We start from the raw sequence: 55,874 nt of genomic DNA on the forward strand, positions 1-55,874 counted from the left end.
AGGAGCGAATCGGGTTCATAGGCCTGCTTCCATGTGATCAAGACCGGATAGGGACGCGAAATGTTCGCGCGCCAACAAGCATAGACCCTGTCCGCCAACCTGCTGGCGCGACGTATTTCGTCCCATTTTCGTCATGCCCACCCTTGTAATAGCAAAAGCGAACTCTTTAAGAACGTGTTCGACCGGGATTACTATGCCTCGGCACATGGCTCGGTAGACCTGGTTACCCCAGGGGCGCCCCGTACGCTTGAGGCAAGCTTCAATTATCGCTTCTGATACCGAATGGGGCCGCCTTGCGCAGCCCCGAAAGGTTCAGCGATTACGCGTCACCCGCCACACCGTATTCGCCAGGTCGTCAGCGATGATCAACGCCCCACGCGGGTCCACCGTTACCCCTACCGGTCGCCCACGGGTCTTGCCATCCTCACCCCGGAAGCCAATGGCGAAGTCGATCGATTCCCCCGTGGGCTTGCCATCGCGGAACGGCACGAAGATCACCTTGTAGCCCACCGGATTTGGCCGGTTCCAGCTGCCGTGTTCACCCACGAACACACCCTCGGCGAAACGCTCGCCCATGGCCGGTATCGAAAAATCGACACCCAGCGCAGCAACATGCGAGCCAAGGCTGTAATCCGGCTTGATCGCCGCCGCCACTTTGTCCGGGTTCTGCGGCCGCACCCGCTCGTCGACGTTCTGCCCCCAATAGCTGTAAGGCCAACCATAGAAGCCCCCCTCACGCACCGAGGTCAGGTAATCCGGCACCAGATCGGGGCCTAGCTCATCACGCTCGTTGACCACCGCCCACAATTGCCCGGTCTGCGGCTGGATGGTCAAGGCCGTCGGGTTGCGCAAACCGGTGGCATAAGGACGGTGGGCGCCCGTCTCGGCATCGACCTCCCAGACCATGGCGCGGTCGGCCTCTACCTCCAGGCCCCGTTCGGTGATGTTGCTGTTTGAACCAATGCCCACATACAGGTAGCGGCCATCCGGGCTGATCGTCAGCGCCTTGGTCCAATGGTGGTTGATTTCGGCAGGAAGGTCAGTGAGCTTGGTGGGCGCTCCATCAGCCTGGGTCTGGCCGTCCCGGTAGTCAAAGCGCACCAGCGCATCCTGGTTGGCCACGTACAGTTTGCCGTCGGCGAAGGCCAGACCGTAGGGCGCATTGAGGTTTTCCGCAAACACCGTCTGCACCTCATAGGTGCCATCACGGTCGGCATCGCGCAGCAAGGTCAGGCGGTTGCCGCCTTTGACCTGGGTGTTGCCTTTGGCCTTGATCTGGCTGGCGATCACATCCTTTGGCTTGAGCTTGGCTGCACTGCCGCCCCGCCCCTCGGCGATCAGAATGTCACCGTTGGGCAGTACCAGGCTCTGCCGCGGTATCTTCAGGTCGGTAGCGATGGCCGTGATGCTGAAGCCTTCCGGCACAGTCGGTTTCTGCTCACCCCAGGCAACCGGCCGAGCAATCCTCATGCTTGGCAGCAAGCTGCGCTCGGGGGCTGGCAGCTTCGGGTCCGGGCCCAGCGCCTGGGTCGCCTCACCATCGCCGCCGCACGCACTCAACAACAAAGCCACGCCCAACAGGCTCAACGCATGCAAAGGCTTCATGCTGCACCTCCTGAGCGCAAGTTGCTCAAGCCGGTCCAGGCAGCGATTACCGCGAGCACCGTGACGATTGCCGACAGCACCAGCCCGGATGGCATCACCGCCCAAGCATCCTTGGCATGTTCAAAGGCATTGATCAGGCCGAGTACCCAGGTCATCAGCAACAGCACGAAGTACAGCGTCGGTCGCCCACTTTTGCGCGCTGCCCGGATCAGATTGGCCAGCGCGAATAAAAGTGCCAGCCCGCAGAACACCAGCCCACCGGCGATCAACCAGGCGGCGAAGTTGCTCCATTGGATCTGGTAGCTGTTCAGGTAGGCGATGTCGCTTAGCAATGCGCCGAGAAACAGCGGCACACTGCCGGCCAGCAGCAAGGCGTGAAGCGGGCTGGGTGTAAAACGATAGAGGGTTTGGTCAGGTGTGGTCACAGTGCCTCCTTTTCATTCAGTGACCCAAGGACTGATGGGCTATTGCCACCAGGCACGCACAGGTTGCGCTAAGCAAAGGAGCCCTGTGGCGGCGCGATAGTTCACCGTTTCGCTGGAATGAAATATCCTGCAAGGTATTTGGCACCTGCCCCAGGAGCAGACATGTTTAGCAAAATCAAAGACGCGCACGCCCCCTTTGCACTGACCACCCTGCTCGCCTTTTGCCTGGCACTCACTGCTGGCTGCTCCAGCAAAAACAGCCAGGCACGCTATACAGCTTCTACCGTAGGCTCAAACTGCTTTGCCAAAGCGGTCCCCTCAGCCGGAGAAGGCGGTTTGGCGTGGGGGAATACCTTGAACATTGCCCGCCAGAAGTCGTTGAACAACTGCGTGCGCTATGCCACCCGGTCAGGAGGCACGCCTAGAACGTGTCAAGTGGTGATGGCCAAGTGCAAAAATTAAGAGTTTATGCACTACCAATAAAAACGGAACCTTACTACAAGTATAACCAAGCTGTCCTACTGCATTAAACACCACAACTATCAGACTCAAAACCCGACAACATACTCTTACACTTCCCGCCTCGACGCTCCTGCCTTAATCAAGGCAATGTCCTGCACTTGAAGATCAGCTGAAGATTCATTCACCACACTTCATTGATCAAGAAAGTTTCATTCTCCAACCAACTGCCTTTCTGGGCCGTGCTGTTCCCTTACAACTTGACCGTCGCCATCTGTTGGTACTTCATCTGCAAGCTCTTCAATGTCCGCGCGGCACCGCCACCCGCCGAGGCTTTTGAAAGTGTGCCGGCTAACGCCCGCGAATGATCAGCACCTCAAGGTATGCGCTGGGTACCACCAACGATGAAGGCCCTCCCACATTACTCTCATCCAGCAACTGAGTAAGGTCTCGCTCCAAAGCACTGGGCTTCTCCGTATCCAGCGAAGCAAACGCCTTGTGCATCGGCCCATACCAGGTACGAAACACCTCGATGAAATGCGCCATGTGTAGCCAAGCAGTTGGGGCTGCTACGCAGCCCCAAGGCTTAACTGACTGGCACCACGGCGAACCCGCTTACACGGTGTCTATGGGAGCGCTTACTCAGGCGAACCTGGCCCGGGCTGCGTGCAGTTTCTTGTAGCTTTCGATCAAGCGCAGGTGGCGATCAAGGCCTTCGAGCTTCATGCTGGTCGGGGTCAGGCCATGGAAGCGTACGCTGCCGTCCACCGAACCCAGCACCGCGTCCATGCGCGCGTTGCCGAACATGCGGCGGAAGTTGGGCTCGTAGTCGTCCATTTCCAGCTCATCATCCAGCACTACTTCCAGCACCACGTTCAGGGCCTGGTAGAACAGCCCGCGCTCGACAGTGTTGTCGTTGAACTGCAGGAACGCCTCGACCAATTCCTTGGCCTCCTCGAAGCGTTGCACTGCCAGGCAGATCAGCAGCTTCAGTTCCAGAATGGTCAGCTGGCCCCACACCGTATTTTCGTCGAACTCCACGCCAATCAGCGTGGTGATGGTGGTGTAGTCATCCACATCGCAGTTGTCCAGGCGCTTGAGCAGCAGCTTCAGGGGGCGGCTTTCAAGGTTGTGCAGGTTGAGGATGTCGGCGCGGAACGACAAGGCGCGGTTGGTGTTGTCCCAGATCAGGTCCTCGACCGGGTAGATTTCCGAGTAGCCCGGCACCAGGATGCGGCAGGCGGTGGCGCCCAGGTTGTCGTACACCGCCATGTACACTTCCTTGCCCAGGTCTTCGAGGATGCCGAACAGGGTTGCGGCCTCTTGAATATTGGAATCCTCGCCGTGGCCCGAGAAGTCCCACTCGACGAACTCGAAGTCGGCCTTGGCACTGAAGAAGCGCCACGACACCACGCCGCTGGAGTCGATGAAGTGCTCGACGAAGTTGTTCGGCTCGGTCAGGGCGTGGCTTTCGAAGGTCGGCTGCGGCAGGTCGTTCAGGCCTTCGAAGCTGCGGCCCTGCAGCAGTTCGGTAAGGCTGCGCTCCAGTGCCACTTCCAGGCTTGGGTGGGCGCCAAACGAGGCGAATACGCCACCGGTGCGCGGGTTCATCAGGGTCACGCACATGACCGGGAATTCGCCACCGAGCGACGCATCCTTGACCAGCACCGGGAAGCCCTGCTCTTCCAGGCCCTGAATGCCGGCAACGATGGCCGGGTACTTGGCCAGTACGTCCTGCGGCACATCCGGCAGGCACAGCTCGCCTTCGAGGATTTCGCGCTTGACCGCACGCTCGAAGATTTCCGACAGGCACTGCACCTGTGCCTCAGCGAGGGTGTTGCCAGCGCTCATGCCGTTGCTGAGGAACAGGTTTTCGATCAGGTTGGACGGGAAGTACACCACCTGCTCGTCCGATTGACGCACGAACGGCAGCGAGCAGATGCCGCGCGCCGTGTTGCCCGAGTTGGTGTCGTACAGGTGCGAGCCGCGCAGCTCACCGTCGGGGTTGTAGATTGCCAAGCAGTGCTCGTCGAGGATCTCGGCGGGCAGCGCATCGCGTGGGCCAGGCTTGAACCACTGCTCGTTCGGGTAATGCACGAACGGCGCGTTGGCCAGGTCCTCGCCCCAAAACTGGTCGTTATAGAAGAAGTTGCAGTTCAGGCGCTCGATGAACTCACCCAGCGCCGATGCCAGCGCGGCTTCCTTGGTGGCACCCTTGCCGTTGGTGAAGCACATCGGTGACTGCGCATCACGCACATGCAACGACCACACGTTGGGCACGATATTGCGCCACGAAGCGATCTCGATCTTCATCCCCAACCCGGCCAGGATGCCCGACATGTTGGCGATGGTCTGCTCCAGCGGCAGGTCCTTGCCAGGGATGTAGGTGGTGCTGTCCGACACCGGCATCAGCAGGCCCTGGGCATCGGCGTCAAGGTTGTCGACCACTTCGATCACGAACTCGGGGCCGGTCTGTACCACCTTCTTGACGGTGCAGCGGTCGATCGAGCGCAGGATGCCCTGGCGGTCCTTCTCGGAAATGTCTTCGGGCAGCTCGACCTGGATCTTGAAGATCTGGTTGTAGCGGTTTTCCGGGTCGACGATGTTGTTTTGCGACAGGCGAATGTTTTCGGTCGGGATGTCGCGGGTCTGGCAGTACAGCTTGACGAAGTAAGCCGCGCACAAGGCCGAAGACGCCAGGAAGTAATCGAACGGGCCTGGGGCCGAACCATCACCCTTGTAGCGGATCGGTTGGTCGGCGATCACCGTGAAGTCGTCGAACTTGGCTTCGAGACGGAGATTGTCGAGAAAATTGACCTTGATTTCCATGCGGGTTTACCGTGATTTAAGCGTGCAAAACGAAAGTGGCCGGCATTATCCGGGTTTTCAGCCTGGAAGTCCTGTTTACCTCGTCGCTTGCGCATTCCACCGGATTGCTTGCCTGATCCTCTGGACCTGCCCCCGCCACCAGACCAGCGGTCATGTCCCTGTGCTAGCGTTTCTTCTCTGGGGAACAACGTATTCCCCGCCCAGAAAAACACAGCGACAGCAACCGATGATTGGCAGGTGAACCATGGAACTACGCATCAACCAGAAGACCTACCAGGTCGAGGTGGACGCCGATACGCCCCTGCTGTGGGTAATCCGCGACGACCTGGGGCTGACCGGCACCAAGTATGGCTGCGGCCTGGCCCAGTGCGGCGCCTGTTCGGTGCTGGTGGACGGCAACGTGGTACGCGCCTGTGTCACCCCGGTGGCCGGCGTGGTCGGGCGCGAAGTGACGACCATCGAGGCGGTCGAAGCCGATGCCGTTGGCAAACGGGTGGTCGCGGCCTGGGTCGAGCACCAGGTGGCCCAGTGCGGCTACTGCCAGTCCGGCCAGGTGATGGCGGCCACGGCGCTGCTCAAGCACACCCCTAAGCCCAGTGACGCGCAGATCGACGCGGCCATGGTCAACCTGTGCCGCTGCGGCACCTACAACGCCATTCATGCTGCCGTGCATGCGCTGGCCCAAGGGGAGCAGGCCTGATGAACACGCCAGTCGATACACCGGCCGAACTCCTCAAACTGCAAATGGGCGAAACCGTCAACGTGTCACGTCGGCGCTTTCTTGCCGGCACGGCCGTTGGGGCCCTGGTGCTGGGTTTCGGGCTGCCCATGGGGTCGGCACGCGTACAGGCGGCGACTATAGGCGCCCCGCAACGCGGCACCCAAGTGCCCGCGTTTCTGGAAATTCGCCCGGATGGCACGGTGCGCCTGCTCAGCCCCTTCATGGAAGGCGGGCAAGGGCCCTTCACCGCCATGGCGCAGATCGTAGGTGAAGAGCTGGATGTCGACCCTGCCCATTTCGTGGTCGACAGCGCCCCACCGGGCGAAGCCTATGTCGTCATGGAAAACGGTATGCGCATCACGGGCGGCAGCATGTCGGTGCGAATGAGCTACCCGACCATGCGCCGCCTGGGTGCCCTCGCCCGGGCCATGCTGCTGCAGGCGGGCGCCCAGCAGCTGGGTGTACCGGTCGATGAGCTCTCCACCACGCCGGGTAACGTAGTACATACCACGACAGGCCGTTCCATCCCCTATGGCGAACTTGCCAGCCGCGCCATGGACCTGCCAGTACCCGACCCGGACAGCGTCAAATTGCGCGACCCCAGCCAGTTTCGCTGGATCGGCAAGCCGGTGCGTCGCCTGGACGCCTACGACAAGTCCACCGGCAAGGCGCAGTACTGCATCGACATCAAGGTCGACGGCATGCTCCACGCCGCCGTGCAGCACGCGCCACGCCTGGGCATGACGGTGGGCAGCCTGCGCAACGAAGAGCAGGTCAAGGCCATGCAGGGTGTGCATTCCGTGCATCAGTTACCGGGTGCTGTCGCCGTGGTCGCCGAACGCTGGTGGCATGCCAAACGCGCGGTGGAGGCTATTCAGGTGGACTGGCAAGAGGCGACCGCCGACACCAAGGTGCGGGCGATGCCGGCAGACTTCTCCAGCGATGGCTGGCGCGAGCACCTGGCCACGGTCGAGGGCCCGGCACGTGATGAGGAGAACGAGGGCGATATCACGGGTGCCTTGAGCAATGCCAAGACCAAGGTCGAGGCCAGCTACCACAACCAGTACCTGAACCATGCCCAGCTGGAACCGCCCTCAGCCCTCGCCCGCTTCAACGCGGACGGCACCCTGGACGTGTGGCTGCCCAACCAGGCACCGGACATGTTCCGCGACGACATTGCCAAGCGTACAGGCCTGGAGGCTGCGCAGATCAACCTGCACTCGCCACTGCTGGGCGGCTTCTTTGGCCGCCACTTCCTGTACGACTCGGCCAACCCCTACCCGCAGGCCATTGCCCTGGCCAAGGCGGTTGGCCGGCCGGTGAAGCTTATCTGGAGCCGCGAAGAGGAATTCCTGCGCGATGTACTGCGCCCGGTCGCCATGGTGAAATTCCGCGCCGGCCTGGATGCCGACGGCATGCCGGTGGCCCTCGAAGCGGTAAGCGCCACCGAAGGCCCGACCGAGGCCCTGGCCGGCAAGCAAGGTGAAAAGATCGACCCGACCGCGCTTGAAGGGCTGTCGGGCAAGGCCTACGCCATCGCCAACAAGCGCATCGCGCAGATCTACGTAAAAGGCCCGGCCATGCTCGGCTACTGGCGTTCGGTGGGTAACTCGCTGAACGACTTCTTCTACGAGTCGTTCCTCGACGAACTGGCCGACAAAGGCGGCAAGGACCCGTTCGAACTGCGCCTGCACCTGCTGCGCGACAACCCACGCCTGACCAACCTGCTGAACGCGGTCGCCGACCTGTCCGGTGGCTGGAAGCGCGGCCCTTTCACCGCCGAGGATGGCGGCAAGCGAGCACGCGGCGTGGCCATGGCCTCGCCATTTGGCTCGGAGGCGGCAGTCATCGCCGAGGTGTCGATCGAGAACGGGCAGGTGAAGGTGCACGACATCTGGCAGGCCATCGACCCGGGCAGCATCGTCAACCCGGCAATCATCGAGCATCAGGTGCACGGCGCCGTCGCCCTGGGCCTGTCGCAGACGCTGGTGGAAGAGGCGGTATACGTGGATGGCAAACCACGAGCGCGCAATTACGACCTGTACCCGATCCTGCCGCCTTCACGCATGGCCCGGGTGCATGTGCGCATTGTCGAAAGCGGGGCGAAGATGGGCGGCATTGGCGAGCCTCCGTTACCGGCCGTAGCCCCGGCAGTGGCCAACGCCGTCGCGCAACTGACTGGCCAGCGCGTGCGCAGCCTGCCAATGAGCCGCCACACCTTCAGCTGACCGCACAAGGACCGCTCCATGACCCATCGTTTCGCAAGAACCGCTGGCTGGCTGGCGCTGCCGTGCCTGGTCGCGGCAGGCCTGATGGCCTGGTATGTCACCCGTGAGCCTGCCTCGCCGTTCGTCGATGCACAGGCCAGTGCCGCCGACCCGGCGCTGGTGAGCCGTGGCGAGTACGTGGCCCGACTCAGCGACTGCGTGGCTTGCCACAGCCTGCCGGACGGCAAACCGTTCGCCGGCGGGCTGGAAATGGCCACCCCGCTGGGGGCCATCCACGCCACTAACATTACCCCTGATCGCGACAACGGTATCGGCAGCTACAGCCTCGCCGACTTCGACCGCGCCGTGCGCCAGGGTGTCGCGCCCGGCGGCCGGCGGCTGTACCCGGCCATGCCCTACCCGTCCTACGCCAAGCTCAGTGACGACGATGTAAAGGCGCTGTACGCATTCTTCATGCACGGCGTGCAACCGGCCCGGCAGGCCAACCTGGCCAGCGACATCCCCTGGCCGCTGAACCTGCGCTGGCCCATTGCCCTGTGGAATGGCCTGTTCGCAGCCACCACGCCTTACGCCGACAAGGCCGGGCAGGATGCGCTGTGGAACCGGGGGGCCTACATCGTTCAGGGCCCCGGTCACTGTGGCAGTTGCCACACGCCCCGTGGCCTGGCCTTCAACGAAAAGGCGCTGGATGACAGCGGCAAACCATTCCTGGCAGGCGCCCTGCTCGATGGCTGGTACGCACCGAGCCTGCGTGCCGACCACAACACAGGACTGGGGCGCTGGCGCGAAGACGAGATTGCGCAATTTCTCAAAACCGGCCGCAACCGCCATGCCGTCGTGTTCGGCTCGATGACCGAGGCGTTCAACAACTCCACGCAGTTCATGAGCGACGATGACTTGGCGGCCATCGCCCACTACCTGAAATCGCTTCCCGGCGACCCGCAGCGCGACGGGGCGCCGTGGCAGTACGTGGCCGAGTCGGCAGCAACACAGCTCGACAGCCCGGGCGCACATACCTACGTGACCCGCTGCGCCTCGTGCCACGGGCTGGAAGGCAAAGGCCAGGACCAATGGATGCCGCCTTTGGCGGGGGCAACCTCGGCACTGGCAAAAGAAGACGCTTCGGCGATCAACATTACCTTGAACGGTTCTCAGCGGGTGGTGACGGCGGGGTTGCCTGATGCCTACCGCATGCCGGCGTTCCGGGAGCAACTGAATGACCAGGAGATTGCCGATGTGCTGAGCTTCGTGCGCACGGCCTGGGGTAACCTGGGCGGTGCCGTGAATGCACAGGCGGTGGGCACGTTGCGTGGGCACACCGACCCGGCCAGCAGCAGCCCGATCATTTTACATATGCGCTGAACGGGAGCCTCCATGGAAAGCATCGACCTGCTGGTGCTGCGCACCACCCGAGACTGGCTCGCCGCCGGGCACCGCGTCCTGCTGGCCACGGTCGCCCGCACCTGGGGCTCCTCCCCGCGCCCGGTGGGCTCAATGATGGCCTTGCGCAGTGACGGCCGGGTGGTCGGCAGTGTCTCCGGTGGCTGTATCGAGGATGACCTCATTCACCGTTACACCACCGCCTACGGCGGCCCCGGCATGCCCAATGGCCTGCCCCAACTGGTGCGTTACGGCGTCAGCGCCGATGAGGCACACCGTTTCGGCCTGCCCTGTGGCGGCACACTGGAGCTTGTGCTGGAGTTCGCAACGCCGCTGCAGCACCTCGAACGACTGCTGGCCTGCCTCGATATGGGCAGCCTGGTCCGCCGCGAGCTCAACCTGCACAACGGTGATATCAGCCTGACCCCTACCAGCACGCCTGACCTGTTCAGCTTCGATGGCCACCACATGCTCAGCACCCTTGGCCCGGGCTACCGTTTACTGCTGATCGGTGGTGGCGCACTGGCCGAGTACCTGGCCACCATGGCCCTGTTCAATGGTTTCAACGTTTCGCTGTGCGACCCACGCCCTGAGTACACCGCAGGCTGGAACGTGCCCGGCGTCAACCTGCTGGCCGGCATGCCCGACGACGTGGTCCGCGCCTTCGCGCCGGACCTGCGCAGCGCCATCGTCGCCGTCAGCCACGACCCCAAGCTGGATGATCTGGCCCTGCTCGAAGCCTTGCACAGCCCGGCGTTCTACATTGGCGCCATCGGCTCGCGTCGCAACAGCCAGCTGCGCCGTGAACGCCTGATCGAGCACTTCGGTGAAAGCGAGGCGTCGCTGCAACGCTTGCATGGCCCGATTGGCATCTACATCGGCAGCAAGACACCGGCCGAGATCGCCGTCAGCGTCATGGCCGAAATTCTCGCAGCGAAGAACGACGTCACCCTGCCTGGTGCGGTCAACGTGACCCGGGCCAAGCACGCACGGGAGGCCGCGTACCTTCCTCGCTGATCACTGCCACCGCTCCAGGTTCTGCTGCAACAACTGCTGCGGCAATGCCCCGGCCACGATCTTTTCCATTTCCCGCGCCAGCGCTTCACGCAAATGCGGCCGATTGCAGGACGAATCATGCGAAAGCGCCAGGTACAGCCCTTCGCTGGAGATCGGCGGTTCCAGCACCTGCACAGTGCTGGCAATACCCAAGGTGCGCGCCAGTGCCATGCCGGGGTACTGCTCGTACACGACATAGTCGCTGCGTTTGTGCATGAGTTTTTCGAATGCCTGCCTGGCGCTGGGTACCGCTTCGAGGATGAGGTTGGCCCTGGCAAAGTCGTCGAACTGCTGACCGTGGCTGTTGTTGACCAAGGTCCCACCCTTGCGACCTTTCAGGTCTGCCCATTGGTGGTAGGCAAAGGCATGGTCCTGGCGTACCCAGACCACGCTGGGCGTGTGCAGAAATGGCGGGGTGATGAAGTCCATCTGTTGCTGCCGGGCCTGGGTCATGAAGTACCCGGCCATCAAGTCGATCCGGCCGGTGCGCACCTCTTCCTGGGCGCGCGGCCATGGCCCGCCGTAAATCACCTCGATCTCCAGCCCCAACTGCTTGCCCAAGTACTTGAGCAGGTCAGCGTTGGCACCGATCAGTTGCTGGGGGTTTTGCGGGTCGCGCCACAGGTACGGGGGGTATTCCGGGTTGCCGGTGGCGGTCAACCGCCGGCAAGGCTCTTCCGCTACCGCAGCCAACGGCAGCAGCAGGCACGACAACAGGAGCAAGGCGTGGCGAAAGCAACGCTCGATCATCTACAACCCTCGGCACAAGTTACATCCGGTGACCCGGCGTGGTGGCCAAAGGCTGCCACATCCTGTGATCAACTGCAGCATTCATCTTTGCGGGCTGTAGACAGTCTGGACCCTGTGGGAAAAGTAGATGGGCCTTTCATCGGCTAACGATGAAACGGGTTGTCGGTTACCCTCTCCGGCACTCAGGCGCCCTGACGACGCATCGCCAGGATCGCCGCACCAAACCCGATGAAGGTGGTGCCCACCACCCGGCTCACCCAGCGCGACAGCGACGGCCGGGTCAGCACGCCTTTCGCCCGTGCAGCCAGCGCGGCATATAAGCTCAGCGAAACCAGCGACAACGCCACGAAAATACCGGTCAAGGCCAGGAATTGCGGCAACAGTGCGGCCCGTTGGTCGATGAACTGCGGGAACAGCGCCGTGAAGAACATGGTCGCCTTGGGGTTGGTCACTGCGGTAAGGAACGCCGACTTGTAGAGTTTCAGCGGCGAGGGGCGAACCTTGGCCGCCCCCTCGGTCGTAGCCTGCGCCAGCATCGGGCCTTTTTTCAGCAACTGCCGCACACCCAGGTAGAACAGGTAGCCCGCCCCCAGGATTTTCACGGCATTGAACAGCACTTCAGAACTGGCCAGCAGCGCGCCCAGGCCCAGCATGGCGGCTGCCGACAGGCAGAACAGGCCCGAGCCATTGCCCAGCGACGACCAGATCGTGCTGCGCTGGCCATGGGCCAGGCTGTTGTTGATGGCCATGAGGGTGGCGGGGCCGGGGCTGGCGATAGCGATGGCGGCAACCAGGGTAAACGCTAACAGCGAGTGAACATCCATTTTCAGGCTCTTTAGGCAAATCAGGAAAGGCCCTGTACAGGGCGCGAGGGTTCAGTCGGCATTCTGCCGCTTGGCTGCCTTCTTGACGATAGCCTTCATCCGCGTCGCCGCGCGTTGCACGGTGGCCATCTTTTCCGGCCGTTTCATGCCCCGCCACTTGCGGATTTCGTCACGGGTGCGGCCACAGCTCACGCACAGCTCGCTGTTGAGCTGGCATAACGAAACGCAGGGGTTGTCGATGTCTCTGGCCATGCCACCACTCAGCCAGGCAGTTCTGCCCGCGCACGCTCGGCAGCGCTGTGGAACACCTTGCGCACTTCCTCGGCCTTGACCTTGGTCACCGACCTGGCAGCCAGCAGCTCATCAACCACCCGGATGCACTGGCCCAGGGCGGTGTCCAGTTGCTTGGCGTCAGACGCGTCAGCGATATCACCCAGATAGGGAGCGATGAGGTACACGTAACGGTCCTGCAGCTTCAGCGCTGCCAGCGCGTCGAGGGCTTTCTGGAACCGATCGGCAGCGGCAGGGCTCATGCTCAATTTATCGAAATGAATCAGGCTCACACGATCAGTGGCCATTTTGACGAATCTCCGTTTCCTGGTACGGCCAGGCCCGCAAGCAGCAGCGCTTCTACGGTGCTCGGATGAGCGGGCCCGGGTAATGCCCATCAGGGTACCAGAACCCGAGGCAGAAAGGGCTATTGCCCCCAGAACTAAAAGTATTTGCCAAGTCGCGTAAGGGACGCCCCAGGGCGTTATCGGGACAGGGGCCGCCTTTTCCCGCGCAGGATAATCGCGCCAGCATTCCACCCCGCCGAGGCCGTCATCGAACTCGGTAGCCCACACAACAACAAGCCTGCTCGCGCAGGTAAGCCACAAAGGGGCCTCATCATTCATGGCAAAGGAACACATCACCGAAACGCTCGACCTTGGCGTGACGGACCCCTCGAAAACCGCAGAAGCCCGCCAGGACCGGCATTTCGAGGGCAAACTCGACGGCGTCGTGTTTGGTTTCACCAGCCTCCTGGCAATCGCGTTCGTGCTCTGGGGCTTCCTCAACCAGGCCAGCCTCGCCAGCAGCGCTTCCAGCGCGCAGTCCTGGGTCATTCTCAACTTTGCCTGGTTCTTCGTACTCACATCCACCTTGTTCGTGGTTTTCGTGCTGTGGCTGGCCGCCAGCCGTTATGGCCGGGTGCCACTGGGGCGTGATGGCGAGCAGCCTGAATTCCGCACGGTGTCCTGGGTGGCCATGATGTTCAGCGCCGGCATGGGCATCGGCCTGATGTTCTTCGGCGTGGCCGAGCCGCTGTCGCACTATGTGTCGCCGCCGCCGGGCTCGGCCACCGGGCAGACAAGTGAAGCGATGCAGGTGGCCATGGCCACCACCTTGTTCCACTGGACCCTGCACCCTTGGGCCATGTACGCCATCGTCGGCCTGGTGATTGCCTATGGCACCTTCCGCCGTGGCCGCTCACAGCTGATTTCCGCTGCCTTCCGCCCGTTGATCGGCAAGCATGCCAACGGCCCGCTAGGGCGCATGATCGACATGATGGCAATTTTCGCCACGCTGTTCGGCTCGGCCGCCTCATTGGGCCTTGGGGCCCTGCAGATTGCCGGCGGCCTGGAGTACAACGGCTGGATCGAGAGCCCCGGCAAGCTGTTCTACATCTCGATCATCACCCTGCTGACCATTGCCTTCGTCACCTCGGCGGTGTCGGGCATCGGCAAGGGCATTCAGTGGCTGTCCAACACCAACATGGTGCTGGCACTGGTGCTGGCAGTGTTCGTGTTCATGGTCGGCCCGACCTTGCTGATGCTCAACCTGCTGCCGACCTCGCTTGGCATCTACATCAAGATGCTGCCGGAGATGATGGCCCGTACCAACGCCAGCGGCGGTGAGCAAATGAACAGCTGGCTGGCCGGCTGGACCGTGTTCTACTGGGCCTGGTGGATTTCCTGGACACCGTTCGTGGGCATGTTCATCGCACGCATCAGCCGCGGCCGCACCATTCGCCAGTTCGTTACCGGTGTACTGCTGGTGCCCAGCCTGGTCAGCCTGGTGTGGTTCACCATTTTTGGCGGTGCGGCCATCGATGCCGTACGCGAAGGCGCGTTCCAGCTGGCCAATGGCGCTGTCAACAGCAACCACGCGCTGTACCAGTTGCTCGACAGCTATCCACTGGCCTCAGCGACCTCGGTGCTGGTGATGATCCTGGTGGGCATCTTCTTCGTTTCGGGTGCCGACGCCGCCTCGCTGGTGATGGGCACACTCTCGGAACATGGCACCACCGCGCCCTCGCGGCGCACGGTGATTTTCTGGGGCGCGCTGACCGGTACCGTGGCGGCGATCATGCTGGCGATTGGCGACCCGCGGGACCCGGGCGAGGCGCTGACGGGGTTGCAGAACCTGACCATCGTCGTGGCCTTGCCCTTTGTGGTGGTGATGGTGCTGCTGTGCCTGGCCCTGTACCGCGACCTGCGTAAAGACCCGATGATGCTGCGCCACCTGCGCGGTAACGAGCTGATCGAGAAGGCCGTGCTGTATGGCGCGGTGAAGCATGGCGAGGAGTTCTACATCGTGGTGCAGGAGAAGAAGGCTTCGGTGAAAGTGGCGACAGCGCCGAGCGAAGTCTCTGAAACCTGACTTTTCAAGTCTGCGCGGCCCCTTGTGACCTGCTCCTCCAGGGGACCGCGCAGACTTTCAGATGCTGACTATTCAAATTCCAGGCTGTAGCCCACCCCATAAACCGACCGAATCGGGTCATGCCCCGGCGTCACCGCAATCAGCTTGCGCCGCAGGTTCTTCAAATGGCTGTCCACCGTGCGGTCAGCCACCACCCGGTGGTGCTGGTAGAACAGGTCGCCATCGCTGAGCACCCGTGGCCCAGACTCCTGAAACCAGGGGTTGGTGCGTGGTCCGGAACTGAGAATGCGGGTTTCGATCCATTCACCGCCACGGCGAATGTTGCCGCTGTGCAGCGCTGCTCAGACATCGTTTGCGGTAGCCCCCGCGCGCATCGCCTGGCGCATCTCGGCAACCGAGGCCTCGCACGAGGCCACCGCACAACGCATGGCCAGGATTTCATCGGGCCCCTTGATCAGCCGGGCGAACTCGGTGACTTCCTGGCCGTTGTGTACCTGCACGCCCAAAGCGTCGAGGGCACGCAGGCCGGCCACTTCGATACGGTCCAAGGCCAGGCGGCGGTTGTTGCCAGCGTGGGTGCGCAGCAAGTCGTCGACCTGGGCGCAGAAGCTCCGGGCGTGCCGCCCGCGCAGCTCGCGATGCGCCGCGCGGGCGGCGCTCGATCTCACAGGCGCTGGAACACCCAAGGCAACAACAAAAAAAGCGCCCCATACGGAGCGCCAAAACATCCACCCAAACCAAAGGAGCTGTAACGCTACCCAGGTGAATTCACAGGATCGACAACGGGTACTCCACGATCAGCCGCACTTCGTCCAGGTCCGACTCGAACGCCGTGGCGCGGGTGGTGGCCTGACGTACGCGCAGTGACAAGTCCTTGGCTGCGCCGGTCTGCACCACGTACTTGACCTCGATGTCACGCTCCCAGCGCTTCTGGTCAGTCAGCGGGTTGCCGCCAGCATCGCGGCGCATGTAGAAGGTGTTGGCATTGGAGTAGTCGGCATCGGTGCCTTTACCGTAGCGCGTCATGAACGACAGCCCGGGAATACCGTAAGCGGCCATGTTCAGGTCGTAACGCCACATCCACGAACGCTCCTTGGGCGAGTTGAAGTCGCTGTACTGGATGGAGTTGTCCAGGAAGATCGAGTCGGACTGACGCAGGTAGTCGAAGTCGTCGTCACCGTTGTTGCGCTGGTGAGTCAGGGCCAGGGTGTGGGCACCAAAGCGCACGCCCAGCTTGGCGCTCCAGATGTCGTTGTCGAATGCGCCCAGGCGCTGCTGCCCCTCGTCAACCGCCTTGTAATAGTTGAAGCCGCCAATCAGGGCCAGGTCATCACTCAGCGGGTAGCTGAGGCTGGTGCCGGCGTAGTACTGGTTCCACACATCTTTGAGGCGGCTGCTGAACAGGCTGACGCTGACATGCTCATTGAGCGTGTAGTCACCCCCGCCGTAGGCGATCCACGGCGAATCGACCGGGCCGCCGTAGAAGGCCACGAAGTTCTCCCGCATATCGCTGGACACCGGCTGGCTCATGGCATGCAGGCGCCCGGCCTGCAGGGTGAGGTCCTTGATGCTGGTGTTCTCCAGGGTCACGCCACGGAAGCTTTCCGGCAGCAGCCGTGAATCGCCGGCGGCCACTACCGGGTTGGCCGAGAACACATCGCCCACTTTCAGAACGGTGTCGAACAGGCGCACCTTGGCTGCGCCACCCACCTTGGTGTATTCGTCGCGGGCCTGGCCGTCATGATCGACCGGCAGCACGTCGAACGAGCTGCGCCCGCCGTTGCGGCCGCCGCCGGTGTCCAGTTTTAGGCCGAGCATGGCGAACGCATCCAGGCCGAAGCCGACAGTGCCCTGGGTAAAACCTGACTCGAAACGGGCAATGACGGCGTGGGCCCAGGCTTCGGAATAGCCGTTGTCGGCTGCTTTGTCCGGGTTGTGTGTAGGGGCTGCGGAGTCGCGGTTGTCGCGGTTGAAATAGAAGTTGCGGTTGAGCACGTTCAACGTGCTGCCTTCGATAAAACCTTCTGCGGCGTCGTCCGCCGCCATGGCCAGGTTGCCGACGCCGGAAAGCGCCAGGCACGCAGCCAGTTTCAGGGGTGATCTGCAGGTCATCCGATGCTCCTTGAACGTCGTCTTTATAATTGTGTCGGCGGCCCGAGATTGACGGCCGACAGATAACGCCAAGGTGATCGGCGCATTACAATTGCGTCATCGTCGAGGAAGCGCTCTGGGTAGGGTTCTGCAACATCCTGCAGACATTTCCGACATCAGGTAGTGAACCTGCTGACAAAAAAGCGGTCTTTCGCTGACGGTCAACTCACCGACCGGTTCATCGGCCCAGTCACCGGGCCTACTTTTGTCCTGTTTCAGCGAAGACCCAACATGCCCGATTTCCGCCCAACCGCTTCCGCCCTCCCTGCCCTGCGCGGCGGCCTGATTGCCGCTCTGGTGGCCCTCGCCCTGCCAGCGCACGCCGAAGAGCCCGCCAGCGACGCACGCTGGGTCAGCGACAGCCTGAGCACCTACGTGCGCAGCGGCCCGACCGATGGCCACCGCATTGTTGGAACCCTCAAATCCGGGCAGAAGCTGACCCTGCTCGGCAGTCAGGGCAATTACAGCCAGGTGCGCGGGCAGAACGGCGATGTGGTGTGGATCCTCAGCAACGACCTGCAGGCCGTGCCGGGGCAGAACGAACGCCTGCCGCAGCTCGATGCCCAGGTCGCGGAGCTGACCGGGCAGCTGAAGACCATCGACGACAGCTGGAAGAGCCGCGTGCAGGGCATGCAGGAAACCCTGGATTCACGCAAGAAGCTGAACGACGAACTGGAGGCGCGCAACAAGGCACTGAGCGAGCAGCTTGACCAGAGCCAGTCGGACCTGCGCGATACCCAGGCACGCCTGGGTGACGAGAACAAACAGGTGATGATGCGCTACATGGTGTATGGCGGCAGCATTGCCGGGGCGGGGTTGCTGGCGGGGCTGATTTTGCCGGCGCTGACCCGGGGGCGGAAGAAGAACGACCGCTGGTTCTGACAGTGGGGCCATGCTGCACTGGCCTCTTCGCGGGTTCACCCGCGAAGAGGCCGGAGAAGGCTTACTTGCTACGCGCCTTGTTATAGATGGTCTTGGCTTGGTCCGCCGAGGCCTGGCACTGGGTATAGTCCTTCTTGCTCTGAGCATCCTTGGCATTTTGCATGTGGACTTTGAAGTCATGGGCCATGCCGCCATGCATCGCTTGGCCACTGGCCTTGTGGAAATCCTCAAGTTCCTTGATCTTGGCTGCACAGTTGCCCGCAGGGTCTGCGTGCACAGCAAAACTGAGGACGGAAGCAATCACCAGCAGAGGTATGCATTTCGTGGATTTCATGGAGCGTTCTCCTGGAAAACCATAGGGTTCGTCGAGGCCGGTTCGGCTCGACGCAGCCAAAAGCATAGTAGGCCCGTGCCTGCCCCGCACCCCGTCAGCCCAGCGGTCGCCCGGCTTAAGCCGGCATCAAGCCGCCGCCATGGCGCACCAGCGTTGCCGCGGCAAGGAAATCGCCCAGGCAGGTGAATGCGCCTTGGGTTTCGATCTGGATGTGGCGGCCATCCTGTCGAAAACTCCACGGTGGGCGTCACCGGAGCCTCCAGCGGCCTAGGGTTCGCCCTGGCCGAGGCGTCCTCGAACGCAGCGACAACGTGGTCGGCAACGCCCGTAGCCAGGCGCGCCTGGACCAGGCCGCTGCGCGTCTAGGCAACCCTTCGCGGTTTATCGGCGTGGCGAGCGACATTGCCGAGCCCACTACGGCGCAGCAGCTGTTCGCCACTGCACTGCAAATGTTTGGCGGCGTGGACATCCTGATCAACAACGCCGGCATCTTCATTGCCAAACCCTTTGCCAAATGCAGCGAAGCCGATGTTGACGCACTGGTCGGCACCAACCTCAAAGGCTTTTTCTACCCGGCGCAGGAAGCGGCGCGGGTCATGGCCAGGCAAGGGTATGGGCAAATCATCGCGATCACCGCGTCCATTGCACTGCAACCGGACACCCGCGTGCCGGCCCTGCTGCCGGTACTGGTCAAGGGCGGCCTGAACCAGGCAGTCAAAGGCCTGGCGCTGGAACTGGCGGCCAGCGGTGTGCAGGTGAATGCCGTGGCGCCGGGGATCATCGCCCCCCCCCTGCATGGCGACAATGTGCCGGGGATGGGCGCGTTGTCGCCCAGTGGCCGCACCGGCTCGCCCCAGGATGTGGTGGACGCCGTGCTGTACCTGGTCGATTCACGTTTTGTCAGCGGCGTCATCCTGCCTGTGGATGGCGGCAGTACCGCTGGCACCTGGCACTGACTTGAGGAGCGTTCAACCATGCCTTGTGTACATATTCGCGTAACTGACGAAGGGGTTACTTCCGAGCACAAGCGCCAGCTTATCGAGGGAACGCCCCGCCTGCTGAATGATGTGCTGGGCAAGCCGCCAGCCAGTACCTTTGTGGTGATCGAAGAGGTGCCGACCGATAACTGGGGGGTGGGCGGCGAGACGGTGACCGTGGTGCGGGCATGAGAGCGAGGGTAAAGCCGGCAATCGCTACTGCCGCAACCGCTCCAATGCCTGCAACACATACGCCGTGGCCCGCTCAATCTGGCCTTCCCGGCAGGCAATACCCAACTGCCTCCACAACCCGGGCCGCAGTGGCCGGCGTGCAACGCGCCGGTCCAGCTCGGCCGCCTCGCCCTCCTGCGGCAATAACGTCGCCCCGTACCCGGCGCCGACCAGGCTCTTGATCGCATCGTTGTAATTCAGCTCGATCCGAGGCTCGGGGTACAACCCCGCTGCCGCAAACCACTCCCCTGTCACTCGCGAGAGCTGGGTACTGCTGTCATTGAGGATCAACGCCCTTTGCGCCAGCCAGGCCGGGGTGACCCTGGCCGGTGGCTGCCAGTCGACCGGCACGTAGGCCAGGATCGGATCGCGCCGCCAGGGCGTCACTGTCAGCCCTTTGCCGGCGACTTGCGGCAAAGCCACAAGGCCGATATCCAGCGCGCCTTCACGCAAACGCGCCAGCGATGCCTGGGACGTCAGCACCTGAACCTGCACGTCGATCCCCGGGTGCTCCACGCGCAGGTGCTCCAGCGCCTGTGGCAACAAGTGAGCGATGGCACCGGTGGAGGCGCCCAGGCGCACCCGGCCAGTCAGCCCCTCGACCTGTCGGCGTACTTCGTCCAGCGCCAGGTCGGCGTCGGCCAGCAAGCGCCGGGCGCGGGCCAGCAGTGTTTCGCCAATGGCCGTTGGGCGCACCTGGCCGCGGGCACGGCTAAGTAACGGGGCACCGATACGTGACTCCAGTTCAGCCACATGCAGGCTGATGGTGGGCGGTGCCAGGTTGAGCTGGCGGGCGGCCTCGGCGAAGGAGCCAAGGTCACTGATAACCACCAGGGTGCGCAGGCGGTCGAGGCTGATTTCACGCATGGTCTGTGCTGGCCTTTTCATTCATGAAACATGAACATCAGCATCATGATATTCAAATTTCCATTAACTCAGCCACAGGCGAGCATAGGTCATCCCAACCCTACCGGACCCTGACCATGCACACCCCTGTTGTTTTCATCGATGGCGACCAAGGCACCACCGGCCTGCAGATCCATGCACGCCTGCACGGCCGCAGCGACCTGCGCCTGCTCACCCTCCCCGAAGCCGAGCGTAAAGACCCGCAATGCCGCCGCGAGGCCATCAACAGCGCTGACATCGCCCTGTTGTGCCTGCCCGACGACGCCGCCCGTGAGGCCGTGGCGGCGATCCATAACCCGCAGGTGCGGGTGATCGACGCCAGCTCGGCGCATCGCACCACACCGGGCTGGGTCTATGGCCTGCCGGAACTCGACGAGCAGCAAGCCGAGCGCATTGCCCTAAGCAAACGCGTCAGCAACCCAGGCTGTTACCCTACCGGCGCCATTGCCCTGCTGCGCCCGCTGGTCAAGGCCGGGTTACTACCCGCCGACTACCCGCTGGGCATCCATGCCATTTCCGGCTACTCCGGCGGAGGCCGGACGGCGGTCGAGCGCCACGAACACCCCGGCGCGAGCAAGGCACCGACCCTGCAACTGTATGGGCTGGAACTGGCGCACAAGCACGTACCCGAAATTCAGCAGCACGCCGGGCTGTCAGCACGGCCGGTGTTCATGCCCGGCTATGGGGCCTACCGCCAGGGCATCGTGTTGAGCATCCCGCTGCAACTGCGCCTGCTACCCGGCCAGGTCAGCGCTGACCAGCTGCAGGCCTGCCTGGAACAGCACTACCAGGGCGCCCGCCACGTACAGGTGATGCCGCTGCACCAACAAGGCGCAGCAGCCAACCTTGACCCCGAAACATTGAACGACAGCAACGACCTGCGCCTGGCACTGTACGCCAACCCCGAGCATGGCCAGGTATTGCTCACTGCGGTGTTCGATAACCTGGGCAAAGGTGCCTCGGGTGCTGCGGTGCAAAACCTCGACCTGATGCTCGGTGCATTAAAGGCACAAGGCTGACACGGCAAAACCGGTTAGACTGTACAACCCGCGCCTACACGGCGTGGGCTGTATTCACACCCGCCGGAGCCTGCCCCCCCGATGTTCATCCTGAGCCGCCTCGACAGCGTGCCGCCCGAGTCTTTCCAGAACCAGATCCGCGAACTGGTGATCCACAATGTCGGTGAATTGAGCAGTGTTGCCATCGCCGCCGACAACCCGCTGTACCCGCTGTACCAGTACGGCGTTGGTATGGAAGTGCACCAGTACCTGCAAGCGCTGGACGGCACCCGCGGCCTGGCCGTGGCGCTAACCCTGGCGCTGGTTGCCGAAGCGCCGGACCAGTTGCTTGGCTTTGCCCTGTCGCTGCCGGCCGAGGACGATGAGCAAGCATGCTCATTGGCATTTCTTGCCGTGCGCGACAGCCACCGCCGCCAGGGCATCGCACGCGCCTTGCTGGGCGACCTGCAGGCACGCCATGCCTGTGTGGAACTGAATGCCTTTGCCAATCAGGTGCCTTGGTTTGAGGCGATGGGCATGCAAGTGGTGGCCGCCAATGGGCCGCAGGTGCTCATGAGCAGTACCGGGCTGGCCAGTGGCGCATTGATCGGGCGGTTGGACATTGCGCCGATTTATCAGACGGCAGAAGTGCTGCAGATTCATACCTACCTGCTTAACCAGAAGGGTGAGGATGCGATGATCGAAGCCGAACAGATGCGCGATGAGCGGCTGGATGAATTGACCGTTCAGGCTCAGGAGTGTGTACGTCAGCGCAAGATGGTGCATTGATCTGAAGACCTCTTCGCGGGCAAGCCCGCTCCCACAGGTATTTGAATTCAAAGACAACGCTATACCTGTGAGCGGGTTCACCCGCGAAAAGGCCCCACTGGCCCCTCAGCCATGCACCCAGCGTCGATGCAGCCCTCGCGCCAAGGCATCCAGCACAAACCCCAACACGCCAATCAGCAGCACCATCGCCATCAGCTCGGAATACGCCAGCCGGTCACGCGTATCGAGGATGAAATACCCCAACCCCGCACTCACCCCAAGCATTTCGCACGGCACCAGCACGATCCACAGAATGCCAATGGCCAGCCGCACGCCGGTCAGCACATGGCCGATCACCCCCGGCACGATCACCTTGCACAACGTCTCCCAACGCGTGGCACTCAGGCTGCGGCTCAGTTGCAACCAGCGGGGGTCCAGCTGCCTGACCCCGGCCGCCGTGTTCAGCAAAATCGGCCACAACGCGGCGAACGCCAGCAAGAAGTAGATAGGCTGGTCACCCACGCCCATCAACATCACCACCACCGGCATCCACGACAGCGGCGATATCATGCGCAGGAACTGAAACGCCGGGGTGGTTGCCGCCTCCAGGTGCCGGTAACTGCCAACCAGCAGGCCCAACGGCACGCCGATGAGCAGTGCCAGCAACAGCCCGACCAGGATGCGCTTGAGGCTGACCCAGATATGCCCGTAGACCTCACCCTGCCCCAGCAACTCGAACAGGCTGTCCAGGGTTGCCGCCGGAGAAAAGCGCGCCGACAGCCCGTCAGCCTGGCCGAACACGGCAACGCCAGCCCACCAAAGCAACAACAAACCCAGCAATCCGGCCAGGCCAAGGCCGGCATGTACGACATGCGTTCGCATCAGACCGCAAACTCCTCGCTACGCTCGAAGTTGTCGGCAATGCCGAACACCGACGGGCCACCCACCGCAGCGATGGCATTGCGTACGAATCGGTCGTCGACCAGGTCGCGGGCAGTCTGCGCCGGATCAAGGCCGGCAAGAAACGCATTGTCGCCTTCGATCAGGGTGGTTTTCAGGCGTTTGACAAGTTCCTCGGTGTAGCTGGGGAACGGATACGGCTGGAAGTCGATGCGCTTTTCGTCCCACTGCTGATGCCGAATGGCACCGCTGGCAAGGTAGCCGGCGCGGTCCTCGGCGGCCGGGGCCAGCACCTTGGTCAGCACGGCAGGCTCATGCGGGGTGTACTTGTTGGGGCCGGCCTTGGACAGCAAGGCAGCGGCTTCGGCGCGGTGGTCGCGGGTCCAGTGCTGAGCCTTGACAATGGCGTTGACAACCTTCTGCGACCACTCCGGGCGGTTGTTCAGATCATGCTCATGCATGAACACCACGCAGCACGCGTGGTTGCGCCACACGTCGCCAGTAAAACGCTGTACGCGGCCAACCTTGAGGTTCTCGGCCAGGGCGTTGAACGGCTCGGCGACGATGTAGCCGGCAATGCGCTTGCTGGCCAAAGCGGGCGGCATGTCGGAGGGTGGCAGCACCAGCAGGTTGACTTCGGTGGCAGTCAACTGGGCGTTGGCCGGCTTCGACACTGGCGTCAGGCCGTTGTCGTTGAGCATCTGCTGCAGCACCACGTTATGGATCGAGTACCAGAACGGGATGGCCACCGTCTTGCCACCGAGCTGTTTCATATCGGTGATGTCCGGGGCCACGGTCAGGCCCGAACCGCCCACGTGGTTCCACGCCACGACCTTGGCCGGCACCTTGCTGCCGTAACGCGCCCACACCGTCATCGGCGACAGCAAATGGATGACGTTGACCTGGCCAGAAATGAACGCCTCGATCACCTGTGCCCAACTGCGTAACAGCACCGGGCGCTCGGCCTTGATACCTTCGGCCTCGAACAGGCCATTGTTGTGCGCCACCAGCAATGGCGTGGCGTCGGTGATCGGCAGGTAGCCGATGCGCACCGGCGCATCCGGCTCGGCGGCAGCGCGCGCCTGCAAGCTCGACAGCAATGGCAGCGCACCCGCCGCCGTAAGCAGGGCGCCCAGCTTGAGAAAATCGCGACGCGAAGAAGAGGAACAGCAGTCATCCATGCACATGGACAGCCTCCGAGGGCAACGGGGTTGGGGTAGGTTCTACGGTGCGGCTTGCCCGCCGAAGGGTTTTGAGGATTTCGATACGCAAGGCACCCAATTCTTCAACCCGCTGCGCGCGTGGTTGCGGCAGGTCGATGTGCCATTGGCCGAGGATGTGCGCTGGGTGGTTGCCCAGTAGCAGAACCCGGTCGGACAGCAGCAGCGCTTCGTCGATATCGTGGGTGATCAGCACCGCCGCCGTGTTGTGGGTGGCGATCAGTTGCAGCAGCAGTTGCTGCATGTCGGCCCGGGTCACTTCATCCAGCGCGCCGAAGGGTTCGTCCAGCAACAGCACTTCGGGCTGGCGGGCCAGGCAACGGGCCAGCGCCGTGCGCTGGGCCATGCCGCCGGACAACTGCGCCGGGTACTGGCCACGGGCGTGGGCCAGGCCCACGGCGGCAATCGCATGGTCGATACGCGCGCGCCGCTCGGCAGCATCCAGCTTCGGCTGGCGGGCGAAGTCCAGGCCAAAGGCAACATTCTTCTCCAGGCTCAGCCAGGGCAGCAGGCTCGGGTCCTGAAAGGCCACTGCCAGCCGTGGGTGCGGCCCCTGCAAGGGTTGGCCGCGCAAGGTCACACTGCCGCCACGGGGCTGCTGCAGCCCTGCCAGCACCCGCAGCAGGCTGGACTTGCCGACGCCACTGGGGCCAAGAATGCTCACCACCTCGCCCGGGGCCAATTGCAGGTCAAACTGCGCCAGCACTTGCTGCCAGCCACCCTCACCCGGGTAGCCCAGGCTGATATCGCAGGCTTCGAGCAACACGTGGCTCATGCGGCGCCCGCCTGGCGTTGCAGTTCGGCACGCAATTGCACCAGGCTGGGGGTAACGATCGGCACGAAGGCCGATTCGCGCCAGCGGCGGGCAAAGCCTTCGCCATATTCGCTGAGATAGGCCTTGCCACCGCTGGCCTGCAACTCCAGTTGCACGGCATCGGCGGCACTTTCAGCCAGGGTGATGCGCAACTTGAACAACGCCGCTGGCTGCTGCTGGAAGCGGCCATCGAGCAACCCCTGCTTGAGCTCGCTCACGGTGTTCTCCAGGCGCTCACTCAGTACCTGACGGGCTTCATCGAGGAACGAGGCACGCCCATGCAGATGCGCCTGCACCTCTTCCAGCGCCCGTCGCGCCAAGCCGATGGCCATCCCGCATTGCAATGCCAGGAAAGCCGGGCGTACCCGCGGCAGGAATTCGCGGGCGTTCTCGTGCAGCAACCAGTCACGCGCCAGCGGCACCTGGTGGAAAGCCAGCGCCGCCGTGTTGCTCGATTGCAGCCCCATCAGTTGCAAGTCATCGGAGCGCTGGAGGCCCTGGGCGTCTGATGGTATGGCGAGCACGAACGGCGTACCGCCGGCTTCGTCTTCGATGGCCGCCGCTACCACGAAGCCGCTCTTGCGCAGGTTGGTCACCCAGTGCAAGCGCCCTTCCAGGTGCCAGCCATCAGCTACCGGCCGGCCACGCACCTGCAGCGCTTCGATGCCGGACAGGAACTTCATGGCGTTGGACAGCCCGGTGGCACCCGCCAGTTCGCCCGTCAACAAGCGCGGCAGCAAGCGCTCACGCAATGGCTGGTTGGGGCTGTGTAACAGGTATTCAATAAAGGCACGCTGGCCCCAGCAGACGAAGGCTGAAGCCAACGAACGGCTGGCAATCGCGGCGATGGCCTCGACGGCGTCGGTCACCTGCCCGCCCGTGCCACCCAAGGCCGGGTCGACACCAATGCGCAGCAGCTGTGATTCGGCGATCTGTGCCAGCACCTGTTGCGGTTCGCACAGGCCCCGGTCGATGGCCTCGGCATTGGCATCCAGCCAGTGACGAAATGCGCAATCTTGCATGGTCTTGCTCCTTTGGGAACGCCGGGGCCGCCTTGCGGCCCATTCGCGGCACAAGGCCGCTTCTACAACGACCGCATCAAGGCCGCTATCACGGGTGAGTTACGCAGAAGGCTGCCAACGGTATTTGCCAAGCTCTTCATTGAGCGGCGTCTGGGCGAAAACATTAGCAAAGTTGCACAGGGTTGCGAGGCTCACGCCCAGAATCACCTCCAGTGCGTTGCCTTCGCTGAACCCGGCTGCGCGGAAGGCCTGGTAGGTGGCCTCGCTGACATTGCCACGGGTGGCGATCACTTCGCGGGCAAACGCGGCCAGGGTTTCGTAACGGGCGTCGGGCAGTTCGCCACGGGCGCGCAGGGCATCGACCACGTCCTGCGGCAGCTTGGCCTTGTTCAGTGCCACGGCGGTGTGGCCAGCCACACAAAAGTCGCAGCCGTGCTGGGTAGCGGCAATCAGTTGCACCACTTCACGCTCGGCCAGGCTCAGCTCGGACTTGCCGTTGAGCGCGGAAACGGTCACGTAGGTTTCCAGCGCCGCCGGGGCGTTGGCCAGCACACCCAGCAGGTTGGGGATGAAGCCTGAGTTTTTCTGGGCATTCTCGAGGAATGGACGGGCCGCTTCCGGGGCGCTCTGCAGGGTGTGTAAAGTAATGCGGGAGGACATGGAGTGGTCTCCTTTGATGGGGGTCACTACAGTCTGTTGGTTATAAGAATTACCCTCCATATTCATCAGTCGCCTTTCCTTGCTCCTGAGTGTTTGTATTAGATGATTTCGTCCAGCCACCTTGTCGATTGGTTATTAGAGGGCCTGGAGCTCGATGCCAGCCTGTTTCATGTCGGGCGCTACTGTGGCGGCTGGCACGCCAGCACCCAAGGCATGGGCCGCGCCAGCTTCCACCTGGTGGTGCAAGGGTATTGCTGGCTGCACCTCGACGGCGAAGCGCAACCGGTGCGCCTGGAAAAGGGCGATGCAGTATTCCTGTTACGCGACCTTGCCTATCGCTTGTCCAGCGACCACGACCCGGCCGACGCCTGTGCCCAACCGCGCCAGGCCATGCAGGCGCTGGACAGTGAGGCCAGTGACGGCGTAGGGCTGGTCTGCGGCTTCTTCCACTTTCAGTCCGGCCTGTCATCGCTGATTGTCGAGGGCCTGGCTGACTGGATCTTGCTGCACGCCGAAGACCCCGCCGGCAGTGCGGCGCGGGCGCTGTTCGAGCTGATTCTGGAAGAGTGCCGACGTACCGCAGGCCCGTCGCAGGCGTTGCTGGAGCGGCTGACGCACCTGTTGTTCCTGTACGTGCTGCGCCAGCAGGTCATTGCCGGGCAGTCACTGGGCGGGCTGGTCGCCCTCGCCCGCCAGCCGGCGTTTGCCGGTTTGCTGGAGCAATTGATCGAGCAACCGGGGCAGGCCTGGACACTGGAAAGCATGGCTGCCTGCACCGGCTTGTCACGCTCGGCATTTTTCAAGCGCTTCAATGAGCTGGCCGGGCAATCGCCGGGGCAGGTGCTGTTGGCTTTGCGTATGCGCCATGCCCGCCAGTTACTGCGGGCGGGGAATACCGTGGAGCAAGTAGGCGCGCAGGTGGGGTATCAGTCGGTGGCGGCATTTACCCGGGCGTTTGCCAAGGCGGTGGGGGTGCAGCCAGGCGCTTATCGACGGCAGCATGAAGGGCGCTGACCTGTACTGGCCTCTTCGCGGGCTCACCCGCGAAGAGGCCAGTACAGGCACCACATTCAGACTTGGCTGACAGGTATATCCCCGCCACCTTTACCTTCGCGCCGCTCTCCCATCCAGCTGTTCACCTGCTGCCCGAACTCGGCCGGCGCCTTGCGCCCGAACCGCCGGGCCAAGTCAAGAATGGTCTGCTGCGCCAGCGCTTCCTCCATGCGCTTCTGCGCCCCCAGCATCACCGCGTGGATCGCACAGGTGCCCTCGGTCGCCCAGCCAGGTGGCGAGCCGTCGAACAGGCTGCAGCGCTCACGCACCTCGCGACAGTCGAAAATCTTCTTCGGCCCGTCGATGGCATTGACGATATCCAGCACCGTGATTTCGTCCGACGGCCGCGCCAGCCGGAAACCGCCGCGTACGCCCTCGGTAGCCGCCACCAACCCGGCACGGGCCAGTTTGGTGAAAACTTTGGCCAGGTACTCCTGAGGCACACCCTGCAACTCCGCCAGGTCGCGCACGCTGGACTCGCGTGAATCGCCACGTTCGTCCACCAGGAACAGCAGGCAATGGATGCCATATTCGACGCCAGCACTGTAGAGCGACATGTCAATCTCCGACCAATATTGTCGCAAATAATACGCCGAACGCATTGGATGGGCAAAGCAGACAGTTGCCGCCTGTCGGTTCAGCCCACACCTCTGAGCCTGCAAATACAGCCATCTGATCCCTTTTCAGGCGGCGCGAGGCACCGGCGTGCTCGAAAAAAGACTTGCCGGGAGAAACTACGACCGATACAGTCGTAGTTATTCGAGCGGCATCCACCCGTCCTCGAAGCCCTCTTCGAACCTTGCGGAGCATCTACATGAAATCGAACATCCTCATCATCGGTGCCGGCTTTGCCGGTGTCTGGAGCGCCCTGAGCGCCGCTCGCCTGCTCGACCAGGCCCAGCGCGACGACCTGAGCATCAGCGTGCTCGCCCCGCAAGCAGAACTGCGTATTCGTCCGCGCTTCTACGAAGCCAACGCGCATACCTTGAAGGCCCCCGTGGGTGAGTTGTTCGAAGCCGTTGGCGTGCGCTTCATCACTGGCAACGCCGAGGCCATCGATGCCGATGCACGCAGCGTCAGCTACATCGACAGCCACGGCCAGCGCCAGCAGATCGCCTACGACCGCCTGATCCTCGCCGCCGGCAGCCAGGTAGCGCGCCCAGCAGTCCCGGGCCTGGCCGAGCACACGTTCGATGTCGACCAGATGGAATCGGCTGTTCGCCTGGAGCAGCACCTGACGGGTCTGGGGGCCCTGCCCGCTTCACCTGCCCGCAACACCGTGGTGGTCTGTGGCGGTGGTTTCACCGGTATCGAAACCGCCACCGAAATGCCCGCCCGACTGCGTGCCATCCTGGGTGACGATGTACGGGTGCTGCTGGTTGACCGTGGTGTCAGCATTGGCGCAGCATTGGGTGCTGGCATCAAGCCGTCGATCGTTGCGGCCTCGGAACAGGCCGGGGTCGAATGGCTGACCGATACCTCGGTGGTGGCTGTGGATGCAGGCGGCGTCACCCTCGACAACGGCGAATACATCGCCAGCAGCACCGTAATCTGGACCGTCGGTGTCAAGGCCAGCCCGCTGACCGCACAGGTTGCCGGCGAGCGTGACAACTTCGGCCGGCTCAAGGTCGATGACCACCTGAAAGTGGTGGGCCAGCAGCACATCTACGCCACCGGTGATACCGCCTGGGCCGCTGTCGATGAAATCGGCAACCACGCCCTGATGACCTGCCAGCACGCCATTCCCATGGGTCGCCACAGCGGCAACAACGCCATGGCTGACCTGCTTGGGGTTGCACCGGTGGTCTACCGCCAACCGAAGTACGTCACCTGCCTTGACCTGGGTGAATGGGGCGCGGCTTACAGCGAAGGCTGGGAGCGCGAACTGAAGCTGCAAGGCCAGGAAGGCAAGGACCTCAAGCGCCAGATCAACTCGGTATGGATCTACCCGCCCGCGGCTGATCGTGCCGTGGCCTTGGCTGCTGCCGACCCGATGATTGCGATCGTTTGACAGCAAGATCCTGACAAAACCGTCAATAAACGACGGTTTTGTCAATTATCTCGTTACATTGTTGGACTGTTCAATAATGATGGCCATATGGCATCATTCAAACCAAAAAAGTATTCAAGAGGGTGAGGCAACACTACTAATCCGCAGCGCATCAAGAGCCTGGCGCCCTACCGGTGACCCGGCTTTCCGACCAAGCTCCTGAGGCCTGCACGCCACCGTCAAGGAGCATTCCATGCAGTTACGGAATATGAAGATCGGCATTCGCGCTGCCAGCGTATTTGCCCTGTTGGGCATCCTGGTCCTGTTCATGGGCCTTATCGCACTCTATGAAACCCGCGAGATGGACAAGGCCACCGACGAGATCCGTGTCACCTGGATGCCCGCCGTGGTAGCCCTGGGTGACATCAGCAGCAACCTGGGCCGCGCACGGGCTTTCACCTTGCGCGCCGCACTGGACGACAACCCCGCCGAGCGCGCACGCAACCTGCAACTGCTCGAAGGCATCAACGCCGAGCTCAAAGGCGGGTTGAAAGACTACGCCGACACCATCATCGCGGCCGACGAGCGCGCCCTGTTCAACACCTTCACTGACGCACACCAAGTGTACCTCGACCTGCAGGTAAAAGTGCTGCAGGACATTGCCGCAGGCCGCATGGACGATGCCAAGCAGCAGATCAGCGGCCCCCTCACGCAGCGCGCCGACACCATGATGAAGGCCATGACCGCCCTGCTCGGCTATAACAGCAAGGGTGCCGAAGACGCCTCGCAGCGCAGCAGCGATGTGGCCGACGACGCGTTCACCGCCATCATCACCTCGTTACTGGTCATCATGCTTGCCCTGGCCGCCATTGCCACCGTGCTCACCCGCAGCATCGTGGTACCACTGGCCGATGCCGTGGCTGTTGCCGAACGCGTGGCAACCGGCGACCTCACCCGGGAAATTCGCGTGACCGGTCGCGACGAGCCAGCCTTGCTCTTACGCGCCCTGGCCCGTATGCAGGAAAGCCTGCGCGATACCCTGCGCAAGATCGCCGCGTCGTCCGACCAGCTGGCCTCGGCTTCGGAAGAGCTGCACACCGTGACCGAAGACACCAGCCGCGGCCTGCACCAGCAGAGCGCGGAAATTGACCAGGCGGCCACCGCCGTCAACCAGATGACCGCCGCCGTCGAAGAGGTCGCGAACAATGCGGTCAGCACGGCCGATGCTTCCAAGGGCGCCGACCAGACCACCCGCGATGGCCGCGACCGGGTCAATCAGGCACTGGCATCCATTCAGCATCTGGTGGCTGACGTAACGGGTACCTCGGCCGAAATCGAGCAACTGGCCAGCAATGCCAACGAGATCAGCCGCGTGCTGGATGTGATTGGCGCGATTGCCGGGCAAACCAACCTGCTGGCGCTGAACGCCGCTATCGAAGCAGCCCGCGCAGGCGAGGCGGGCCGCGGCTTTGCGGTGGTGGCAGATGAGGTTCGCGCCCTCGCCCACCGTACCCAACAGTCGACGGCGGAGATCGAGCAGATGATCGCCGGTATCCAGAACGGTACCGAGCGGGCGGTGACAGCGATGCACAGCAGCCAGGGGCGTGCCACCAGCACACTGGATGTGGCGCAAGGTGCTGGTCAGGCGCTGGAAGTGATTGCCGAGGCGATTGCGTCGATCAACCAGCGCAACCTGGTGATTGCCAGTGCTTCGGAGGAGCAGGCGCAGGTGGCCCGAGAGGTTGATCGCAACCTGGTGAACATTCGTGATCTGGCGATGCAGACGTCGGCGGGAGCGAACCAGACCAGTGCGGCGGCGCAGGATCTGTCGCGGTTGGCGGTGGACTTGAACGGCATGGTCGCGCAGTTCAAGGTTTGACCTGAAACAACAGGGGCTGCGTTGCAGCCCCATTTACAGCAAAAGTCATCTATCAGTCGTTGACACTCACAACCCGCCCCGACTCCTCGGCAGCCTTGCCGCGCGTCGCCAGGCAGTAATACAACGGCACCGTGACGATCAACCCGAACAACCAGGACAAGTCCGCCCCTTCGACAATGTTGGAATACGGCCCCACATACAGCGACGTATTGGCAAACGGCAGTTGCACCAGAATCCCGCACGCATAGGCAATGATCGCGTGGTGATTGAAGCGGCCATAGATACCGCCATCAGCACTGAAGATCGACGCAATGTCGTACTGCCCCTTCTTGATCAGGTAGAAGTCGATCAGGTTGATCGAAGCCCACGGCACCAGCACCAGCAGCAGCGCCAGGATCAGGCCGATAAAGTGGCCAATGAAATCCGCCGAGGCGTTCAGGGCAACCATCCCGCAGCCCACCAGAATCACCGATGCCAGGATCACCCGCACCTTGATGCTCGGCGTCCAATCGGCCATGAAGGTCTGGATCGCGGTGACGATCGACAACACCGCGCCATACAGGTTGAGGGCGTTGTGGCTGATGATGTTGAGCAGGAACAGCACCATCAGAATCGGGCCCAGCCAGCCGGTGGCCTGTCTCACCGCATCCATGGCGTCGGTGCCTTCCGGCACGCACAGCACCGCCACCGCTCCAAAGCTGAAGCACAGGATGGTGCCCAGGGTGGCGCCGAAGTACGTGGCCCAGAATGGCTTGGCGATGCCTACTTCACGCGGCAGGTAGCGCGAGTAGTCGGAGGTGTATGGCGAGAAGCTGATCTGCCAGATGGTGCCCAATGACACGGTGGCGATGAAGCCCGACAGGTTGAATGCACCACGGCTGAAGAAGTCGGCCGGCAGGTCTTGGGCGAACATCATGATGAAGCCGGCCAGCAGCGCCGAACCCATCACCCAGGTGCCGATACGGTTCAGAATATGAATGAAGCGATAACCGATCACGCCAATGGCAGTGGCGCTGAGGGCACCGATCACGATCGCGCCCGGCATCGGCACGCTTGGGGTGATGCCATGGATGGTCTTACCCGCCAGGACGATGTTGGAAATGAAGAAGCCGACATAGATCAGCGCGGTGAAGAACACGATCAGCAAGGCGCCGTAGCGGCCGAACTGGCCACGGCTCTGCACCATCTGTGGAATGCCCAACTGCGGTCCCTGCGCAGAGGCCAGGGCGATGACCACGCCGCCGACCAGATGGCCCAGCACAATGGCAATCAGCCCCCATAACAGATTGAGGTGGAATACCTGAACCACCATGGCGCCGGTGACGATAGGCAGTGGCGCAATGTTGGTACTGAACCAGAGGGTGAACAGGTCGCGCGCCTTCCCGTGGCGCTCGGCAGGTGGAACGTAATCGACCGTGTGATTCTCGACAAACTGGTGTTGCGACGACGGTTGGGACATAGGATTCAGCTCGAAAGGTCGTTTTTATCGTTGTAAGGAAACCGCATCCAGGGCGGCCTCTCAGCTGCGGACCATATTATGGTATTCCAAACTTTTGACAACACTGATCCGCACGAAAAAACGCCCGCTGATCTGCTCGCAAAACCCCTGCGACAAACCGCCTCACCGCTCAAAGCCGCTATTTTCGTGGCTTAGAGCCGTTCATCGTGAAAAATCAGGGTTGAAAATTCCGCTTGCAAAATAGGTATTACGGTATACCATCAGACACATCAACGATAAAAACCGCGGACCACCGCAGCCTTTAGAGGTACACGAGATGATCGACGCAACCGTCTACAAGCACGTCCTGGGCTCCTTCCCGTCCGGCGTTACCGTCATCACCACCCTGGACGACGACGGCTCGGTTGTCGGCTTGACCGCCAGCGCTTTCTCTTCCCTGTCGATGGACCCGCCACTGGTACTGTTCTGCCCCAACTACACCTCCGACTCCTACCCTGTGCTGATCAAGCAGAAACGCTTCGCCATTCACCTGCTCTCGGGTGAACAGCAGGCTGAAGCCTATGCGTTCGCCAAAAAGGGCAAGGACAAGGCCAGTGGCATCGAGTGGACCCTGAGCGAACTGGGCAACCCCATCCTGGCCGGCGCCACCGCTGTTATCGAATGCGAACTGTGGCGTGAATATGAAGGTGGCGACCACGCCATCATGGTCGGCAAGGTGCACAACCTGATCGTCCCTGCAGAAGCGCCACGGCCGATGGTGTACTGCCGCGGCAAGATGGCCAGCCTGCCGGCCTTTGCCTGAAGCCTATTCTGAATCGAGCCCCCTGGCGCCTCCCCTGCCCGGCGCCAGCCCCTTTCAAGCGTTGAGGAAAGCCCCATGAAATTTTCGTTGTTCGTGCACATGGAACGTTGGGATGAACAGGTCAGCCACCGTCAGCTGTTCGAAGACCTGACCGAACTGACCCTGATGGCCGAAGACGGCGGTTTCAGCACTGTGTGGATTGGCGAACACCACGCCATGGAATACACCATTTCGCCAAGCCCGATGCCGCTGCTGGCCTACCTGGCCGCACGCACCGACAAGATCCGCCTGGGCGCCGGCACCATCATCGCGCCGTTCTGGAACCCGATCCGCGTGGCGGGCGAATGTGCCCTGCTCGACGTGATCAGCAACGGGCGCATGGAAGTGGGCCTGGCCCGTGGCGCCTACCAGTTCGAATTCGACCGCATGGCCAACGGCATGCCGGCCACCGACGGCGGCAAGGCGCTGCGCGAAATGGTCCCGGTAGTGCGCAAGCTGTGGGAAGGCGACTACGCCCACGACGGCGAAGTTTACAAGTTCCCCACTTCCACCAGCGTACCGAAGCCATTCAACGCCACCCCGCCGATGTGGATCGCCGCCCGCGACCCGGACTCGCACAACTTCGCCGTGGCCAACGGCTGCAACGTCATGGTCACCCCGCTGATGAAGGGTGACGAAGAAGTGCTGGACCTGAAGAACAAGTTCCAGGCCGCCTTGGACAACAACCCGGATGTGCCGCGCCCGCAACTGATGGTGCTGCGCCACACCCATGTGCACAGCCCGGCCGAGCCGGAAGGCTGGAAGGTCGGCGCCCAGGCCATCTCGCGCTTCTACCGCACCTTCGACGCCTGGTTCGGCAACAAGACCACCCCGGTCAACGGCTTCCTGGAGCCAAGCCCGGAGTCTAAGTTCGCCGAAGTGCCGGCGTTCGAGCTGGAGAACATCCGCAAGAACACCATGATCGGCACCCCGGAAGAGATCATTGCGCGCATCAAGTACTACCAGGCGCTCGGTGTCGACGAGTTCAGCTTCTGGTGCGACAACAGCCTGCCCCACGCCGAGAAGAAGAAGTCGCTGGAGCTGTTCATCAAGGAAGTGGTGCCGGCGTTCGCCTGAATTCCCATTGCCTGAACCATTGCGGGACGCGCCCGCTCACGTGGGCCCCTGCGGCCTGCATGAGCGGGCTTTTTTATGAAATCTGCGCAAGGCAGGAAGACTGTGCGATCCCTGTGGGAGCGGGCTTGCCCGCGAAGAGGCCAGTACAGACACGACAAGAATCAAGGCATCACGCCACCTTTCGTCTCCCAGCAAGAGAAATTTCAAGCCTCCTCTTGCACAACAAATATTATGGTATACCATCAGACAACAAGAGCTGATAACCCTCACCAGGAGCCACCCATGAGTTTCGAAATCCGCAAGATCGTCACCTACTCCGAAGAGACCCGCATCGAAGGCGGCAAGGCCACCGACAAGCCGGTGACCATGGTCGGCCTGGCCGTCGTGATCAAGAACCCATGGGCCGGTCGCGGTTTCGTTGAAGATCTGAAGCCGGAAATCCGCGCCAACTGCTCGGAGCTGGGTGCCCTGATGGTCGAGCGCCTGACTGCCGCCATCGGCGGTGCCGACAAGATCGAAGCCTACGGTAAAGCTGCAGTAGTGGGCGCCGATGGCGAAATCGAGCACGCCTCGGCGGTGATCCACACCCTGCGCTTCGGCAACCACTATCGCGAAGCGGTACAGGCCAAGAGCTACCTGAGCTTCACCAACAAACGTGGCGGCCCAGGCACCTCGATCCAGATCCCGATGATGCAGAAGGACGACGAAGGCCTGCGTTCGCACTACATCACCCTGGAAATGCAGATCGAAGACGCCCCGCGTGCCGATGAAATCGTCGTGGTCCTCGGCGCTGCCGACGGCGGCCGCCTGCACCCGCGCATCGGCAACCGCTACATCGACCTGGAAGAACTGGCTGCCGAAAAAGCCAACGCTCAATAACAACAACCAAAACGGGGCCGGGGCGTGGCGTGCTTACCCGCCGCGCCCGACCTTCAAGGAGCGCCCTCCATGATTCAGCCTGTCGCTGAACACACCCCAGCCGGCACCAGCTACCTGTCCGTCGGCCAGGGCCAACCCGTGGTATTGATCCACGGCGTGGGCCTGAACAAGGAAATGTGGGGCGGTCAGATCGTTGGCCTGGCCAACGACTACCGCGTCATCGCCTACGACATGCTCGGCCACGGCCAAAGCGCCCTGCCGGCTGCCGACATCGGCCTGGAAGGCTACGCCGCCCAGCTCGCCGAACTGCTCGACCACCTGCAAATCACACAAGCGACCGTGATCGGCTTCTCCATGGGCGGCCTGGTTGCCCGTGCATTTGCCCTGAACTACCCGCAACGCCTGGCAGCACTGGTGGTACTCAACAGCGTGTTCAACCGCACCCCCGAGCAGAGTGCCGGCGTTATCGCCCGCGCCGCCCAGGCGGCGCAGCTGGGCCCCGACGCCAACGTCGACGCCGCCCTGGACCGCTGGTTCAGCCGTGAATACAAGGCTGCCAACCCGGCACAGGTCGCCGCCATTCGCCAGGTACTGGCGAGCAACGACCCGCAGGGCTATCACACCACCTATTCGCTGTTCGCCACCCAGGACATGTACCGCGCCGACGACCTGGGCAGCATCCAGGTGCCGACGCTGATCGCCACCGGCGAACTCGACTCGGGCTCTACCCCGGCCATGACCCGCCAGCTCGCCGCCAGCATTCCGGGTGCGCACAGTGTGGTCCTCGCCGAGCAACGGCATATGATGCCGGTAGAAGCCCCGCGTGAAGTCAACAAGATGCTGCTGGACTTCCTCGCGCAAGCCCGCACCCTCACCGAATCCGCCAAGGGGATTGTTGCATGACCCTCGTTCGTTTCCAGATGTGCATCGACGGCCAATGGCGCGATGCCCAGAGCGGCAAGACCTTCGACAGCCTCAACCCGGCCACCGCTCAGGCCTGGGCGCAACTGCCCGATGCCGATGAAGCCGACGTCGAACTGGCGGTGCAGGCCGCCCAGCGTGCCTTCGACAGCAAGGAATGGCGCAGCATCACCGCCACTGCGCGCGGCAAGCTGCTGCGTCGCCTGGGCGACCTGATTGCCGAAAACAAGGAGCACCTGGCACAGCTGGAAAGCCGCGACAACGGCAAGCTGATCCGCGAAACCCGCGGCCAGGTGGGCTACCTGCCAGAGTTCTTCCACTACACCGCGGGCCTTGCCGACAAGCTCGAAGGCGGCACCCTGCCGCTGGACAAGCCCGACCTGTTCGCCTACACAGTGCACGAGCCGATTGGCGTAGTGGCCGGCATCATCCCGTGGAACAGCCCGCTGTACCTCACCGCGATCAAGCTGGCCCCGGCCCTGGCCGCCGGCAACACCATCGTGCTCAAACCGTCCGAGCACGCCTCGGCGACCATCCTCGAACTGGCCCGCCTGGCCCTTGAGGCCGGTTTCCCGGCCGGTGTGGTCAACGTGGTCACCGGTTACGGCCCAAGCACCGGCGCGGCGCTGACCCGCCACCCGCTGGTGCGCAAGATCGCCTTCACCGGCGGCGCCGCCACCGCGCGCCACGTTGTGCGCAGCAGTGCCGAAAACTTCGCCAAGCTGTCGCTGGAGCTGGGCGGCAAGTCGCCAAACATCATCTTTGCCGACGCCGACCTGGACAGCGCCATCAACGGCGCTGTGGCCGGCATCTATGCAGCCTCCGGGCAAAGCTGCGTGGCCGGTTCGCGCCTGCTGGTACAGGACGAGATCTTCGACGAGTTCGTCGAACGCCTGATTGCCCGTGCCAAGCGCATTCGCATCGGCAACCCGCAGGACGACGCCAGCGAAATGGGCCCTATGGCCACCGCCCAGCAACTGGCCGTGGTCGAAGGCCTGGTCGCTGCGGCCAAGGCCGAAGGTGCCAAGCTGCACATGGGCGGCAAGCGTGCTGAAGTCGAAGGTCAAGGCTGGTTCTACGAGCCGACCTTGTTCGAGTGCGACAGCAACGCGATGACCATCATGCAGGAAGAGGTGTTCGGCCCGGTTGCCGCGGTGATCCGCTTCAAGACCGAGGAGGAGGCACTGGAAATCGCCAACGACTCGCAGTTCGGCCTGGCCGCCGGCATCTGGACCCGCGACCTGGGCCGTGCCCACCGCCTGGCCCGCGACGTGCGCTCGGGGATTATCTGGGTCAACACCTACCGCGCCGTGTCGGCCATGGCACCGATCGGCGGCTTCAAGAACAGCGGCTACGGCCGCGAGAGCGGCATCGATTCGGTGCTGGCCTATACCGAGCTGAAGACCGTGTGGATCAACCTGTCCACCGCGCCGATGCCCGACCCGTTCGTGATGCGTTAAGAGGAACACGAGATGATCGAACCCGGCATCTACAAAGACGTGATGGGCTCCTTCCCGTCCGGCGTCACGGTAGTCACCACGCTGGACGCCGACGGCGCCATCGTCGGCATCACCGCCAGCGCCTTCAGCGCGCTGTCGATCGACCCGGCGCTGGTGCTGTTCTGCCCCAACTACGCCTCCGACACCTACCCGATCCTGCGCGACAGCAAGCAGTTCGCGATTCACCTGCTGTCCGCCGAGCAAACGGCCGAAGCCTATGCCTTCGCCGGTAAAGGCAAGGACAAGGCCAAAGGCATCGACTGGCACCTGAGTGAGCTGGGCAACCCGCTGCTGACCAAGGCTACGGCGATCATCGAGTGCGAACTGTGGCGCGAGTATGACGGCGGGGACCATGCGATCATCGTGGGCGCCGTGAAAAACCTGGTGCTGCCCGAGCAGCCAGTAACGCCGATGGTGTACCACAAAGGCAAGCTGGGCGCCCTGCCGCCCTTGGGCTGATCTTGGAATCGCCGGCGATGGGCCGCACAGCGGCCCCCGTTTCACCCCTTTTAAGGGGCCGCGCTAATCGTCTCCCCCTCGGTTGCGGCCCCTGTTTTCTTCCGGAGTACTGCACATGAGCAACGAAAAGTACGAGAAAGGCTTGCAGATCCGCACCCAGGTGCTGGGCGAGGACTACGTCAACCGCTCGATCCAGAACGCCGACGCGTTCACCCAGCCGTTGCAGGAACTGGTCACAGAATACTGCTGGGGCCACGTCTGGGGCCGCGAAGGCTTGTCGCTCAAAGAGCGCAGCATGATAAACTTGGCCATGATTTCCGCACTCAACCGGCCCCACGAACTCAAGCTGCACATTCGGGGCGCACTGCGCAATGGCCTGAGCCGTGAACAGATTCGCGAAATCCTGCTCCAGGTCGGCATTTACTGCGGCGTACCCGCGGCGGTGGACAGCTTCCGCCTGGCCCGTGAAGCATTTGCCGAAGCCGATGCGGAGCCAACCCGTTAACAACGGGCTGTTCGAACCACTGCATGGAAAGCCTCGGTTCGGGGCGTTCCGCGATGTTGGCGCAACAGCCTCATAAAGAGCGCACCTGATGAAACGCCAGCCACTCGACGACAGCTTCAAGGTCAACCGCAACCCCGTTACCCTGCGCGAAATCGTGCTCGACAAGCTGCGCGCCGCGATCATGAACTTCCACCTGCTGCCAGGCGACCGCCTGGTCGAGCGCGACCTCTGCGACCGCCTTGGGGTCAGCCGTACCTCGGTACGCGAAGCGCTGCGACACCTGGAATCCGAAGGCCTAGTGGAATTCGCCGACGCCAAGGGCCCGCGCGTCGCCATTATCACCCTGGAAGATGCCCGCGACATCTACGAGCTGCGTTGCGTGCTCGAAGGCCTGATCGTGCAGTTGTTCACCCTCAACGCCAAAGCCAAGGACATCCGTGCCCTGGAGCGTGCGCTGGAGGTCAACCGCGAGGCCCTCGAAGAAGGCGAACTGCAACAGGTGCTGGACTCGGTTCAAGGTTTCTACGATGTGCTGCTGGAAGGTTCCGGCAACCAGGTGGCGGCCCAGCAGCTGCGCCAGTTGCAGGCGCGCATCAGCTACCTGCGTGCTACATCTGTGTCGCAGGAAAACCGCCGGGGCGCCAGCAACCGCGAAATGGAAAAGATCGTCGAGGCGATCAAGGGTGGCGACCCGCTGGTGGCTCACCAGGCCTCGGTCGACCACGTCCGCGCTGCCGCCAAGGTAGCCCTGGACTACCTGCGCCAGAAGCAGGATGACAACGCCAAGGTACGCGACATTGTCGAGCCCCTGGCCCTGAAGGAACCCCGTATAGGTCGCTGATCATGCCCAACGCCCCGCGCTACTGCCCGCACTGCACCACGGAACTGGCCCGGGGCGTTCCCACAGGCGATACCCACGAACGCCTGCACTGTACCGGCTGCGGCTACATCCACTACGTCAACCCGAAGATCATCGCCGGCTGCATCATCGAGCGCGATGGCAAGTACCTGCTGTGCCAGCGCGCCATCCCCCCGCGCCCGGGCACCTGGACCTTGCCGGCTGGTTTCATGGAGGCCGGCGAAACCACCGAGCAGGCGGCGCTGCGCGAGGTGTGGGAAGAAAGCGGCGTACGTGCCGACATCGTTTCGCCTTACTCGATTTTCAGCGTGCCGAAAATCAGCGAGGTGTACATCATCTTCCGCGCCATCGCCATCGAAGAAACCGGGCAGTACGGGGCAGAAACGCTGTCGTACAAGTTCTTCGAACCGGATGAGATTCCGTGGGACGAGATCTACTACCCGGCGATCCGGCAGATACTGGAGCGCTACATCCTTGAGCGGCAGGCAGGGGTTTACGGTATTTACATGGGCAACGATGACTCTGGCAAGGTGCACTTCATTCGCTAGCCCGTACCGGCGAAGCGGCCGGCACAAGCCTGCACAAACCCCTCGCCAATCGCCTATTCTCGGTGCACCCTAAAGGCTTTATGCAAACGGACCGGCAGAGCACATGGCAAAATGGCTAGACGGCGGCGGACTGATGGCCGAACGCATCCGCAACCACGACTGGGCCGCCACGCCTCTGGGCCCGCTCGAACACTGGCCAGACGCTCTGAAAACCACCCTGGCCCTGTGCCTGGCATCGCGCTTTCCACAGGCCGTGCTGTGGGGCCCGGACCTGCTCACCCTGCACAATGACGCCTTCACCCCGATTCTCGGGCGCAAGCCCCTGGCGTTGGGCATCCCCTTCCGCGACGTGTGGCAGGAAGCCTGGGCGGACATCGGCAGGATGGCCGACCGCGCGTTGGCTGGCGAGGCGGTGTACATAGAAGACTTTCCGCTGACGATTAACCGCAACGGCGGCCCGGAACGCGCCTATTTCACCTTCTGCTACAGCCCCATCCGTGACCATGACGGCACGGTGTTGGGCATGCTCGACACCGTGACCGAAACCACGGCCAGCGTGATCGCCAACCAGCGCCTCAACTTCCTTGACCAACTCGGCCGCGCCGTGGCCGAAGCCACAGCCTCGGACCAGATACTGGCCACCACAACGCGTATGCTGGTGGAACACCTGGGGCTGTCCAGCTGCGCCTATGCGGTGATGGACCCGGACGAAGACGGCTTTACCATCTGCGGTGACTCAGTAGCCCACGGCGCGCCACGGCTGGTGGGCCAGTACCAGTTGCACGACTTCGGTCGCCTGGCGTTCAGCCGCCTGCGCAGCGGCCTGCCCCTGGTGATCAACGACAACCTAATTGAACTGGCTGCCGACGAGGCAGCCACCTTTCAGGCCATCGGCATCACTGCCACCATCTGCATGCCACTGATGAAAGGCGGTCGCCTGACCGCATTGATGGCCATCCATGACTGCGTGCCGCGCGAATGGACCGATTACGAACTGGCTTTGCTCAGTGAAGTCACCGAACGCTCCTGGGCCCACATCCAGCGGGTACAAGCCAATGCCAAAGTGCGCGAAGCCATGGCGGCGCTCGAAGCACTCAATGCCACCCTCGAACATCGCGTCGAAGAGCGCACTACCCAGTTACTGCACACCGAAGCCGTGCTGCGCCAGACCCAAAAGCTTGAAGCCATCGGCCAACTGACTGGTGGTGTTGCCCACGACTTCAACAATTTGCTGACCATCATCCGCTCCTCGCTGCATTTTCTGCAGCGCCCAAGCCTCGATGAAAAGCGCCGCGAACGCTACCTCAAGACCATGTCCGACACGGTCGACCGCGGTGCCAAGCTGACGGGGCAGTTGCTGGCCTTTGCCAGGCGCCAGGCCCTCAGCCCTCAGGTGTTCGAAGCCGGGCCACGGCTGGAAGCCATGGCCGACATGCTCGACACCGCCACCGGTGCGCGCATCCAGGTGGAGCTGCAGTTGCCAGAGGCGCCTTGCCACATCCGCGCCGACCTCAGCCAACTGGAAACTGCGGTGATCAACCTGATGCTCAATGGCCGTGACGCCATTGCAGGTGAAGGCACTTTGCAACTGCGCTTGCTGGCTGACCAGCGCCTGCCTGCCTTGCGTGGCCAGCCTGTGCAGGCAGGCACATTTGCGGCGATTTCGGTGAGTGACGGCGGTGTGGGCATTGCCGCCGAACTGCTGGAGCGTATCTTCGACCCGTTCTTCACCACCAAGGCGCCAGGCGAAGGCACCGGTCTCGGGCTTTCGCAGGTGTTCGGCTTTGCCAAGCAGTCGGGCGGGGATGTGCAGGTGCACAGCACCCCGGGTCAGGGCACCACGTTCACCCTTTATTTGCCTCAGGAGGCGCCGCCAGCGGCTCCGACGGCAGACACCATGGCCAGCCCACAGGCTCAGGCGCAAGGTGAGCAGCGGCGAATACTGGTAGTGGAAGACAACCCCGACCTTGGTAACTTCACTGCACAAATCCTTGAGGACCATGGTTACCAGATCAGCTATGCGCGTTCGGCCGAAGATGCCTTGGCCCAGTTGGCGGGGCCTGCAGGCCATTTCGATGCGGTATTTTCCGATGTGGTGATGCCCGGCATGGGGGGGCTGGCACTGGCCCGTGAACTGCGGCGTCAGCGGCCGCAATTGCCTGTTATCCTCACCTCGGGCTACAGCGAGTCGATTGCTGAGGGCGGGCACCAGGGCTTTGCCTTTCTGGCAAAGCCCTACTCGGCAGAACAGGTGTTTCAGATACTCGGGAAGGTGCTGGGCAGCTGAACCCGACAGCTCGCCTGACGGCTCAGCGACGCCCTTCAGCCAGCATGCGCACGGCCAGGCCCGCCAGCACAGTGCCCATCAACCAGCGCTGAACCTGCTGCCACAACGGTCGACCGGCCAGGAATACCGCAATGGAACCGGCCATGATCGCGATCAATGCATTGACCGAGACGCTGATGGCGATCTGCGTCGAGCCCAGCACCAGTGACTGCACCAGCACACTGCCGTGGCCGGGTTCGATGAACTGCGGCATCAGCGACAGGTACATGACGGCGATCTTGGGGTTCAGCAGGCTGGTGGCAAAACCCATGGTAAACAGCCGGCGCGGGCTGTCCGCCGGCAGGTCCTTGACCTGGAACGGGGAGCGACCACCCGGGCGCAGCGCTTGCCAGGCCAGGTACAGCAGATACAGCGCGCCACCAATGCGCAGTGCATCGTAGGCAAAAGGCACAGCCATCACCAGGGCGGTGATGCCCAGAGCAGCGCAGAATATGTAGATGACGAAACCCAGCGCTACGCCGCCAAGGGAAATCAAGCCGGCCTTGCGCCCCTGGCAGATCGAGCGGGAAATCAGGTAGATCATGTTCGGCCCCGGGGTCAGCACCATGCCGAGGCAGATCAGGGCAAACGTTAACAGTTGTGTGGCTTCGGGCATGGAGCACGTCCTGGTTGTGCTGTGAAAGGCTACGAGTTTATCTGAAGCCTTTTGAAACCGGTGAACTCAGTTGATCTGCCCCGCGATCAAGCCCAAGGCCACCGTGATCATCGCCACCCCCGACACCCGCCCGACCAGCCTGGCCGCCCCCGGCCGGGTGCTCAGCACCGCCTTGGCGCCATAGCCGACCAACGAATAGATCACCAGCGAGCTGCACAGGTGCACCAGGCCCAGCAGCAGGATCTGCAACGGCACCGGCCAGCTTGACTGCGGGTCGGTGAACTGCGGCAACAGGGCCAGGAACAGCAGGAACACTTTCGGGTTCAACCCGCTGACGCAAAAACCCTTCAACGCCCAGCGCGAGCCCGACTCCCCCTCACCGCCCTGCCCGGCCTCGGGCAATGCCGGGCTCAGCAACAGGTTGCCGCCCAGCCACAGCAGGTAGCTGCACCCTGCCAGGGTCAGCAAGGTCAGCGCCAACGGGTGGCCGGCCAGCAGGCTGCCAACACCTGCCGCTACCACCAAGGTGGCCAGGAAATGCCCCGACAGCATGCCCACCACCGCCGGCATCACCCAGCGCCCGCGCATGCCCGCCGAAATGGCGTAGGCCCAGTCTGCCCCCGGGGTAATCACGAACAGCATCGACACGGCCCAGAATGCCGTCAGAACACTGATAGCCACTTGAATCTTCCTTTTTCCACTGCTTAGGGATGCCGAAAGATTACGGATTCCGTCCGGGGATTTTCTTTCGTATATTTCCCCTCAGGGTTCAATTACTGGAAGATCCTTCTCAATGGATAGGACTGATCGAAAGATTCTTGCCGAACTACAAAAAGACGGTCGCCTCTCGGTGACCGAATTGGCCGATCGGGTGGGGCTCAGCCTGTCGCCCTGCCATCGGCGCCTGAAGGCACTGGAGGAATGCGGGGCGATCCTGGGGTATCACGCCCGCCTGGCGCCGAGCGCACTGGGGCTCAACTTCGCCGCGCTGGTGTTCGTGACCCTGCGGGAGGTCACCCGCCAGCCGGTGGCGGACTTTGAAGCGGCACTGGCCGAGATCCCGCAGATTGTCGAAGCACAGCGGCTGTTTGGTGACCCGGACTACCTGCTGCACGTAGTGGCCAAGGACTTGCCGGCGTTTCAAAAGCTGTATGACGAGAAGCTGACCAGCATTCCCAATGTGAAGCGCTTGAGCTCGACACTGGTGATGAAAGAGGTGATTCAGGATCGGTTGTTGCCGATGTAGCTGTTTTCTCCTGTTCTGGCCTCTTCGCGGGCAAGCCCGCTCCCACAAGTACAACGCAGCTTTCAGAAGCTGTGGTAATCCTGTGGGACCGGGCTTGCCCGCGAAGAGGCCGGCACAAGCTACCTTTTCTTCTGCCCTGAAAACGCGCATGGCGCACCAGCACAGTCCATCGCAAACGACCCACCAAACCGCGAACCCCTCTACTTCCAGCCCTCCCGCCAACTGGCACCCTCCTTGCTACCGTCACCCGCTTAAGCTTTTGTCAGCCTTAGGTTTTTTAAGGTTTATGGGTACATATTTACTAATTTCTCGTTATCCCCGCGCCCCGCATCATCGCTCCAACAAGAACGCGTCGCCCTTCGCCGGCACGCCCCCGGGCAGTTCCCGATGCCCTACCTTGCCTTGGAGTCAGTCATGACCAGTGCAGCCAATTCGGCACCCCTCATAGAAAAACACACGATCGGCTACGTACCGCCGGAAGACCGCCATGGAAAGGTAAGGGATCTGTTCACACTGTGGTTCGGCGGCAACATCGCGCCGCTGCCCATCGTTACCGGCGCGCTGGGCGTGCAGTTGTTTCACCTGAACTTGGTGTGGGGCATCATCGCCATCCTGGTCGGCCACCTGGTTGGCGGTGTGTTGATGGCACTGCACTCGGCCCAGGGCCCGCAAATGGGCATCCCGCAGATGATCCAGAGCCGCGCCCAGTTCGGTACCCTTGGCGCACTGCTGGTGGTGGTGATCGCCGGCGTCATGTACATCGGTTTCTTCGCCTCCAACATCGTGCTCGCCGGCAAGTCGCTGCATGGTGTGGTCGACGCCGTGCCGGTACCGGTAGGCATCCTCATCGGTGCGCTGGGCTCGGGCATCATCGGCATCATTGGCTACCGCTTCATCCATGTGCTGAACCGTATCGGCACCTGGGTGCTGGGCATCGGCATCGTGGTCGGTTTCGGCTACATCTTCACCCATGTGCAAAGCGACGACTTCCTCACCCGCGGCGGCTTCAACCTGGCCGGCTGGCTGGCCACCGTGTCGCTCGCGGCGCTGTGGCAGATCGCCTTTGCGCCCTATGTGTCGGACTACTCGCGCTACCTGCCGGCGGATGTGAAAGTCAGCTCGACCTTCTGGACCACCTACCTGGGCTCGGCCCTGGGCTCGAGCCTGTCGTTCATCTTCGGCGCCGTGGCGGTGCTGGCGATCCCGGCCGGCATGGATACCATGGACGCGGTCAAGCTGGCCACCGGTACCTTGGGCCCGATCATGCTGGTGCTGTTCCTGCTCAGTGTCATCAGCCACAACGCCCTCAACCTGTATGGTGCCGTGCTGTCGATCATCACCCTGGTGCAAACCTTCGCCTACCGCTGGATCCCGACCGCCAAGAGCCGCGCGGTGCTTTCGCTGATCGTGCTGTCGGCCTGCTGCGTGGTGGCGGTGTTCGCCTCGGCAGACTTCATCGGCCACTTCGTCGACATGGTGCTGGTGCTGTTGGTGGTGCTGGTGCCATGGACGGCGATCAACCTGATCGACTTCTACGCGATTCACAAGGGCGACTACGACATCCAGTCGATCTTCCAGGTCGATGGCGGCATCTACGGCCGTTACAACCCGCAGGCGCTGATCGCCTATGCCGTGGGCATCGTGGTGCAGATCCCGTTCATGAACACGCCGCTGTATGTCGGGCCGATTTCCGAGCACATCAACGGGGCTGACCTGTCGTGGCTGGTGGGCTTGGCGGTTACCTCGCCGCTGTACTGGTGGCTGGCTTCGCGTGACAGTGCCTACCGTCGTCGGCAGATGAGTGCCAAGTTGGCCATGGGGCACTGATTCAACCTGTACCGGCCTCTTCGCCGGCGTGCCCGCGAAGAGGCCGGTACAGACAACACATCAGTCAGAGGTTATACGCCCGCTCATTATGCTCCGCCAGGTCCAGCCCCTGCTCTTCCTCTTCCCGACTGGCCCGCAGGCCCACGGTCAGCTTGATGGCCCCAAGAATCGCCCAGCTCACCACGAAGCAATAGACGAAGGTGAACGCCACCCCCTTCAACTGCACCAGCGCCTGCCCTATAGGCGATACGCCCTCCACATAACCTCCCAACGCCGGTGCAGCAAACACCCCGGTCAGAATCGCACCGACCATCCCGCCCACGCCATGCAGCCCGAACACGTCCAGGCTGTCGTCATACCCCAATGCCTGTTTCAGTCGGGTCACGGCAAAGAAACAGATGGCCCCGGTCAACAGGCCAATCACTACAGCCCCCAAAGGCCCGACAAACGCACAGGCCGGGGTAATCCCCACCAAACCAGCCAGCGCGCCGGACGCCGCACCGAGGGCAGTCGGTCGACCATGCATCACCTTCTCGGTCAGCAACCAGCCGACAATCCCGGCGCAGGCCGCCACCATGGTCGCCAGCATCACCACCCCTGCTCCTTCGTTGGCCGCCAACCCCGACCCCACGTTGAAGCCAAACCAGCCCACCCACAACAACCCGGCACCCACTAGGGTAAAACCGAGGTTGTGGGGCGGCATGGCCACCTGCGGATAGCCCTTGCGCTTGCCCAGCATCAACGCCGCCGCCAAGGCAGCGACGCCGGAGTTGATATGCACCGCCGTGCCGCCGGCAAAATCCAGCACGCCCCAGTTGACCATCAGCGCCCCCGGCCCGCCCCACACCATATGGGCGATCGGCGCATACACCAGCACGAACCAGGCCCCCATGAACAGCAACGAAGCACTGAACTTCATGCGCTCGGCAAAACCACCGGCAATCAGCGCCGGGGTGATGATGGCGAACGTCAGCTGGAACACCGCGAACACACCTTCCGGGATCGTGCCCACCAGGCTGTCGTGGCCGATGTTCAGCATCAGCGCCTTGTCCAGGCCACCGATGAAGCTGTTGAAGGTCAACTGCCCCTCGACCATCCCCGTGGTGTCGACCACCAGGCTGTAGCCAAACAGCACCCAAAGGATGCCGATCACACCCGCTACGGCAAACAGTTGGGTGAACACCGAAAGGAAGTTCTTCGCCCGTACCATGCCACCGTAGAACAGCGCCAGGCCGGGTATGCACATCATCAGCACGAACATCGCGGCGCAGATCATCCAGGCGGTGTTGCCGGTGTCCAGGGTGGGTTCTGCGGCGTAGGCCAGCGGTGTCAGCGCGAACAGCACAACAGCAAGGGCAAGCTTCATGGAGTCACTCCTGTGCAATGAAAACCGCCGGCTGGCAGCCGGCGGTGTCGGGGGAGATCAGTACTGCGCCTGGCCCGGTACCCACGCAGTCCCCGCCAGCGGCACCCGTGCCATCGCTGCCGCTTCCACGGTCAACGCCACCAGGTCCTCCGGGTCCAGGTTGTGCAGGTGCGACTTGCCACACGCCCGCGCCATGGTCTGCGCCTCCAGCACCAGCACACGTAGGTAGTTGGCCAACCGACGCCCGGCCTCTTCCGGGTTCAGGCGCTTGGCCAGTTCCGGGTCCTGGGTGGTGATGCCGGCCGGGTCACGACCGTTCTGCCAGTCGTCATAGAAGCCGGCCGCCGAGCCAATCTTCTTCAGTTCGCTGTCCAGTCGCGGGTGGTTGTCGCCCAGGGCGATCAGCGCCGCCGTACCAATGGCCACCGCATCAGCGCCCAGTGCCATGGCCTTGGCCACATCGGCACCGTTGCGAATGCCACCCGATACAATCAGCTGCACCTTGCGGTGCATGCCCATTTCCTGAAGTGCCTGCACGGCCTGCGGGATGGCCGGCAGAATCGGGATGCCGACGTGCTCAATGAACACCTCCTGGGTCGCTGCAGTACCGCCCTGCATGCCGTCGAGCACGATCACATCGGCACCGGCCTTCACTGCCAGCTTGACGTCGTAGTACGGGCGGCTGGCGCCGATCTTCACGTAGATCGGTTTTTCCCAGTCGGTGATCTCGCGGATCTCGGCAATCTTGATCGCCAGGTCGTCCGGCCCGGTCCAGTCGGGGTGGCGGCAGGCACTGCGCTGATCGACGCCGATCGGCAGGGTCCGCATGCCGGCAACGCGCTCGGTTACCTTCATGCCCAACAGCATCCCGCCACCGCCCGGCTTGGCGCCCTGGCCGAGGACGATCTCGATAGCATCGGCCTTGCGCAGATCATCCGGGTTCATGCCATAGCGCGACGGCAGGTACTGGTACACCAGATACTGCGACTGACCGCGTTCTTCCGGGGTCATACCGCCGTCGCCGGTGGTGGTGCTGGTGCCAGCGATGGTCGCACCACGGCCCAGCGCTTCCTTGGCATTGGCCGACAGCGCGCCGAAGCTCATGCCGGCGATGGTCACCGGGATTTTCAGGTGGATCGGCTTTTTCGCAAACCGGTTGCCCAGCACCACATCGGTGCCGCACTTCTCGCGGTAGCCTTCCAGCGGGTAGCGCGACACGCTGGCACCCAGCAGCAGCAGGTCGTCGAAGTGCGGTACACGGCGCTTGGTGCCGCCACCGCGAATGTCGTAGATGCCGGTTTCGGCAGCACGCTGAATTTCCTGGATGGTCAGGCGATCGAAGGTGGCCGACTCACGCAGTACCGGGGGGAATTGTTCGCTCATGGGAATGCTCCTGGATCAGTACGCGCTGGCGTTGTCGACTTTGAAGTTGTACAGCTGGCGGGCCGAGCCGTAGCGTTTGAAATCGGCGGCCTTGTGGTCCAGGCCTGCCTTGTTCAGCAGCTCCTGCAACGCTGTAAGGTGCTCGGCGCGCATTTCTTTTTCGATGCAGTCCGAGCCCAACGACTGCACCGAGCCTTTGACGTAAATCTGCACCTCGTACAGCGAGTCGCCCAACGCATCGCCGGCATCACCACACACCACCAGGCGCCCGGCCTGGCCCATGAAGCAGCTCATGTGGCCGATGCTGCCGCCCACCACGATGTCCACGCCTTTCATGGAAATGCCGCAACGGGCACCGGCATCACCCTCAATCACCAGCAGCCCGCCATGGGCGGTGGCACCAGCGGCCTGGGAGGCACTGCCCTTGACCCGCACCGAGCCAGACATCATGTTTTCGGCCACGCCCACGCCCACGTTGCCATGCACCGTCACGCTGGCTTGCTGATTCATGCCGGCACAGTAGTAGCCCGCGTGGCCTTCGATATCCACCGCCACGGCGGCGTTGATGCCCACGGCCAGGTTGTGTTTGCCATCGGGGTGAGTCACCCGCCATTCGTGGTCCTGCACCTCGCCGTGCAGGGACTGGTTGAGCACGCGCACCGAAGTGCTGGAAAGGTCGATCGTTTTCATAAGGTTCTCCAGAGGTTCGGTGGCAGGTCAGGCGCTTTCGCGCTCCCAGACGTACAGGGTGGCCGGAGCCGGCTCCCAGACCTTGGCATGCTCAATGCCCGGCAGGCTGGCCAGGGCCTGGTATTCCGAGGCCATCGCCACGTAGTCGTCGGTTTCGGCCAGCACCGCCGGCTTGCAGGCAATCGGGTCGCGGATCACGGCAAAGCCGTTGCGGGTGCCGATGGCGAAGGTGAAGAAACCGTCCAGGTCTTCCAGCGCGCCATCCAGGGCCTGGGCCAGGGTATCGCCCTGCTGCAGGCGCCAGGTCAGGTAGCCGGCGGCCACTTCGGTGTCGTTATCGGTTTCGAAGCTGATACCTTCGCGCTTCAGTTCCTGGCGCAGGCGGAAGTGGTTGGACAGCGAGCCGTTGTGCACCAGGCACAGGTCGGCACCGGTGGAAAACGGGTGGCTGCCTTCCATGGTCACGGCGCTTTCGGTGGCCATGCGGGTATGGCCAATGATGTGGCTGCCCTTCATACCGGCCAGGCCGAAACGGCTGGAGATTTCCGCTGGCAGGCCCATGCCCTTGAGGATTTCGATGCTCTGCCCGGCGCTCATGATGCGCACGTCCGGGGCCAGTTCGCTCAGCGCCTGGCGGGCAGCCGATTCGCTGGTATGCACCTTGAGTACCGCCGCGCTGGCGTTCTGGAACCCGTCCAGCGAGCAGCCCAGGCGCCCCTCCAGCTGGCCCATCAGGGTTGTCCAGGGGTAGTCGATATCCGTGGCTTGCAGGGTCAACTTGACCCAGCCATCCGCCACTTCGTCGCCGTAGATGGCAAAGCCTGCGCTGTCCGGGCCACGGTCGGTCATGGCTTCGAGCATGGGTTCGAAGAGTTTGCCAAGCTGGGCCTCCAGCTCGGGCTTTTTCAGGTACAGACCTACGATTCCACACATAAAAGAGCCTCACTACGTTCGGCAGCAAGCTGTAAGGGGCAAGCTGCAAGTTGTCCGTAATAGAACGGGATAGTTATGTTCACCGCGCACTGGCTTTCTATTGCAGCTTGCGGCTTATAGCTTGCAGCTCAGAAAAACTCGGTGTAACGCTGGATTTCCCAGTCGGAGACATGGCGGCAGTACTCCACCCACTCCATGCGCTTGAGCTTGATGAACTCGTCGACGATCTCAGCGCCCAACACCTCGCGGAACAACGGGTCGGCTTCGAGCGCGTCGGCGGCTTCCTTCAGCGATTGCGGCAGGGTCTTGATGCCGCGTGCGGCAATTTCTTCAAGGCTGAGGTTGTAAAGGTTCTCGTTGCACATCTCGCCCGGCTCCAACTGGCGGTCGATGCCATCGAGACCCGCGGCGATGATCGCGGCGGTAACCAGGTACGGGTTGCAACCGGCGTCCGGCAGGCGGAACTCCAGGCGGCCATACGGGATGCGCACCATCGCCGAGCGGTTGTTGGCCCCCCATGCGACAAAGGCCGGGGCCCACGTCGAACCCGACAAGGAACGGCCGACCACCAGGCGCTTGTAGGAGTTGACCGTCGGTGCCGCGAAGGCACACAACGCCGGGCCATGGGCCAGGAGCCCTGCGGCAAAGTGGTAGGCCAGCTTCGACAGGCCCATGCCACTGCTGTCGGACGCGTCGTGGAAGAGGTTCTTGTTGGTGCTGCTGGCCAGCGACAGGTGGAAGTGCATGCCATTGCCGGCGCGCTTGGGGTCGGGCTTGGGCATGAACGAGCAGATCATCCCCAGGTCGTTGGCGATTTCACCGGCGGCCATGCGGAAGAAGGTGAAGCGGTCGGCCGACTCCATGGCGTCGCTGTAGGTGTAGTTGATCTCGAACTGGCCGTTGGCGTCTTCGTGATCAATCTGGTAGATGTCGAAGCCTACCGGTTGCAGTGCCTCGGTCAGGCGCTCGAGAAACAGCCGCGAGCGCGACAGGCCCTTGTAGTCGTAGCACGGCTTGTCGAGGTTGTCGGAGGCATCCACCAGTTGCAGCTTGCCGCCTTCGTCACGGCGGAACAGGCTGAATTCCGGTTCCAGACCGGTGTTCAAGGTCCAGCCCTTGTCGGCCAGGCGTTGCACCTGTTGTTGCAACACATAGCGGCTGTCGTAAGGCCAGGGCTGGCCGTTGACATGCCCCACGCACACCACCCGGCCATAACCCGGCTGCCACGGTACCGGGATCAAGGTGGAAAGGTCGCCACGGGCCATGAAGTCCGGGCCGTGCGGCTCCATGCCCATGCCGCAGATGGCGAACCCGGCAAAGCCGGCGCCCTCCTCGGCCACCATCTTCAGGCCCGAGACCGGCACCGATTTGGTCTTCGCCGAGCCATGGATATCGACGAACTGCGCCAGCACGTACTTGATGCCATGCTGGTCGAGGGTGCGCTGGGTTTCTGCTGGCAACATGGGTTGAACACTCCTGGGTAAGGGGCAATGATTCCGCATAAGAAACTTACTTTCCCCACAGGAATGCAATGCGCTTGCCAAGTTTGTCCGGGGGGTGGCCTTTGGGGATCAGTGCGGGCCTCTTCGCGGGCAAGCCCGCTCCCACAGTGGATTCGACGCAAAGCCTTGTGGGAGCAGCTTGCCCACGAAGAAGCCCGTACAAACAACACAAAACCCAAGCAGGTTTTTCTGTTCTATTTATGGGAAACTTGTTTTCACCCGAGGAAAGAAGCAGCCAACGCAGCTGCTTTTCGCACTTTCCCAGTGCGAAATCTTTATTCTTGAACTGAAACCGTGCAGGACATTCGATGTCGACCGAAACCGAACCGCGCCTTCGCCTGGAGCAGTACCTGGGCCTCCAGATCAAGCGCCAGCGCCAGGCCCAGTCCCTCAAGCTCGCCGACGTGGCGCGCATCGCCGGCATCAGCCAGGGCATGTTGAGCAAGATAGAGAATGCCCAGGTGTCCACCAGCCTCGACACCCTCAGTCGCCTGTGCGACGTCCTGGGCATGCCGATGGCCAAGCTGTTCAGCCAGTATGACCAACCCGACGGCAATGCCTTGCTGGTGAAGGCCGGCGAAGGGCTGGAGGTGGTGCGCCGCGGCACCGAGAAGGGCCACACCTACCACTTGCTCAATCACGCCAGGGGGCCGAAAAAGAACTTCGAGGCGTACATGGTGAGCATGGACGACGCCAGCGAAGAGTTCCCGACCTTCGCCCACCCGGGCACCGAATTCCTCCACTTGCTGGAGGGCGAGCTGGTGTACCGCCATGGCAACCAGCTCTATCACATGCATGCCGGCGACAGCCTGACCTTCGACGGTGAAACCCCGCATGGCCCCGAACAGCTGGTGCAGGTGCCCATCCGCCTGTTGTCAATCATGAACTACGGCGGAGAGTGACGCGGCGTAGCAAGGCAACTGCGGATATCGCGATCAGGCAAGCACACGTCACCCGCAAGATGGTTACCGCCGGCCTGGTGTTGGTGGTACCGACTTTCGACCTGCTGGGCAGCACCCGCCTGGCAGGCAGCGACTGGGTCGACCTGGCCTTGCTGGGTGTGTTCTGCACCGGGTTGTCGCAGTTTCTGTTCGTCAAGAGCCTGGAATCCGCATTGCCGGCATGATCATCGCGCTGGAGCCGGTGTGCGCGATTATCGGGGCATGGTGGTTGTTTGGTGACCAACCGAGCCTGCGCATGGCTGCGGGTGCTGCGCTGATCGTGCTGGCGACTTTTCTGGCTGCCGCGCGCAAAGCACCTGCGGAGCAAGGGGACACCAGTCGCTGCGCGCACTGAACATCTGTCCTGGGCGCGGCTCAACGCATGCCGCGCCTGCTTAACGAAAGGCTTACTTCTAGAGTTAGCGTCGCCTAAGGGGTGGAGAAGGCGGCGCTTCTGGTGGTCCATAGCGCTCAAGCATCCCATCAAACCGGTCAATCTCCCTTTGGAAACGCACATCCCACATTGCTTTAGCAACTTCAGGCCACGCTGACCCTGCTAGCTGCGGTCTCTCGTGCTGAGCAGCAGGAAGAGAGAAACTCCTAAGATCTCTTTTACTGACTTCGTAAGATTTATAATTTCCGAGTCCTCGTGCGGGTTTAAAAGGTCCCACGCCCAACACAAAGATATTCAGCTTCGCCTCATAGTGACCAACCGGCAAATGAAAAATGGGGCTGCCAGCCACAAAATCCGCTGCAAACCCGTTGGTTTCAAAATTGTATTTTAGATCCCATCGGGTGTACCCATAGTGCGGAACCCCGTGCTTATATAACCGTGCAGCTACGACACTCTTTTCCATCGCCCCCCGATGTATTCCCTTCGCCACTTTCCGGAAATGTAAAAGCTGTGGCTGCAAGCTTGATGGAAAACCCTCTTTTTGCAAAACATTGATATCCAGACTCATTTGAGGGTTCACTTGTCCCCTGGATGCATTTCTGGAAGACCCAGAAGGGTCAACATAATTCACAGGATCACCTGAGCAATAAGCATACGCATTTATCCCCCCGCTACCAAACGGGCTTATAGAGTCAGGGCTGGTAAAACGGCAGATTGAAGGGCTATACAGACGCCGACCATTTCCTAGCGGATACAAGCCATGCACTGCGTCACGCCGCTGTCCGGCGAATCCGATAATGGACGAATGTTGTGACAGGTCAGAGAAACCGTAAACCGTATAGGCTAGATCAAGGTTCGGACGACTCTGGAGGCTTACACTCCGAAGAAGACAATCCATGGCAAAACTATCCCAAGCCTCAGATGCCTTCACCCTACATAGACATTCGTGGTTTAGAAACTGATATTTTTACTAGGTCAGTCATTGCTTACTCAACGTTGCAATCTGGCCTGTTGACGAGAAGCATGAGCCGCGAGCGAATTGCACAACTGCCCGATGACGGCTGGCGAAAAACGCGCAGCGCGGATTTCCAGGAACCTCGCCTAAGCAAGAACCTCGCTTTGGTAGAAGTCATGGCAGATATCGGTGCAGGCACGGGGTCGGTGCGGCGGCTGTAGCGATCGCTTGGGTTCTGCGTAATCCCGCAGTATCCGGAACTATCGTAGCCGCACGCCGCCCCAACCAACTTGCCTGCCAACACACAACTCAAGAAACCGCGCGGCCGCCCGTGACGGGGCAGCTGCATGCGGCACCAGAATGGAAAACCGACGCACCAGCGCCTGCGGCGTAACCTGCAGCCGGTGCAGCGCCCCATCTTCATGGCGAATGGACATCGCCGACACAAAGCCAACCCCCATCCCGGCCCGCACCGCCTCCTTCACCCCTTCCACCCCGGCAATCTCCAGCGCCACGCGCATCGCCACCCCCTCACGGGCAAACGCCCGCTCGACGATTTGCCGCACACCCGAGCCGCTTTCGCGCAGCACCAACGGGCAGGCGCCCAGTGACGCCAGGGTCTGCTGATCACTGCCAGCCAAGGGGTGGCCACGCGGCACGATGGCCACGATCTCGTCCTCACGCCACGCCGTCACTTCCGTGCCCAGCGGTAGCTCCTGTCCTGGCGGGCCTTCGATCAAGGCGATATCGACACTGTCCAGGGCGGCAACAACTTCCGCCGTGTTGCCTTGTGAAGTGGTGACCAGTACGTCTGGATAGCGCCCGTGAAAATCGGCAATCAGGTAAGGCAACAGGTAGCTGGCCGGCGTGGTGCTGGCACCGATGCGCAAGGTCCCGCGCTCCAGCCCGCGCATGGCTTCACGCAGCCCCTGCGCCTGACGAA

At 62.6% G+C, this 55,874-nt stretch carries 54 protein-coding genes and 6 pseudogenes (2 of these 60 running past the window's edge); 29 read left to right on the forward strand and 31 right to left on the reverse strand.

Going from position 1 to position 55,874, the window contains the following annotated elements; all coding sequences use genetic code 11:
• The 3 genes from APH36_RS00775 to APH36_RS00785 all read right to left on the reverse strand — a co-directional run.
• Positions 1-19 carry the 5' portion of a hypothetical protein gene (locus tag APH36_RS00775; protein WP_060497049.1) on the reverse strand. 563 nt of this gene lie to the left of the window's left edge, so only the first 19 of its 582 coding nucleotides appear in the window; the start codon lies at positions 17-19; its stop codon lies off the left edge, out of view.
• A gap of 293 nt (positions 20-312) precedes the next feature.
• Entirely contained in the window at positions 313-1,605 is a 1,293-nt protein-coding gene (locus tag APH36_RS00780; RefSeq protein ID WP_060497050.1) for a sorbosone dehydrogenase family protein, read from the reverse strand.
• Entirely contained in the window at positions 1,602-2,030 is a 429-nt protein-coding gene (locus APH36_RS00785; protein WP_060497051.1) for a DUF2231 domain-containing protein, read from the reverse strand. Before APH36_RS00785 ends, APH36_RS00780 begins: the two co-directional genes overlap by 4 nt.
• Before the next feature lie 162 nt (positions 2,031-2,192).
• On the opposite strand from APH36_RS00785, the gene APH36_RS30420 reads away from it, so the two are divergent.
• Positions 2,193-2,492, forward strand: coding sequence for a hypothetical protein (locus APH36_RS30420; RefSeq protein ID WP_082426311.1), 300 nt, complete (start codon positions 2,193-2,195; stop codon positions 2,490-2,492).
• 348 nt (positions 2,493-2,840) lie between these two features.
• Here APH36_RS30420 and APH36_RS32465 read toward each other — a convergent pair.
• Positions 2,841-3,032: pseudogene (locus tag APH36_RS32465) on the reverse strand (SAM-dependent methyltransferase); the annotation flags it as partial.
• Positions 3,033-3,131: 99 nt separating this feature from the next.
• On the reverse strand, positions 3,132-5,318 hold the full coding sequence (locus APH36_RS00790) for an OsmC domain/YcaO domain-containing protein (RefSeq protein ID WP_060497052.1): 2,187 nt from the start codon (positions 5,316-5,318) through the stop codon (positions 3,132-3,134).
• A gap of 244 nt (positions 5,319-5,562) precedes the next feature.
• On the opposite strand from APH36_RS00790, the gene APH36_RS00795 reads away from it, so the two are divergent.
• From APH36_RS00795 to APH36_RS00810, 4 genes are read left to right on the forward strand one after another with little or no spacing between them, the layout of a single operon-like run.
• Positions 5,563-6,018, forward strand: a complete 456-nt coding sequence (locus APH36_RS00795; RefSeq protein WP_060497053.1) for a (2Fe-2S)-binding protein — start codon at positions 5,563-5,565, stop codon at positions 6,016-6,018.
• Positions 6,018-8,267 carry a molybdopterin cofactor-binding domain-containing protein gene (locus APH36_RS00800; RefSeq protein ID WP_060497054.1) on the forward strand — a complete coding sequence of 750 codons (2,250 nt, stop codon included), beginning with the start codon at positions 6,018-6,020 and terminating at the stop codon, positions 8,265-8,267. The genes APH36_RS00795 and APH36_RS00800 overlap by 1 nt, the downstream gene beginning before the upstream one ends.
• An 18-nt stretch (positions 8,268-8,285) precedes the next feature.
• A complete protein-coding gene (locus tag APH36_RS00805; RefSeq protein ID WP_060497055.1) occupies positions 8,286-9,629 on the forward strand; it encodes a cytochrome c in 1,344 nt (447 codons plus the stop codon).
• Between the two features lie 12 nt (positions 9,630-9,641).
• On the forward strand, positions 9,642-10,664 hold the full coding sequence (locus APH36_RS00810) for an XdhC family protein (protein WP_060497056.1): 1,023 nt from the start codon (positions 9,642-9,644) through the stop codon (positions 10,662-10,664).
• On the opposite strand, the gene APH36_RS00815 is transcribed toward APH36_RS00810, so the two are convergent.
• From APH36_RS00815 to APH36_RS00830, 4 genes are all read right to left on the reverse strand, one after another.
• Complete coding sequence (locus APH36_RS00815; RefSeq protein ID WP_060497057.1) at positions 10,665-11,453, reverse strand: ABC transporter substrate-binding protein; 789 nt, start codon at positions 11,451-11,453, stop codon at positions 10,665-10,667.
• Positions 11,454-11,635: 182 nt separating this feature from the next.
• On the reverse strand, positions 11,636-12,277 hold the full coding sequence (locus APH36_RS00820; protein ID WP_060497058.1) for a LysE family translocator: 642 nt from the start codon (positions 12,275-12,277) through the stop codon (positions 11,636-11,638).
• Positions 12,278-12,328: 51 nt separating this feature from the next.
• The gene (locus APH36_RS00825; RefSeq protein ID WP_060497059.1) at positions 12,329-12,529 is read right to left on the reverse strand and encodes a DUF1289 domain-containing protein; all 201 of its coding nucleotides are present in this window, start codon (positions 12,527-12,529) and stop codon (positions 12,329-12,331) included.
• 8 nt (positions 12,530-12,537) lie between these two features.
• The gene (locus tag APH36_RS00830; RefSeq protein WP_060497060.1) at positions 12,538-12,855 is read right to left on the reverse strand and encodes a hypothetical protein; all 318 of its coding nucleotides are present in this window, start codon (positions 12,853-12,855) and stop codon (positions 12,538-12,540) included.
• Between the two features lie 316 nt (positions 12,856-13,171).
• Here APH36_RS00830 and APH36_RS00835 point away from each other — a divergent pair, with 316 nt between their 5' ends.
• Complete coding sequence (locus APH36_RS00835; protein WP_060497061.1) at positions 13,172-14,920, forward strand: BCCT family transporter; 1,749 nt, start codon at positions 13,172-13,174, stop codon at positions 14,918-14,920.
• 68 nt (positions 14,921-14,988) lie between these two features.
• Here the strand turns inward: APH36_RS00835 and APH36_RS33085 are convergent.
• The 3 genes and pseudogenes from APH36_RS33085 to APH36_RS00845 form a co-directional block, all read right to left on the reverse strand.
• A pseudogene (locus APH36_RS33085) lies at positions 14,989-15,219 on the reverse strand (winged helix-turn-helix domain-containing protein); the annotation flags it as partial.
• A gap of 42 nt (positions 15,220-15,261) precedes the next feature.
• On the reverse strand, positions 15,262-15,588 hold the full coding sequence (locus APH36_RS32470; protein ID WP_223623905.1) for a hypothetical protein: 327 nt from the start codon (positions 15,586-15,588) through the stop codon (positions 15,262-15,264).
• Between the two features lie 100 nt (positions 15,589-15,688).
• Positions 15,689-17,032 (reverse strand): OprD family porin, encoded by a 1,344-nt coding sequence (locus APH36_RS00845; RefSeq protein WP_060497063.1) that lies wholly within the window; start codon positions 17,030-17,032, stop codon positions 15,689-15,691.
• Between the two features lie 270 nt (positions 17,033-17,302).
• On the opposite strand from APH36_RS00845, the gene APH36_RS00850 reads away from it, so the two are divergent.
• The gene (locus APH36_RS00850; protein WP_060497064.1) at positions 17,303-17,953 is read left to right on the forward strand and encodes a TIGR04211 family SH3 domain-containing protein; all 651 of its coding nucleotides are present in this window, start codon (positions 17,303-17,305) and stop codon (positions 17,951-17,953) included.
• Positions 17,954-18,014: 61 nt separating this feature from the next.
• Here the strand turns inward: APH36_RS00850 and APH36_RS00855 are convergent, their stop codons facing one another.
• Entirely contained in the window at positions 18,015-18,287 is a 273-nt protein-coding gene (locus APH36_RS00855; RefSeq protein ID WP_060497065.1) for a hypothetical protein, read from the reverse strand.
• Between the two features lie 186 nt (positions 18,288-18,473).
• Here APH36_RS00855 and APH36_RS00860 point away from each other — a divergent pair.
• Positions 18,474-19,243: pseudogene (locus APH36_RS00860) on the forward strand (SDR family NAD(P)-dependent oxidoreductase).
• An 18-nt stretch (positions 19,244-19,261) separates the two neighbouring features.
• Positions 19,262-19,456, forward strand: a complete 195-nt coding sequence (locus tag APH36_RS00865) for a 2-hydroxymuconate tautomerase family protein (protein WP_060497066.1) — start codon at positions 19,262-19,264, stop codon at positions 19,454-19,456.
• Between the two features lie 24 nt (positions 19,457-19,480).
• Here the strand turns inward: APH36_RS00865 and APH36_RS00870 are convergent, their stop codons facing one another.
• Positions 19,481-20,362 carry a LysR family transcriptional regulator gene (locus APH36_RS00870; protein ID WP_060497067.1) on the reverse strand — a complete coding sequence of 294 codons (882 nt, stop codon included), beginning with the start codon at positions 20,360-20,362 and terminating at the stop codon, positions 19,481-19,483.
• 116 nt (positions 20,363-20,478) lie between these two features.
• On the opposite strand from APH36_RS00870, the gene argC reads away from it, so the two are divergent.
• Both argC and APH36_RS00880 read left to right on the forward strand, forming a co-directional pair.
• Positions 20,479-21,420, forward strand: coding sequence for an N-acetyl-gamma-glutamyl-phosphate reductase (gene argC, locus APH36_RS00875; RefSeq protein WP_060497068.1), 942 nt, complete (start codon positions 20,479-20,481; stop codon positions 21,418-21,420).
• An 81-nt stretch (positions 21,421-21,501) separates the two neighbouring features.
• A complete protein-coding gene (locus tag APH36_RS00880; protein ID WP_060497069.1) occupies positions 21,502-22,188 on the forward strand; it encodes a GNAT family N-acetyltransferase in 687 nt (228 codons plus the stop codon).
• Positions 22,189-22,293: 105 nt separating this feature from the next.
• Here the strand turns inward: APH36_RS00880 and APH36_RS00885 are convergent, their stop codons facing one another.
• From APH36_RS00885 to APH36_RS00905, 5 genes are all read right to left on the reverse strand, one after another.
• Positions 22,294-23,049, reverse strand: a complete 756-nt coding sequence (locus APH36_RS00885; protein WP_060497070.1) for an ABC transporter permease — start codon at positions 23,047-23,049, stop codon at positions 22,294-22,296.
• Positions 23,049-24,254 carry an ABC transporter substrate-binding protein gene (locus APH36_RS00890; protein ID WP_060497071.1) on the reverse strand — a complete coding sequence of 402 codons (1,206 nt, stop codon included), beginning with the start codon at positions 24,252-24,254 and terminating at the stop codon, positions 23,049-23,051. Before APH36_RS00890 ends, APH36_RS00885 begins: the two co-directional genes overlap by 1 nt.
• Positions 24,241-25,062 (reverse strand): ABC transporter ATP-binding protein, encoded by an 822-nt coding sequence (locus APH36_RS00895; RefSeq protein ID WP_060497072.1) that lies wholly within the window; start codon positions 25,060-25,062, stop codon positions 24,241-24,243. Before APH36_RS00895 ends, APH36_RS00890 begins: the two co-directional genes overlap by 14 nt.
• Positions 25,059-26,123, reverse strand: a complete 1,065-nt coding sequence (locus APH36_RS00900; protein WP_060497073.1) for an acyl-CoA dehydrogenase family protein — start codon at positions 26,121-26,123, stop codon at positions 25,059-25,061. Before APH36_RS00900 ends, APH36_RS00895 begins: the two co-directional genes overlap by 4 nt.
• 99 nt (positions 26,124-26,222) lie before the next feature.
• The gene (locus tag APH36_RS00905) at positions 26,223-26,783 is read right to left on the reverse strand and encodes a carboxymuconolactone decarboxylase family protein (protein ID WP_060497074.1); all 561 of its coding nucleotides are present in this window, start codon (positions 26,781-26,783) and stop codon (positions 26,223-26,225) included.
• A 102-nt stretch (positions 26,784-26,885) separates the two neighbouring features.
• Between APH36_RS00905 and APH36_RS00910 the strand changes: the two genes are divergently transcribed.
• On the forward strand, positions 26,886-27,797 hold the full coding sequence (locus APH36_RS00910) for an AraC family transcriptional regulator (protein WP_060497075.1): 912 nt from the start codon (positions 26,886-26,888) through the stop codon (positions 27,795-27,797).
• A 56-nt stretch (positions 27,798-27,853) separates the two neighbouring features.
• On the opposite strand, the gene APH36_RS00915 is transcribed toward APH36_RS00910, so the two are convergent.
• Entirely contained in the window at positions 27,854-28,393 is a 540-nt protein-coding gene (locus APH36_RS00915) for an Rrf2 family transcriptional regulator (RefSeq protein WP_060497076.1), read from the reverse strand.
• A gap of 257 nt (positions 28,394-28,650) precedes the next feature.
• Between APH36_RS00915 and APH36_RS00920 the strand changes: the two genes are divergently transcribed.
• Both APH36_RS00920 and APH36_RS00925 read left to right on the forward strand, forming a co-directional pair.
• On the forward strand, positions 28,651-29,847 hold the full coding sequence (locus APH36_RS00920) for an NAD(P)/FAD-dependent oxidoreductase (RefSeq protein WP_060497077.1): 1,197 nt from the start codon (positions 28,651-28,653) through the stop codon (positions 29,845-29,847).
• A gap of 232 nt (positions 29,848-30,079) precedes the next feature.
• Positions 30,080-31,705, forward strand: coding sequence for a methyl-accepting chemotaxis protein (locus tag APH36_RS00925; RefSeq protein ID WP_060497078.1), 1,626 nt, complete (start codon positions 30,080-30,082; stop codon positions 31,703-31,705).
• Between the two features lie 52 nt (positions 31,706-31,757).
• Here APH36_RS00925 and APH36_RS00930 read toward each other — a convergent pair whose 3' ends face one another.
• Positions 31,758-33,164, reverse strand: coding sequence for a cytosine permease (locus APH36_RS00930; RefSeq protein ID WP_060497079.1), 1,407 nt, complete (start codon positions 33,162-33,164; stop codon positions 31,758-31,760).
• A gap of 316 nt (positions 33,165-33,480) precedes the next feature.
• Between APH36_RS00930 and APH36_RS00935 the strand changes: the two genes are divergently transcribed.
• From APH36_RS00935 to APH36_RS00980, 10 genes are all read left to right on the forward strand, one after another.
• Positions 33,481-33,966 (forward strand): flavin reductase family protein, encoded by a 486-nt coding sequence (locus APH36_RS00935; RefSeq protein WP_060497080.1) that lies wholly within the window; start codon positions 33,481-33,483, stop codon positions 33,964-33,966.
• A gap of 75 nt (positions 33,967-34,041) precedes the next feature.
• Positions 34,042-35,082, forward strand: coding sequence for an LLM class flavin-dependent oxidoreductase (locus APH36_RS00940; RefSeq protein WP_060497081.1), 1,041 nt, complete (start codon positions 34,042-34,044; stop codon positions 35,080-35,082).
• 282 nt (positions 35,083-35,364) lie between these two features.
• The gene (locus tag APH36_RS00945) at positions 35,365-35,961 is read left to right on the forward strand and encodes an amino acid synthesis family protein (protein WP_003256068.1); all 597 of its coding nucleotides are present in this window, start codon (positions 35,365-35,367) and stop codon (positions 35,959-35,961) included.
• A 69-nt stretch (positions 35,962-36,030) separates the two neighbouring features.
• Positions 36,031-36,864: an alpha/beta fold hydrolase gene (locus APH36_RS00950; RefSeq protein WP_060497082.1), complete on the forward strand. Its 834-nt coding sequence runs from the start codon at positions 36,031-36,033 to the stop codon at positions 36,862-36,864.
• On the forward strand, positions 36,861-38,342 hold the full coding sequence (locus tag APH36_RS00955; protein WP_060497083.1) for an aldehyde dehydrogenase: 1,482 nt from the start codon (positions 36,861-36,863) through the stop codon (positions 38,340-38,342). Before APH36_RS00950 ends, APH36_RS00955 begins: the two co-directional genes overlap by 4 nt.
• A 12-nt stretch (positions 38,343-38,354) precedes the next feature.
• Entirely contained in the window at positions 38,355-38,840 is a 486-nt protein-coding gene (locus tag APH36_RS00960; protein WP_060497084.1) for a flavin reductase family protein, read from the forward strand.
• 115 nt (positions 38,841-38,955) lie between these two features.
• On the forward strand, positions 38,956-39,345 hold the full coding sequence (locus APH36_RS00965; RefSeq protein WP_060497085.1) for a carboxymuconolactone decarboxylase family protein: 390 nt from the start codon (positions 38,956-38,958) through the stop codon (positions 39,343-39,345).
• Between the two features lie 88 nt (positions 39,346-39,433).
• Positions 39,434-40,186 (forward strand): GntR family transcriptional regulator, encoded by a 753-nt coding sequence (locus APH36_RS00970; RefSeq protein ID WP_003256074.1) that lies wholly within the window; start codon positions 39,434-39,436, stop codon positions 40,184-40,186.
• 2 nt (positions 40,187-40,188) lie between these two features.
• Complete coding sequence (locus APH36_RS00975; protein ID WP_060497086.1) at positions 40,189-40,752, forward strand: NUDIX hydrolase; 564 nt, start codon at positions 40,189-40,191, stop codon at positions 40,750-40,752.
• 103 nt (positions 40,753-40,855) lie between these two features.
• Positions 40,856-43,039, forward strand: a complete 2,184-nt coding sequence (locus tag APH36_RS00980) for an ATP-binding protein (RefSeq protein ID WP_060497087.1) — start codon at positions 40,856-40,858, stop codon at positions 43,037-43,039.
• Positions 43,040-43,061: 22 nt separating this feature from the next.
• On the opposite strand, the gene APH36_RS00985 is transcribed toward APH36_RS00980, so the two are convergent.
• Both APH36_RS00985 and APH36_RS00990 read right to left on the reverse strand, forming a co-directional pair.
• Positions 43,062-43,694, reverse strand: a complete 633-nt coding sequence (locus APH36_RS00985; protein WP_060497088.1) for a LysE family translocator — start codon at positions 43,692-43,694, stop codon at positions 43,062-43,064.
• Between the two features lie 66 nt (positions 43,695-43,760).
• The gene (locus APH36_RS00990; protein WP_060497089.1) at positions 43,761-44,375 is read right to left on the reverse strand and encodes a LysE family translocator; all 615 of its coding nucleotides are present in this window, start codon (positions 44,373-44,375) and stop codon (positions 43,761-43,763) included.
• 112 nt (positions 44,376-44,487) lie between these two features.
• Between APH36_RS00990 and APH36_RS00995 the strand changes: the two genes are divergently transcribed.
• Together APH36_RS00995 and APH36_RS01000 are read left to right on the forward strand one after the other, a co-directional pair.
• Complete coding sequence (locus APH36_RS00995; RefSeq protein WP_060497090.1) at positions 44,488-44,940, forward strand: Lrp/AsnC family transcriptional regulator; 453 nt, start codon at positions 44,488-44,490, stop codon at positions 44,938-44,940.
• A gap of 414 nt (positions 44,941-45,354) precedes the next feature.
• On the forward strand, positions 45,355-46,767 hold the full coding sequence (locus APH36_RS01000; protein WP_060497091.1) for a cytosine permease: 1,413 nt from the start codon (positions 45,355-45,357) through the stop codon (positions 46,765-46,767).
• A gap of 64 nt (positions 46,768-46,831) precedes the next feature.
• On the opposite strand, the gene APH36_RS01005 is transcribed toward APH36_RS01000, so the two are convergent.
• The 5 genes from APH36_RS01005 to glnT form a co-directional block, all read right to left on the reverse strand.
• The gene (locus tag APH36_RS01005; RefSeq protein WP_019097855.1) at positions 46,832-48,133 is read right to left on the reverse strand and encodes an ammonium transporter; all 1,302 of its coding nucleotides are present in this window, start codon (positions 48,131-48,133) and stop codon (positions 46,832-46,834) included.
• A gap of 57 nt (positions 48,134-48,190) precedes the next feature.
• Complete coding sequence (locus tag APH36_RS01010) at positions 48,191-49,516, reverse strand: FMN-binding glutamate synthase family protein (RefSeq protein ID WP_060497092.1); 1,326 nt, start codon at positions 49,514-49,516, stop codon at positions 48,191-48,193.
• Positions 49,517-49,531: 15 nt separating this feature from the next.
• Positions 49,532-50,206: a protein glxC gene (locus APH36_RS01015; protein WP_060497093.1), complete on the reverse strand. Its 675-nt coding sequence runs from the start codon at positions 50,204-50,206 to the stop codon at positions 49,532-49,534.
• A gap of 27 nt (positions 50,207-50,233) precedes the next feature.
• Entirely contained in the window at positions 50,234-51,139 is a 906-nt protein-coding gene (locus APH36_RS01020) for a glutamine amidotransferase family protein (protein ID WP_060497094.1), read from the reverse strand.
• Positions 51,140-51,267: 128 nt separating this feature from the next.
• Complete coding sequence (gene glnT, locus APH36_RS01025; protein ID WP_019097857.1) at positions 51,268-52,602, reverse strand: type III glutamate--ammonia ligase; 1,335 nt, start codon at positions 52,600-52,602, stop codon at positions 51,268-51,270.
• Between the two features lie 347 nt (positions 52,603-52,949).
• Between glnT and APH36_RS01030 the strand changes: the two genes are divergently transcribed.
• Complete coding sequence (locus tag APH36_RS01030) at positions 52,950-53,543, forward strand: cupin domain-containing protein (RefSeq protein ID WP_060497095.1); 594 nt, start codon at positions 52,950-52,952, stop codon at positions 53,541-53,543.
• Positions 53,544-53,620: 77 nt separating this feature from the next.
• A pseudogene (locus APH36_RS30440) lies at positions 53,621-53,937 on the forward strand (EamA family transporter); the annotation flags it as partial.
• 64 nt (positions 53,938-54,001) lie between these two features.
• On the opposite strand, the gene APH36_RS32480 reads toward APH36_RS30440, so the two are convergent.
• A complete protein-coding gene (locus tag APH36_RS32480) occupies positions 54,002-54,544 on the reverse strand; it encodes a hypothetical protein (RefSeq protein WP_256219064.1) in 543 nt (180 codons plus the stop codon).
• 51 nt (positions 54,545-54,595) lie between these two features.
• Positions 54,596-54,874 (reverse strand): annotated as a pseudogene (locus tag APH36_RS32485) (RHS repeat-associated core domain-containing protein); the annotation flags it as partial.
• 80 nt (positions 54,875-54,954) lie between these two features.
• Here APH36_RS32485 and APH36_RS33025 point away from each other — a divergent pair.
• A pseudogene (locus tag APH36_RS33025) lies at positions 54,955-55,223 on the forward strand (aldo/keto reductase); the annotation flags it as partial.
• On the opposite strand, the gene APH36_RS01040 reads toward APH36_RS33025, so the two are convergent.
• On the reverse strand, positions 55,192-55,874 hold the 3' portion of the coding sequence (locus APH36_RS01040; RefSeq protein ID WP_060497097.1) for a LysR family transcriptional regulator. It continues 223 nt past the right edge of the window; the window shows 683 of its 906 coding nt (coding positions 224-906); its start codon lies off the right edge, out of view; it ends in the stop codon at positions 55,192-55,194. The pseudogene APH36_RS33025 and the gene APH36_RS01040 sit on opposite strands and share 32 nt — an antisense overlap.

Origin of the sequence: Pseudomonas sp. NBRC 111133 (genome assembly GCF_001320605.1) — a bacterium.
GTDB classification, from domain to species: Bacteria; Pseudomonadota; Gammaproteobacteria; order Pseudomonadales; family Pseudomonadaceae; genus Aquipseudomonas; species Aquipseudomonas monteilii.

Coding starts and splice junctions, on each gene's coding strand:
- APH36_RS32480 (WP_256219064.1), bottom strand. CDS start 54,544: ATGAGTCTGGATATCAATGTTTTGCAAAAAGAGGGTTTTCCATCAAGC.
- APH36_RS00845 (WP_060497063.1), bottom strand. CDS start 17,032: ATGACCTGCAGATCACCCCTGAAACTGGCTGCGTGCCTGGCGCTTTCC.
- APH36_RS00945 (WP_003256068.1), top strand. CDS start 35,365: ATGAGTTTCGAAATCCGCAAGATCGTCACCTACTCCGAAGAGACCCGC.
- APH36_RS00965 (WP_060497085.1), top strand. CDS start 38,956: ATGAGCAACGAAAAGTACGAGAAAGGCTTGCAGATCCGCACCCAGGTG.
- argC (WP_060497068.1), top strand. CDS start 20,479: ATGCACACCCCTGTTGTTTTCATCGATGGCGACCAAGGCACCACCGGC.
- APH36_RS00910 (WP_060497075.1), top strand. CDS start 26,886: ATGATTTCGTCCAGCCACCTTGTCGATTGGTTATTAGAGGGCCTGGAG.
- APH36_RS00980 (WP_060497087.1), top strand. CDS start 40,856: ATGGCAAAATGGCTAGACGGCGGCGGACTGATGGCCGAACGCATCCGC.
- APH36_RS00850 (WP_060497064.1), top strand. CDS start 17,303: ATGCCCGATTTCCGCCCAACCGCTTCCGCCCTCCCTGCCCTGCGCGGC.
- APH36_RS00960 (WP_060497084.1), top strand. CDS start 38,355: ATGATCGAACCCGGCATCTACAAAGACGTGATGGGCTCCTTCCCGTCC.
- APH36_RS00790 (WP_060497052.1), bottom strand. CDS start 5,318: ATGGAAATCAAGGTCAATTTTCTCGACAATCTCCGTCTCGAAGCCAAG.
- APH36_RS00805 (WP_060497055.1), top strand. CDS start 8,286: ATGACCCATCGTTTCGCAAGAACCGCTGGCTGGCTGGCGCTGCCGTGC.
- APH36_RS01015 (WP_060497093.1), bottom strand. CDS start 50,206: ATGAAAACGATCGACCTTTCCAGCACTTCGGTGCGCGTGCTCAACCAG.
- APH36_RS00895 (WP_060497072.1), bottom strand. CDS start 25,062: ATGAGCCACGTGTTGCTCGAAGCCTGCGATATCAGCCTGGGCTACCCG.
- APH36_RS00955 (WP_060497083.1), top strand. CDS start 36,861: ATGACCCTCGTTCGTTTCCAGATGTGCATCGACGGCCAATGGCGCGAT.
- APH36_RS00830 (WP_060497060.1), bottom strand. CDS start 12,855: ATGGCCACTGATCGTGTGAGCCTGATTCATTTCGATAAATTGAGCATG.
- APH36_RS00890 (WP_060497071.1), bottom strand. CDS start 24,254: ATGTGCATGGATGACTGCTGTTCCTCTTCTTCGCGTCGCGATTTTCTC.
- APH36_RS00975 (WP_060497086.1), top strand. CDS start 40,189: ATGCCCAACGCCCCGCGCTACTGCCCGCACTGCACCACGGAACTGGCC.
- glnT (WP_019097857.1), bottom strand. CDS start 52,602: ATGTTGCCAGCAGAAACCCAGCGCACCCTCGACCAGCATGGCATCAAG.
- APH36_RS00935 (WP_060497080.1), top strand. CDS start 33,481: ATGATCGACGCAACCGTCTACAAGCACGTCCTGGGCTCCTTCCCGTCC.
- APH36_RS01020 (WP_060497094.1), bottom strand. CDS start 51,139: ATGTGTGGAATCGTAGGTCTGTACCTGAAAAAGCCCGAGCTGGAGGCC.
- APH36_RS00865 (WP_060497066.1), top strand. CDS start 19,262: ATGCCTTGTGTACATATTCGCGTAACTGACGAAGGGGTTACTTCCGAG.
- APH36_RS01030 (WP_060497095.1), top strand. CDS start 52,950: ATGTCGACCGAAACCGAACCGCGCCTTCGCCTGGAGCAGTACCTGGGC.
- APH36_RS01010 (WP_060497092.1), bottom strand. CDS start 49,516: ATGAGCGAACAATTCCCCCCGGTACTGCGTGAGTCGGCCACCTTCGAT.
- APH36_RS00880 (WP_060497069.1), top strand. CDS start 21,502: ATGTTCATCCTGAGCCGCCTCGACAGCGTGCCGCCCGAGTCTTTCCAG.
- APH36_RS00855 (WP_060497065.1), bottom strand. CDS start 18,287: ATGAAATCCACGAAATGCATACCTCTGCTGGTGATTGCTTCCGTCCTC.
- APH36_RS00810 (WP_060497056.1), top strand. CDS start 9,642: ATGGAAAGCATCGACCTGCTGGTGCTGCGCACCACCCGAGACTGGCTC.
- APH36_RS00985 (WP_060497088.1), bottom strand. CDS start 43,694: ATGCCCGAAGCCACACAACTGTTAACGTTTGCCCTGATCTGCCTCGGC.
- APH36_RS00940 (WP_060497081.1), top strand. CDS start 34,042: ATGAAATTTTCGTTGTTCGTGCACATGGAACGTTGGGATGAACAGGTC.
- APH36_RS00820 (WP_060497058.1), bottom strand. CDS start 12,277: ATGGATGTTCACTCGCTGTTAGCGTTTACCCTGGTTGCCGCCATCGCT.
- APH36_RS00800 (WP_060497054.1), top strand. CDS start 6,018: ATGAACACGCCAGTCGATACACCGGCCGAACTCCTCAAACTGCAAATG.
- APH36_RS00950 (WP_060497082.1), top strand. CDS start 36,031: ATGATTCAGCCTGTCGCTGAACACACCCCAGCCGGCACCAGCTACCTG.
- APH36_RS30420 (WP_082426311.1), top strand. CDS start 2,193: ATGTTTAGCAAAATCAAAGACGCGCACGCCCCCTTTGCACTGACCACC.
- APH36_RS00815 (WP_060497057.1), bottom strand. CDS start 11,453: ATGATCGAGCGTTGCTTTCGCCACGCCTTGCTCCTGTTGTCGTGCCTG.
- APH36_RS00870 (WP_060497067.1), bottom strand. CDS start 20,362: ATGCGTGAAATCAGCCTCGACCGCCTGCGCACCCTGGTGGTTATCAGT.
- APH36_RS00795 (WP_060497053.1), top strand. CDS start 5,563: ATGGAACTACGCATCAACCAGAAGACCTACCAGGTCGAGGTGGACGCC.
- APH36_RS00825 (WP_060497059.1), bottom strand. CDS start 12,529: ATGGCCAGAGACATCGACAACCCCTGCGTTTCGTTATGCCAGCTCAAC.
- APH36_RS00920 (WP_060497077.1), top strand. CDS start 28,651: ATGAAATCGAACATCCTCATCATCGGTGCCGGCTTTGCCGGTGTCTGG.
- APH36_RS00780 (WP_060497050.1), bottom strand. CDS start 1,605: ATGAAGCCTTTGCATGCGTTGAGCCTGTTGGGCGTGGCTTTGTTGTTG.
- APH36_RS01000 (WP_060497091.1), top strand. CDS start 45,355: ATGACCAGTGCAGCCAATTCGGCACCCCTCATAGAAAAACACACGATC.
- APH36_RS00905 (WP_060497074.1), bottom strand. CDS start 26,783: ATGTCCTCCCGCATTACTTTACACACCCTGCAGAGCGCCCCGGAAGCG.
- APH36_RS00835 (WP_060497061.1), top strand. CDS start 13,172: ATGGCAAAGGAACACATCACCGAAACGCTCGACCTTGGCGTGACGGAC.
- APH36_RS00930 (WP_060497079.1), bottom strand. CDS start 33,164: ATGTCCCAACCGTCGTCGCAACACCAGTTTGTCGAGAATCACACGGTC.
- APH36_RS00925 (WP_060497078.1), top strand. CDS start 30,080: ATGCAGTTACGGAATATGAAGATCGGCATTCGCGCTGCCAGCGTATTT.
- APH36_RS00995 (WP_060497090.1), top strand. CDS start 44,488: ATGGATAGGACTGATCGAAAGATTCTTGCCGAACTACAAAAAGACGGT.
- APH36_RS00900 (WP_060497073.1), bottom strand. CDS start 26,123: ATGCAAGATTGCGCATTTCGTCACTGGCTGGATGCCAATGCCGAGGCC.
- APH36_RS01005 (WP_019097855.1), bottom strand. CDS start 48,133: ATGAAGCTTGCCCTTGCTGTTGTGCTGTTCGCGCTGACACCGCTGGCC.
- APH36_RS00885 (WP_060497070.1), bottom strand. CDS start 23,049: ATGCGAACGCATGTCGTACATGCCGGCCTTGGCCTGGCCGGATTGCTG.
- APH36_RS00970 (WP_003256074.1), top strand. CDS start 39,434: ATGAAACGCCAGCCACTCGACGACAGCTTCAAGGTCAACCGCAACCCC.
- APH36_RS00915 (WP_060497076.1), bottom strand. CDS start 28,393: ATGTCGCTCTACAGTGCTGGCGTCGAATATGGCATCCATTGCCTGCTG.